At 66.9% G+C, this 56392-nt stretch carries 53 protein-coding genes, 1 tRNA gene and 1 pseudogene (2 of these 55 running past the window's edge); 30 read left to right on the top strand and 25 right to left on the bottom strand.

Features of this window, described 5'->3' with window-relative positions; genetic code table 11:
• The 11 genes in view from H607_RS0102115 to H607_RS11315 are tightly spaced (at most 55 nt apart) and all read right to left on the bottom strand, a layout consistent with a single transcriptional unit that may run on beyond the window.
• A protein-coding gene (locus H607_RS0102115) for a tyrosine recombinase XerC (RefSeq protein WP_037989234.1) crosses the window boundary here: on the bottom strand, positions 1-228 show its start. 669 nt of this gene lie to the left of the window's left edge; only the first 228 of its 897 coding nucleotides appear in the window; its start codon is at positions 226-228; its stop codon lies beyond the left edge, outside the window.
• A 5-nt stretch (positions 229-233) separates the two neighbouring features.
• The gene (locus tag H607_RS0102110; RefSeq protein WP_028874062.1) at positions 234-866 is read right to left on the bottom strand and encodes a DUF484 family protein; all 633 of its coding nucleotides are present in this window, start codon (positions 864-866) and stop codon (positions 234-236) included.
• Positions 863-1720 (bottom strand): diaminopimelate epimerase, encoded by an 858-nt coding sequence (gene dapF / locus H607_RS0102105; RefSeq protein ID WP_028874061.1) that lies wholly within the window; start codon positions 1718-1720, stop codon positions 863-865. Before dapF ends, H607_RS0102110 begins: the two co-directional genes overlap by 4 nt.
• Complete coding sequence (glcF, locus tag H607_RS0102100) at positions 1717-2952, bottom strand: glycolate oxidase subunit GlcF (RefSeq protein WP_028874060.1); 1236 nt, start codon at positions 2950-2952, stop codon at positions 1717-1719. The genes dapF and glcF overlap by 4 nt, the downstream gene beginning before the upstream one ends.
• Positions 2953-2955: 3 nt before the next feature.
• Positions 2956-4020 (bottom strand): glycolate oxidase subunit GlcE, encoded by a 1065-nt coding sequence (gene glcE, locus H607_RS0102095; RefSeq protein WP_028874059.1) that lies wholly within the window; start codon positions 4018-4020, stop codon positions 2956-2958.
• A complete protein-coding gene (locus H607_RS13680) occupies positions 4017-4151 on the bottom strand; it encodes a hypothetical protein (protein WP_281168720.1) in 135 nt (44 codons plus the stop codon). The genes glcE and H607_RS13680 overlap by 4 nt, the downstream gene beginning before the upstream one ends.
• Before the next feature lie 5 nt (positions 4152-4156).
• The gene (locus H607_RS0102085) at positions 4157-5647 is read right to left on the bottom strand and encodes an FAD-linked oxidase C-terminal domain-containing protein (RefSeq protein WP_028874058.1); all 1491 of its coding nucleotides are present in this window, start codon (positions 5645-5647) and stop codon (positions 4157-4159) included.
• Positions 5640-6422 carry a FadR/GntR family transcriptional regulator gene (locus tag H607_RS11320; RefSeq protein WP_083961877.1) on the bottom strand — a complete coding sequence of 261 codons (783 nt, stop codon included), beginning with the start codon at positions 6420-6422 and terminating at the stop codon, positions 5640-5642. The genes H607_RS0102085 and H607_RS11320 overlap by 8 nt, the downstream gene beginning before the upstream one ends.
• A gap of 55 nt (positions 6423-6477) precedes the next feature.
• Positions 6478-8424: a dynamin family protein gene (locus H607_RS0102075; protein WP_028874057.1), complete on the bottom strand. Its 1947-nt coding sequence runs from the start codon at positions 8422-8424 to the stop codon at positions 6478-6480.
• A gap of 46 nt (positions 8425-8470) precedes the next feature.
• Positions 8471-9280 carry a bifunctional DNA-formamidopyrimidine glycosylase/DNA-(apurinic or apyrimidinic site) lyase gene (gene mutM / locus H607_RS0102070; RefSeq protein WP_028874056.1) on the bottom strand — a complete coding sequence of 270 codons (810 nt, stop codon included), beginning with the start codon at positions 9278-9280 and terminating at the stop codon, positions 8471-8473.
• On the bottom strand, positions 9273-11417 hold the full coding sequence (locus H607_RS11315) for a YgiQ family radical SAM protein (RefSeq protein ID WP_083961889.1): 2145 nt from the start codon (positions 11415-11417) through the stop codon (positions 9273-9275). Before H607_RS11315 ends, mutM begins: the two co-directional genes overlap by 8 nt.
• Positions 11418-11577: 160 nt before the next feature.
• Here H607_RS11315 and H607_RS0102060 point away from each other — a divergent pair, with 160 nt between their 5' ends.
• The 10 genes from H607_RS0102060 (at position 11578) to H607_RS0102020 (ending at position 20948) form a co-directional block, all read left to right on the top strand.
• Positions 11578-12348, top strand: a complete 771-nt coding sequence (locus H607_RS0102060) for a (Fe-S)-binding protein (protein ID WP_028874055.1) — start codon at positions 11578-11580, stop codon at positions 12346-12348.
• Positions 12349-12361: 13 nt separating this feature from the next.
• Entirely contained in the window at positions 12362-13768 is a 1407-nt protein-coding gene (locus tag H607_RS0102055) for a LutB/LldF family L-lactate oxidation iron-sulfur protein (protein ID WP_028874054.1), read from the top strand.
• Positions 13765-14454 carry a LutC/YkgG family protein gene (locus H607_RS11310; protein ID WP_051240564.1) on the top strand — a complete coding sequence of 230 codons (690 nt, stop codon included), beginning with the start codon at positions 13765-13767 and terminating at the stop codon, positions 14452-14454. Before H607_RS0102055 ends, H607_RS11310 begins: the two co-directional genes overlap by 4 nt.
• 10 nt (positions 14455-14464) lie before the next feature.
• A complete protein-coding gene (locus tag H607_RS13735; RefSeq protein WP_083961875.1) occupies positions 14465-14713 on the top strand; it encodes a DUF4160 domain-containing protein in 249 nt (82 codons plus the stop codon).
• Entirely contained in the window at positions 14700-15014 is a 315-nt protein-coding gene (locus H607_RS11305; RefSeq protein WP_051240563.1) for a DUF2442 domain-containing protein, read from the top strand. The genes H607_RS13735 and H607_RS11305 overlap by 14 nt, the downstream gene beginning before the upstream one ends.
• A 73-nt stretch (positions 15015-15087) precedes the next feature.
• Positions 15088-15933 carry a glutathione-dependent disulfide-bond oxidoreductase gene (gene yghU / locus H607_RS0102040; RefSeq protein ID WP_028874053.1) on the top strand — a complete coding sequence of 282 codons (846 nt, stop codon included), beginning with the start codon at positions 15088-15090 and terminating at the stop codon, positions 15931-15933.
• 80 nt (positions 15934-16013) lie between these two features.
• Positions 16014-16283: a type II toxin-antitoxin system ParD family antitoxin gene (locus H607_RS0102035; protein ID WP_028874052.1), complete on the top strand. Its 270-nt coding sequence runs from the start codon at positions 16014-16016 to the stop codon at positions 16281-16283.
• Complete coding sequence (locus tag H607_RS0102030) at positions 16284-16628, top strand: type II toxin-antitoxin system RelE/ParE family toxin (protein WP_028874051.1); 345 nt, start codon at positions 16284-16286, stop codon at positions 16626-16628.
• A gap of 6 nt (positions 16629-16634) precedes the next feature.
• Positions 16635-18242, top strand: coding sequence for a site-specific DNA-methyltransferase (locus H607_RS0102025; protein ID WP_028874050.1), 1608 nt, complete (start codon positions 16635-16637; stop codon positions 18240-18242).
• A 3-nt stretch (positions 18243-18245) separates the two neighbouring features.
• Positions 18246-20948: a DEAD/DEAH box helicase gene (locus H607_RS0102020; protein WP_028874049.1), complete on the top strand. Its 2703-nt coding sequence runs from the start codon at positions 18246-18248 to the stop codon at positions 20946-20948.
• Between the two features lie 57 nt (positions 20949-21005).
• Here H607_RS0102020 and H607_RS13575 read toward each other — a convergent pair whose 3' ends face one another.
• Positions 21006-21227 carry a hypothetical protein gene (locus H607_RS13575; RefSeq protein ID WP_028874048.1) on the bottom strand — a complete coding sequence of 74 codons (222 nt, stop codon included), beginning with the start codon at positions 21225-21227 and terminating at the stop codon, positions 21006-21008.
• A gap of 19 nt (positions 21228-21246) precedes the next feature.
• On the opposite strand from H607_RS13575, the pseudogene H607_RS13570 reads away from it, so the two are divergent.
• The 4 genes and pseudogenes from H607_RS13570 to H607_RS0101995 form a co-directional block, all read left to right on the top strand.
• Positions 21247-21327 (top strand): annotated as a pseudogene (locus tag H607_RS13570) (type II toxin-antitoxin system RelB/DinJ family antitoxin); the annotation flags it as partial.
• Between the two features lie 42 nt (positions 21328-21369).
• Entirely contained in the window at positions 21370-21624 is a 255-nt protein-coding gene (locus H607_RS0102005) for a FitA-like ribbon-helix-helix domain-containing protein (protein ID WP_028874047.1), read from the top strand.
• Positions 21621-22040: a type II toxin-antitoxin system VapC family toxin gene (locus H607_RS0102000; RefSeq protein ID WP_028874046.1), complete on the top strand. Its 420-nt coding sequence runs from the start codon at positions 21621-21623 to the stop codon at positions 22038-22040. Before H607_RS0102005 ends, H607_RS0102000 begins: the two co-directional genes overlap by 4 nt.
• 82 nt (positions 22041-22122) lie before the next feature.
• Positions 22123-23220, top strand: coding sequence for an NADH:flavin oxidoreductase/NADH oxidase (locus H607_RS0101995; protein WP_028874045.1), 1098 nt, complete (start codon positions 22123-22125; stop codon positions 23218-23220).
• A gap of 10 nt (positions 23221-23230) precedes the next feature.
• Here H607_RS0101995 and glmS read toward each other — a convergent pair whose 3' ends face one another.
• Positions 23231-25063 carry a glutamine--fructose-6-phosphate transaminase (isomerizing) gene (gene glmS / locus H607_RS0101990; protein ID WP_028874044.1) on the bottom strand — a complete coding sequence of 611 codons (1833 nt, stop codon included), beginning with the start codon at positions 25061-25063 and terminating at the stop codon, positions 23231-23233.
• Between the two features lie 4 nt (positions 25064-25067).
• On the bottom strand, positions 25068-26435 hold the full coding sequence (gene glmU / locus H607_RS0101985) for a bifunctional UDP-N-acetylglucosamine diphosphorylase/glucosamine-1-phosphate N-acetyltransferase GlmU (protein ID WP_028874043.1): 1368 nt from the start codon (positions 26433-26435) through the stop codon (positions 25068-25070).
• 165 nt (positions 26436-26600) lie between these two features.
• On the opposite strand from glmU, the gene H607_RS0101980 reads away from it, so the two are divergent.
• The 4 genes from H607_RS0101980 to H607_RS0101965 all read left to right on the top strand — a co-directional run bounded on the left by H607_RS0101980 (position 26601) and on the right by H607_RS0101965 (position 31781).
• Positions 26601-28016, top strand: a complete 1416-nt coding sequence (locus H607_RS0101980; protein ID WP_028874042.1) for a bifunctional enoyl-CoA hydratase/phosphate acetyltransferase — start codon at positions 26601-26603, stop codon at positions 28014-28016.
• Positions 28017-28034: 18 nt separating this feature from the next.
• Positions 28035-29297: an acetate/propionate family kinase gene (locus tag H607_RS11290; protein WP_051240562.1), complete on the top strand. Its 1263-nt coding sequence runs from the start codon at positions 28035-28037 to the stop codon at positions 29295-29297.
• On the top strand, positions 29294-31021 hold the full coding sequence (locus H607_RS0101970) for a proline--tRNA ligase (RefSeq protein WP_028874041.1): 1728 nt from the start codon (positions 29294-29296) through the stop codon (positions 31019-31021). Before H607_RS11290 ends, H607_RS0101970 begins: the two co-directional genes overlap by 4 nt.
• A gap of 103 nt (positions 31022-31124) precedes the next feature.
• The gene (locus tag H607_RS0101965; protein ID WP_051240590.1) at positions 31125-31781 is read left to right on the top strand and encodes a lytic transglycosylase domain-containing protein; all 657 of its coding nucleotides are present in this window, start codon (positions 31125-31127) and stop codon (positions 31779-31781) included.
• Here the strand turns inward: H607_RS0101965 and tldD are convergent.
• Genes tldD through H607_RS0101950 form a run of 3 tightly spaced genes read right to left on the bottom strand, consistent with a single transcriptional unit; the run spans position 31756 to position 37366 of the window.
• Positions 31756-33216 (bottom strand): metalloprotease TldD, encoded by a 1461-nt coding sequence (tldD, locus tag H607_RS0101960; RefSeq protein ID WP_028874039.1) that lies wholly within the window; start codon positions 33214-33216, stop codon positions 31756-31758. The two genes, H607_RS0101965 and tldD, sit on opposite strands and share 26 nt — an antisense overlap.
• Positions 33217-33221: 5 nt before the next feature.
• Positions 33222-34067 carry a carbon-nitrogen hydrolase family protein gene (locus tag H607_RS0101955; RefSeq protein WP_028874038.1) on the bottom strand — a complete coding sequence of 282 codons (846 nt, stop codon included), beginning with the start codon at positions 34065-34067 and terminating at the stop codon, positions 33222-33224.
• A complete protein-coding gene (locus tag H607_RS0101950) occupies positions 34067-37366 on the bottom strand; it encodes a YhdP family phospholipid transporter (protein ID WP_157381256.1) in 3300 nt (1099 codons plus the stop codon). The genes H607_RS0101955 and H607_RS0101950 overlap by 1 nt, the downstream gene beginning before the upstream one ends.
• 78 nt (positions 37367-37444) lie before the next feature.
• On the opposite strand from H607_RS0101950, the gene glnE reads away from it, so the two are divergent.
• From glnE to H607_RS0101930, 4 genes are all read left to right on the top strand, one after another.
• Positions 37445-40120 (top strand): bifunctional [glutamate--ammonia ligase]-adenylyl-L-tyrosine phosphorylase/[glutamate--ammonia-ligase] adenylyltransferase, encoded by a 2676-nt coding sequence (gene glnE, locus H607_RS0101945; protein WP_051240561.1) that lies wholly within the window; start codon positions 37445-37447, stop codon positions 40118-40120.
• A gap of 16 nt (positions 40121-40136) precedes the next feature.
• Positions 40137-41630, top strand: coding sequence for a CYTH and CHAD domain-containing protein (locus H607_RS11285; protein ID WP_051240560.1), 1494 nt, complete (start codon positions 40137-40139; stop codon positions 41628-41630).
• Positions 41631-41635: 5 nt separating this feature from the next.
• Positions 41636-42091, top strand: coding sequence for a SixA phosphatase family protein (locus H607_RS0101935; RefSeq protein ID WP_028874035.1), 456 nt, complete (start codon positions 41636-41638; stop codon positions 42089-42091).
• 149 nt (positions 42092-42240) lie between these two features.
• Positions 42241-43179 carry a hypothetical protein gene (locus H607_RS0101930; protein WP_028874034.1) on the top strand — a complete coding sequence of 313 codons (939 nt, stop codon included), beginning with the start codon at positions 42241-42243 and terminating at the stop codon, positions 43177-43179.
• Here H607_RS0101930 and mnmA read toward each other — a convergent pair.
• From mnmA to H607_RS11280, 3 genes are all read right to left on the bottom strand, one after another.
• Positions 43154-44329 (bottom strand): tRNA 2-thiouridine(34) synthase MnmA, encoded by a 1176-nt coding sequence (gene mnmA / locus H607_RS0101925; protein ID WP_281168718.1) that lies wholly within the window; start codon positions 44327-44329, stop codon positions 43154-43156. The genes H607_RS0101930 and mnmA overlap by 26 nt on opposite strands.
• Positions 44330-44335: 6 nt before the next feature.
• Positions 44336-44797, bottom strand: a complete 462-nt coding sequence (locus H607_RS0101920; RefSeq protein WP_028874032.1) for an NUDIX hydrolase — start codon at positions 44795-44797, stop codon at positions 44336-44338.
• Positions 44798-45194: 397 nt separating this feature from the next.
• Complete coding sequence (locus H607_RS11280; RefSeq protein WP_051240559.1) at positions 45195-45776, bottom strand: chalcone isomerase family protein; 582 nt, start codon at positions 45774-45776, stop codon at positions 45195-45197.
• Between the two features lie 89 nt (positions 45777-45865).
• Between H607_RS11280 and ylqF the strand changes: the two genes are divergently transcribed.
• Positions 45866-46774, top strand: a complete 909-nt coding sequence (ylqF, locus tag H607_RS0101910) for a ribosome biogenesis GTPase YlqF (protein WP_028874031.1) — start codon at positions 45866-45868, stop codon at positions 46772-46774.
• On the opposite strand, the gene H607_RS12830 is transcribed toward ylqF, so the two are convergent.
• Positions 46756-47646 carry a TonB family protein gene (locus H607_RS12830; protein ID WP_028874030.1) on the bottom strand — a complete coding sequence of 297 codons (891 nt, stop codon included), beginning with the start codon at positions 47644-47646 and terminating at the stop codon, positions 46756-46758. The two genes, ylqF and H607_RS12830, sit on opposite strands and share 19 nt — an antisense overlap.
• 119 nt (positions 47647-47765) lie before the next feature.
• Between H607_RS12830 and H607_RS0101900 the strand changes: the two genes are divergently transcribed.
• Positions 47766-48332 carry a hypothetical protein gene (locus tag H607_RS0101900; protein WP_028874029.1) on the top strand — a complete coding sequence of 189 codons (567 nt, stop codon included), beginning with the start codon at positions 47766-47768 and terminating at the stop codon, positions 48330-48332.
• A 10-nt stretch (positions 48333-48342) separates the two neighbouring features.
• Here H607_RS0101900 and H607_RS0101895 read toward each other — a convergent pair whose 3' ends face one another.
• A complete protein-coding gene (locus H607_RS0101895) occupies positions 48343-49215 on the bottom strand; it encodes a 23S rRNA (adenine(2030)-N(6))-methyltransferase RlmJ (RefSeq protein ID WP_028874028.1) in 873 nt (290 codons plus the stop codon).
• Positions 49216-49234: 19 nt separating this feature from the next.
• Positions 49235-50215, bottom strand: coding sequence for a cysteine synthase A (gene cysK / locus H607_RS0101890; protein ID WP_028874027.1), 981 nt, complete (start codon positions 50213-50215; stop codon positions 49235-49237).
• A 158-nt stretch (positions 50216-50373) separates the two neighbouring features.
• Here cysK and H607_RS0101885 point away from each other — a divergent pair.
• The 3 genes from H607_RS0101885 to ttcA all read left to right on the top strand — a co-directional run bounded on the left by H607_RS0101885 (position 50374) and on the right by ttcA (position 51873).
• Positions 50374-50449, top strand: a tRNA-Asn gene (locus H607_RS0101885).
• A gap of 57 nt (positions 50450-50506) precedes the next feature.
• Complete coding sequence (locus tag H607_RS0101880; RefSeq protein WP_028874026.1) at positions 50507-50935, top strand: pyrimidine dimer DNA glycosylase/endonuclease V; 429 nt, start codon at positions 50507-50509, stop codon at positions 50933-50935.
• 56 nt (positions 50936-50991) lie between these two features.
• Positions 50992-51873 carry a tRNA 2-thiocytidine(32) synthetase TtcA gene (gene ttcA, locus H607_RS0101875; protein WP_083961872.1) on the top strand — a complete coding sequence of 294 codons (882 nt, stop codon included), beginning with the start codon at positions 50992-50994 and terminating at the stop codon, positions 51871-51873.
• On the opposite strand, the gene H607_RS0101870 is transcribed toward ttcA, so the two are convergent.
• Complete coding sequence (locus tag H607_RS0101870) at positions 51863-54178, bottom strand: TonB-dependent receptor (protein ID WP_037989231.1); 2316 nt, start codon at positions 54176-54178, stop codon at positions 51863-51865. The two genes, ttcA and H607_RS0101870, sit on opposite strands and share 11 nt — an antisense overlap.
• Positions 54179-54404: 226 nt before the next feature.
• On the opposite strand from H607_RS0101870, the gene H607_RS11270 reads away from it, so the two are divergent.
• The 3 genes from H607_RS11270 to H607_RS11260 all read left to right on the top strand — a co-directional run bounded on the left by H607_RS11270 (position 54405) and on the right by H607_RS11260 (position 56066).
• Positions 54405-55007: an SCO family protein gene (locus tag H607_RS11270; RefSeq protein ID WP_051240588.1), complete on the top strand. Its 603-nt coding sequence runs from the start codon at positions 54405-54407 to the stop codon at positions 55005-55007.
• 62 nt (positions 55008-55069) lie between these two features.
• Complete coding sequence (locus H607_RS11265; RefSeq protein ID WP_083961871.1) at positions 55070-55567, top strand: copper chaperone PCu(A)C; 498 nt, start codon at positions 55070-55072, stop codon at positions 55565-55567.
• Positions 55557-56066: a Crp/Fnr family transcriptional regulator gene (locus H607_RS11260; protein ID WP_051240558.1), complete on the top strand. Its 510-nt coding sequence runs from the start codon at positions 55557-55559 to the stop codon at positions 56064-56066. The genes H607_RS11265 and H607_RS11260 overlap by 11 nt, the downstream gene beginning before the upstream one ends.
• On the opposite strand, the gene cfa is transcribed toward H607_RS11260, so the two are convergent.
• A protein-coding gene (cfa, locus tag H607_RS0101850) for a cyclopropane fatty acyl phospholipid synthase (RefSeq protein WP_028874023.1) crosses the window boundary here: on the bottom strand, positions 56059-56392 show its 3' portion. The gene runs 860 nt beyond the window's last position; 334 of the gene's 1194 nt are visible here — the last part of the coding sequence; its start codon lies beyond the right edge, outside the window; the stop codon is at positions 56059-56061. The two genes, H607_RS11260 and cfa, sit on opposite strands and share 8 nt — an antisense overlap.

The raw sequence follows: 56392 nt of genomic DNA, 5'->3' as shown, positions 1-56392 counted from the left end.
CGACAGGCGCCGGGCGAGCGAGCGCGGCGCCAGGCCCTGCCCGTGGGCCCGGGCGAGCGCCGCGCGCAAGGCAGCCGCGTCGGCGCGCAGCGGCTCGCCGCCCGTGGCCTCGGCCAGGGCGGCGAGCTCCAGCCGGTAGGCGCGCAACGTGGCCGTGGCGCTACGCCGCTCGGCAGCGAGCACGGTGAGGTAGCGCTCGAGCGGCTCGGGCAGCCCGGACTCGTCCATGCCGCTCACACCGCCTCGCGGCAGCGGGCGAGCGCCGCCGTGGCGAGCTCGCCGATGCGCCGCAGGAAGACGGTTCCCATCGCCGGATAGAAGCGCTGCGGCTCCGGACTGCCGAGCGCCAGCAGCCCCACGCCCTCCTCGGGCACCGGCAGCGGCAGCACGGCGCAAGAGGCGACGTCGGCACCGAGCCAGGCGGCGAGCGCCGGGTGCGGTGGCGGCCCCACGTATACCTCGGAGAGCGTGCGGGCGAACGCTGCGAGCGGCTCGGGCAATTCCGCCGCGAGCCAGCCGGGAAGGCCCAAGCGCACCGTCGGCACGGCGAACTCCTCATTGAGGGTGCGCGTGAGGATGTGGCGCACCTGCGGCCGCGTCTCCGCCCCGATGAGGGCGAGCGCCAAGCGGTGCATGCGTTCGGCGAGCTGGTCGTTCTGCCGCCCGATCTGCAGGAGCTGGGCGAATTTTTCTTCCATCGCCTGGAGTTGGCCGCGCAGCAGGTTCGCCTGATGCTGGGCGAGCGACACCGTCCCCCCCGGCCCTTCGGACGGCAGGGCCAAGGAGGCCGCCAGCGCCGGCTCATTCAGAAAGAAGTCCGGATGCTCCTGCAGATAATGGCGAACGTCGTCGTGCGAGCAGCTCATCGCGGCAGTTCCCGGGGTTGGTCGAGGTCGATCACCCCCTCGAACACGGTGCGCGCTGGGCCGATCATGATCACCGGCTGCCCCGGCCCGGCCCACTCGATGCGCAGCCGCCCGCCGCGCGTGTGTACCGTCACCGGCGGGCGCAGCAGCCCGCGCAGGGTACCGGCCACCACCGCGGCGCAGGCGCCCGTGCCGCAGGCGAGCGTCTCACCCGCCCCGCGCTCGAACACCCGCAGCCAGATCGCGTCGGGCGCGAGCACCTGCATGAAACCGACGTTGACGCGCTCGGGGAAACGGGGATGGCGCTCGATTCGTGGACCGAGCTCGGTCACCGGTGCCCGATCGACGTCCTGCACCACCAGCACCGCGTGGGGATTGCCCATGGAGACCGCCGTGAGCTCCACCGGCCTGCCGTCGACTTCGAGCGTTTGCACCACCGCGTCCGTGTCGCTGACGAAGGGGATGCGCGCGGGTTCGAGCACCGGCACGCCCATGTCGACGGCCACCTCCCCTTCCTCGCGCAGCTCGGGTTCGATCACGCCGCTCACCGTCTCCACGCGCAGGCGCCGCTTGGTGGTGAGCCCTTTCTCCACCACGAAGCGGGCGAAACAGCGCGCGCCGTTGCCGCACTGCGCCACCTCGCCGCCGTCGGCGTTGAAGATGCGGTAGCGGAAATCGACGTCGGGGCGGGTGGGCGCCTCCACCAGCAGGAGTTGGTCGCAGCCGATGCCGAAATGGCGGTCGGCGAGCCAGCGTACCAGTTCCGGCGAAGGGGTGAAGCGCTGGCGGATCGCGTCGATCACGACGAAATCGTTGCCCAGCCCGTGCATCTTGGTGAAATGGAGGAGGTTCATGCCCTCAGCGCCTCGTCGATGAGTTCGATCCAATGGCACACCGGCACGTTCGCGCCGTGCGCCAGGTGGGTGATGCAGCCGATGTTGGCCGAGGCGATCCGGGCCGGGGCGTGCTCGGTGAGCGCGGCGAGCTTGTCGCGCTTGAGCGCCTCGGCCAATTCCGCCTGCAGCAGCGAGTAGGTTCCGGCCGAACCGCAGCACAGGTGCGCATCGCGTACCGGCACCACGGTGTAGCCCGCGCGCCCGAGCAGCCGCTCCACCACGCCGCGCACCTTCAGGCCGTGCTGCAGCGAACAAGGGGCGTGAAAGGCCACGGCTCCACGCGGAGTCGGCTGCGCCGGCAGCAGCGATTCGAGTGCGGCGGATTCGGCGGCGAGCACTTCACTCACATCGCGCGCCCGCTGCGCCACCCGAGCCGCCTTGTCGGCATAGGCCGGATCCTCAGCGAGCCAAAACCCATAATCGCGCACCTGCGCCGCACAGCCGGAGGCGGTGATGAGGATGCCCTCGATTTCACCCGACTCGATCGCCGGCCACCAGGCGTCGATGTTGCGCCGCGCCCGCGCTCGCGCCCGTTCCTGTTCGTCGAGGTGCCATTCGATCGCCCCGCAGCACCCCGCCCCCGGCGCGGCCTCGAGCGAAATGCCCAGCCGGTCGAACACGCGCTCGGCCGCCGCGTCGATCGCCGGCTCCAGCTCGGGCTGCACGCAGCCTTCCAGCCGCCACCAGCGGCGCGGGTGGCGCGCCGTCGGTCGCGGGCCGGCTGCTTTTTTCGCCGGAATCTTCGCGGCCAGGGAATCCGGCAGCACCCCCTTGCCCAAACGGGCGAGCCGCAGCGCCGCGGCGAAGCGCTGGCGTTCGGGCAGCACGCGCGCCAGCGCCCAGCGCTTGGCCCGTTCGGCGAGCGGCCGCGGCACGCGCGCATCGACCTCGTGCCGACCGACGTCGAGCAGATGCGCGTATTCCACGCCCGAAGGACAGGTCGTCTCGCAGGCACGGCAGGTGAGGCAGCGGTCGAGGTGTTGCTGGATGGCGCGCGTGGGCGGCACGCCCTCGAGCACCTCTTTGATCAGATAGATGCGCCCGCGTGGCCCATCGAGCTCGTCGCCGAGCAGCTGATACGTCGGGCAGGTGGCGGTGCAAAAGCCGCAGTGCACGCACTTGCGCAGAATGGCGTCGGCCACCCGGCCGGCGGAGGTATCGCGGATGAAATCGGCCAGATTCGTCTGCATCGCTCACTCCAAGGGCAAGCGGCGCGCGAACACGCCGTCGGGGTCGAAGGCAGCCTTGAGCCGCTCTTCGATGGCACGCTCGGCAGCGCCGCGCGGCGCGAACACGCGCTCACCGGCCCGGGCGCCGCGCCAGCGCACGGCATGTCCGCCCACGGCGCGAGCGCGCTCGAACCAAGAATCGTCGCCCGCCGGGCAGCGCAGCCAACGTAGTCCTCCGCCCCATTCAACGAGCGCATCCTCCGCATCCGCCCAGGCAGGCGTGGTCGGCGGCAACGCCAGGCGCCACAGCACCTCACCCTCCTGCAGCCGCCAGACGGGCAGGCTCTGCTCGCGCACTTCCTCCCAGAATCGCTGCGCCGCCTCATCCGGCAGCACCTCGCCGCCCAGGCGCGCCGCGGCCGCTTCCACCGCCGCCCGGGCGCCGGCAAGGCGCAGGGTCATTTCCCCTTGCCACCACGCGCTTGCCGACAGGGGAAGCGGCTGACCCGCCCAGCGGTTGAAGCGTTCGATCGCCTCGTCCTGACTGCAAGCGAAGCGCAGGGTTCGGGTGGCCGGAGGCAGCGGCAGCACTTTCAGCGATACTTCGAGGATCACCCCCAGGGTGCCGAGCGAACCGGCAAAGAGCCTCGCGACGTCGTAGCCGGCCACGTTCTTCATCACTTCGCCGCCGAAGCGCAGCACTCGCCCCTGGCCGTCGAGCACCCGCACCCCCAACACGTAGTCGCGCAGCGCCCCGTGCCCCCAGCGGGTCGGGCCGGAGAGGCCAGCAGCCACCGCCCCGCCGATCGTGGCCGAATCGGTGAAGTGCGGCGGCGAGAAAGGCAACCATTGCCCGTGCCGCGCGAGCAGCGCCTCCACCTCCGCCAGCGGCGTGCCGCCATAGGCGGTGAGCACCAATTCGGAGGGTTCGTAACGGATGATGCCGGAGAGCAGGCCCACCTCCAGCGGCTCGGCCTCCGGATCCGGCGCCCCATACCAGGATTTGCTGCCCCCGCCGCGGATCTCCAGTCGCCTGCGCCCGCGCGCCTCCAGCACCTGCTCGCGCAGGCGATCGACGATCGCGTTCATCGTTTCTCCTCCCGTTCTTTTCGGCGCCGTTCGGCAAGCCGCGCCTCGTCCCGCAACCACAGCAGGGAACCGATCAGCCCCAGCACGGGAATGGCGACCAACAGCAGCTGCACCCAGGCCCGCTCGCTCACGCCGTTCAGAATCGCGGCAATTCGGCAAACGGCAGCTTGCCGCGCGACACGCGCATCCGGCCGTATTCGGCGCAGCGGTGCAGCGTGGGAATCGCCTTGCCCAGATTCAGGATTCCCGCCGGGTCGAAAGCCGCCTTCACCTGGAAGAAGGCTTCGAGCTCCACGGGTGAGAATTGCACGCACATCTGGTTGATCTTTTCTACGCCCACGCCGTGCTCACCGGTGACCGTACCGCCGAGCCGCACCGAAAGCTCCAGGATGTCGGCCCCGAACGCCTCGGCCCGCTCCCATTCGCCGGGCTGGTTTGCATCGAACAGGATCAAGGGGTGCAGATTGCCATCACCCGCGTGAAAGACGTTGAGACAGCGCAGCCCGTATTCGCGCTCCATCTCGGCGATCGCCTCCAGCATCTCGCCCAGGGCCTTGCGCGGAATCGTCCCATCCATGCAGTAGTAGTCGGGCGAGACGCGCCCGGCGGCCGGAAACGCGGCCTTGCGTCCGGCCCAAAATCGCAGCCGCTCCTCCTCGTCGCGCGAGACGCGCCACTCGGTGGCCCCGCAGCGCTCGAGCACCGCCCCCATGCGGGCGATCTCTTCTTCCACTTCCTCGGGCGTGCCGTCGGACTCGCACAGCAGCACCGCCGCGGCTTCCAGCGGATAGCCCGCGTGGACGAAGTCCTCCGCAGCGATCGTCGCCCCTTGGTCCATCATCTCCAGCCCCGCGGGGATGATGCCCTCGGCGATGATCGCGGCCACCGCTTCGCCGGCGGCGCGCACCGAGTCGAAGGCAGCGAGGATGCAGCGCGCCGTCTGCGGTCGGGGCAGAAGTTTCACCGTGATCTCGGTGACCACCGCCAGCATTCCCTCCGAGCCGATCGCCAGTGCAAGCAGATCGTAACCCGGCGCATCCGGCGCGAGGCTGCCGAAAACGACGGGTTCCCCCGCGGCGGTGTAGCCGCGCACGCGCAGCACGTTGTGCACCGTGAGGCCGTATTTCAGGCAATGCACGCCGCCGGAATTCTCGGCCACGTTGCCTCCCAGAGTGCAGGCGATCTGTGAGGAAGGATCCGGTGCGTAATAGAGCCCGTGGGGCGCGGCGGCTTCCGAGATGGCGAGGTTGCGTACCCCCGGCTGCACCGTGGCGGTGCGTGCGAAGGGATCGAGGGCGAGGATGCGATTGAGCCGCGCAAGCGACAGCACCAGCCCCTGCGGATGCGGCAGCGCCCCGCCCGACAAACCCGTACCCGCGCCGCGCGGCACGACCGGCACCCGCAGGCGATGACAGGTCTGAAGCAGCGCCACGACCTCCTCCTCGGTGCGCGGCAGGGCCACGGCCCAAGGCAACTCACGAAAGGCAGAGAGGCCATCGCACTCGTAGGCGCGCAGCTCGGCCTCGTCGTGGATCAGGGCATCTTCGGGCAGGAGACGGCGCAGCTCGGTGATGAAGACTTCACGCGTGACGGCCGGGGAAACAGGAGCGGACGCAGTCTCAGCCATCGATGGATTCCAGATGATCAGAAGGTTCTCTCTCCGGCTCCTCCACCGGACACATCACCTCGGAGACACGATCCGCCGTTCCTTCCAAATGACGCTCGGACGCACGCCGCGCCGCCGCCGGATCGCCTGCACGCACCGCTTCGAGGATCTCGCGGTGCTCGGCATTGGCCGCGACGGGCCAGCCACGCACCTGCCCGTCTCTTCCCCAGAGAACACGGTGCACCGCGGCGTTCTTCACACCCAGATATTCCTGAAAGCGCTCGACTTCGGGGTTGTGCGTCGCCCGCGCGAGCGCCAGGTGGAATTCGTCGTCCCACTGCGCCCCGGTTACTCCTTCTTCGGTAGGGCTGTGCGCTGCCTGCTGAGCCCAGCGATCCATGGCGAGCACCACCGCTTCGAGATGATGCAGATCGGCCTCGGTACGCCGCACCGCCGCCAGTTCGGCCACCCCCGTTTCGAACACCTTGCGCAGCTCGAGGATATGGCGCAGCTCTTCGAGGACGGAGACCTCCTCGACGTTCTTGAGATGGAATCCCTTGCGGCCGGGACGATCGATCACATAGGTACCAGACCCCTGGCGGGCCCTGACCACGCCCTCGGCCTTCAGATGGGCGATGGCCTCACGCACCACCGCCCGGCTCACGCCGAACTTCGCACACAAGGTATGCTCCGAAGGCAAGCGGGCTCCCCGAGGGTGATGGCCGGCGAGGATGGCTTCGACCAGCGATTGGACTACTCGCTCACATTCCCGCGTCGTTTTTTTTCGTGTGTTCATGGCTTTGGCCGCGTGAATGATCTTGCACAGAATTTACACGCAAGCCGAGTCAGGATCAAGCAGCGCGTTCGAGCAAAGGGCGAGAGATGGCTTCCATCCCCTGTTGCAACACGGCCTCGAGCCGCTGCAGCTGCTGCTCGAGCCGCTCGCGTTCCGCACGCAATTCGGACAATTGGGATTCGAGCGATTCCGCCGTTTGATGCACCCGCACGATGCCGTTCATGCGTAGCTCGAGTTCGGTCTTCTTCTCTTTCAAGGCCGCCTCGAGCGGCAACAGCGCCTGCCGCACCCAGGTGACGGCCTCGCGGTGCATCGCCTCCCAGCGATGCTGGACTTCGCTCGCGACCAGGGAAAGAAAGCGCTCGATGACACCCGACTTGGTATGTACGAGCATGGTACCCCAGCTGGCGAGCTGTCTTAGGGCCAAGGTGTGCGCCGTCTCGAGCGACGCGCGCGTGGCGGCGAAATCGAGCGGCGCGGGCGGCTGGCAGAGGATCCCGTGCTCCACCTCGAGCTGGCGCATCATGGCCGTGAGCATTTCATGAATTTCCTTCGCCTTGGCCTGCGCCCGCTCGATGAGTGAAAACACGCGTTCGAAAAACTGCTCGATGCGCTCTTTCAGATCGGAAGAAAAGGCCGCCATCTCCATCTGATGGCGCACGTCGGTGAGTTCGAAGCGGAACCGAGACACCGCCACCGCATCGAGCAGCTCCCGGCACTGCTTGGCGTAGACGGCTCGGGTGGCCTGATAACGGCGCAAGGCCGCGTCGAATTCCTCTTTCTCCGCCTGAGCCTTGCGCAACAGATAAGCCACACGACTGCGGTTCTGACCCCGTAGGGCGGCCAGCTCGGATTCTTGCGCCGTCACGGCCGACAGACGCTCGCGCAACGTCCCCGCCGCCAACGAGCCGATCTCGCGAAAGGCGGCCGCCGCGGCCTCGCGCGTGAGCGCCTGGCGCTTACCGAGCAAGTCCTGAGACAAAGCATATTCGAACGGCTCGATGCGGCTACGGCGCAGCAAATCTCGATCGCCGTGGATGCGTGCGGCGAGCGCCTTCTGCGCCGAGAGGGGAAAGACGTGCTCCGGCCTGACCCCCAACATGCGGGCCACGGATTGAACCTGGGCGGCGATCTCGCGCTCGATCTCCGCTTCTCTGCGGATACCGTCCCACAGCGAATCGATCTTGTTGAGGGCAACGAGACAGCCTTCGTCGGGATCGACGCGGGATTCGAGCACGTAATGGCGCCAGATCTTCATGTCGCTCTGGGTAACGCCCGTGTCGGCAGCCAACACGAAGACTACGGCATGAGCCTGAGGCAACAGCGAGAGCGTCAGTTCCGTTTCGGCGCCGATGGCGTTGAGCCCCGGCGTGTCGAGGATCACCAACCCGCGGGCAAGCAGCGGATGCGGATAGCGCACGATGGCATGGCGCCAGGCAGGAACTTCCACGAGACCGTCTTCACCCGGCACCAAACCGGCCTCCCCGCTCGGGTCGATGTGAAAACCCAAGGATTCTGCTTCCTCGATAGGGATACGCCGGGTCTCGCCCACGCGCTCGAGTGCCTGTTGGACGGAGGCGAGGTTTTCTGGAGTGTAGGACTGTACGCTCCAGCACTCACGCCGACGCCGCGCCTCGTGCAACGAGGGCAAGTCGCGGCGCGTGTCGATCGGTAGCAACAAGACTTCGGGACGCGCCCCCTCGAACCACTCGATCTCGGTGGGACACATCGTCGTGCGCCCGCTGCGCGAAGGCAACGCCCGCGCGCCGAGCGAAGAGAAGACGAGCGCGTTGATGAGTTCCGACTTGCCGCGTGAAAACTCCGCCACGAAGGCCAGACGCAGGCACTCCTCGCGCAGCCGCTCACGGGCGGCATCGAGCCGTCCCTTGAACACCTCCTTCGCCACGCCCAGGGATTCCAGCGTGCGAGCGAGTCGCTCTAGCGCCTCGAGCGCCCCACGCCGCCAATCGTCATAAGCCGTGAAATACCGTTCGAGCGTCACCGCCAATCCCCGTGCATGGGAACACCCCATAAGCTTACCATGCCGGTCATTTTTCATGTTGGCACAGGGGGCAGAAAAAGGTGCTCCGACCTCCTTGTGTCACCCGGCGCACGGGCGTGCCACAGTTCGGACACGGCTCCCCTTCGCGCCCATACACCGCGAGCCGGCCGCGATATTCGCCTCCCTTGCCCTCCACCGTGCGGTGATCGCGCAGGGTCGTGCCGCCAGCGGCGATCGCCGCCTCGAATACCGCACGCAGCGCCGCGAGCAGCCGCGCCCAATCGTCCTCGTCGAGCGATTCCGCCGGTCGGTCTGGCAGGATACCGGCATGAAAGAGCGCTTCGCAGGCGTAGATGTTGCCGGCCCCCACCACCACGTCGCCGGAAAGCAGCACTTCCTTGATCGCCCGCCGCCGTCCCTGCACCTTGGCGCAGGCCCAGGCCGGGGTGAGCCGCTCGTCCCACGGCTCGAGCCCAAGGCGCGCCTCCAGCGCCCACTCGGCGGCTGCATCGAGCGGCGCGACGAGGCCGAAACGCCGCGGGTCGGTATAGCGCAGCAGGATTCCTTCGAAGAGAAAATCCAGATGATCGTGCCGCCCCGGCGGCTCGTCCGGTGCCACGAACGCCAAGCGCCCGCTCATGCCCAGATGCACGAGCAGCGTGCCTTCCGCGAAACGCCACAGCAGATACTTCCCCCGCCGCTCCACCCGCAGCAGCCGCCGCCCTATCCAGGGAGCGAGCGAAGGAACCGGCCGACGCAGGCGCGGCTCGCGCACCCGCACTTCCGTCAGGATGTTCCCGACGAGGCGCTCTTCCAAACCACGGCGTACCGCCTCCACCTCGGGCAGTTCAGGCATCCTTTCCTCCTCGAACTCGACGCCGCGCCCTCTCCTCCTTCACCTTCCCTGCGGGCGCATCCTGCCACGGCACCAGCTGATCCGGCCGATTCCCGATCAGGTCACGCCGCCCCATCTTCAGCAGCGCCTCGCGGATGATGGGCCAGTTGGCCGGATCGTGCCAGCGCAGCAGCGCCTTGTGCAGCCGCCGGCGCCGCCCCTCGCGCACCACCGCCACCGTCTCGCCGCGCGCGAGCGGCCGCAGCGGATTGCGCCCGCTGTGGTACATCGCCGTGGCGAGCGCCATCGGCGTGGGCAGGAAAGTCTGCACCTGGTCGGGCCGAAAACCGTTCTTCTTCAGCCACAGCGCCAGGGCCACCATATCCTCGTCGGTGGTCCCCGGATGCGCGGCGATGAAGTACGGGATCAGCTGCTGGTTCTTGCCCGCCTCGCGCGAGAATCGCTCGAAGAGGGCGCGGAACTGCTCGAACGCCTCCACGCCCGGCTTCATCATCTTGGAGAGCGGTCCCGGCTCGGTGTGCTCCGGCGCGATCTTCAGTCGCCCGCTCACGTGGTGGGTGACGAGCTCGCGCACGTACTCGGGCGAGCGCACCGCCAGATCGTAGCGCACGCCCGAGCCGATGGTGATGCGCTTCACCCCCGGCACCTGCCTCGCGCGGCGATAGAGCCGCACGAGCGGCGCGTGGTCGGTATCCAGGTTCGGGCAGATGCCGGGATAGACGCAGGACAGGCGCCGGCAATGGCGTTCGATCGCCGGGTCCTTGCAGCGCATGCGGTACATGTTCGCCGTCGGCCCGCCCAGGTCGGTCACGTGCCCGGCAAAACCCGGCGTGCGATCGCGGATCGCCTCGATCTCGCGCAGGATGGAGTCTTCCGAACGGCTCTGGATGATGCGACCCTCGTGCTCGGTGATGGAACAGAACGTGCAGCCGCCGAAACAGCCGCGCATGATGCTCACCGAGAACTTGATCATCTCCCAGGCGGGGATGTGCGCCTGCCCATAGCTCGGGTGGGGTCGCCGCGCATAGGGCAGACCGTAGATGAAATCCATCTCGGCGGTGGATAGCGGCAGCGGCGGCGGATTGACCCACACCTCGCGCGCCCCCGGCCCTTCGCCGTGGCGCTGCACCAGGGCACGGGCGTTGCCCGGGTTCGACTCCAGGTGCATCACCCGCGAGGCGTGCGCATAGTGCAGGGGATCATCGCGCACCGACTCGAACGAAGGCAGACGCACCACCTCGCGGCTGCGGTCGCGTTTCGCCCCCACGGGCTCTTGGGGAAACGCTGAATAATTGGCTGCGCGGGCGAATCGCTGCGTTGCGCGGTGCTCGCTCCCTCGCCTATCCACTCGATATGTCTCGGTCGCTGCGCTCCGTGCGCCTTGCGCTTCATCCCGCTCGCTCATTTCTTCAGCGTTTCCCTGGGGCTCGACGGGCAGCGACACGGGGCGCTGCGCATAAGGGTCGGGCGGCGGCATGGGACAGCCGGGCGCCTCGATCTCGCTCGCGTCGATCTCGCGCCAATCCGCCTGCGGTTTCCAACCCGGCGGCACCGCGAACACCGTGCCGCGCAAATCGCGGATCGAACCGATCGGCTCGCCCGCATCGAGCCGACGCGTGAGCGCGAGCAGCGCCCGCTCCGCGTTGCCATAGAGCAGGAGGTCGGCCTTGGCGTCGAGCAACACCGAACGGCGCACTTTCTCCGACCAATAATCGTAATGCGCCAGCCGCCGCAGGCTCGCCTCGATCCCCCCCAGCACCACCGGCACGCCGGGAAACGCCTCACGCACCCGCTGCGCATAGACGATCACCGCGCGGTCCGGGCGCTTGCCCGCCACCCCGCCCGGCGTATAGGCATCGTCCGAGCGGATGCGCCGCTCGGAGGTATAGCGGTTGACCATGGAATCCATGTTACCGGCGGTGATGCCGAAATAAAGGCGCGGGCGACCCAACGCCTTGAACGGCTCGGCGCTGTGCCAATCCGGCTGGCTGAGGATGCCCACGCGGTAGCCGTGCGCCTCCAGAAAACGCGCGAGCAGCGCCATGCCGAAACTCGGATGGTCAATGTACGCGTCCCCCGTCACCAGGATCACGTCGCACGCGTCCCACCCCAGCCGTTCCATCTCCGCGCGCGTCATCGGGAAGAACGGCACCGGCGCCCGGGCGCTCGCCGGCGCGATGATCGTCTCTCCGTTCCAAACTTCCGTCTGCCGCATCGTTCCTCATCCTTCGCCCGCCTTGCCGGGCCCATCGATTCTCATTATCCTACGCAAAGAACTTTCCTGGAGCGAACTGCCCATGTCCTCTCCCCCCGGTCGCGCCGGCACCGTCGGTCTCTTCGCCACCTGCTTGATGAACGCGATGCGGCCCAACATCGGCTTCGCCGCCGCGCGGCTCCTCGAAGACGCCGGCTGGCGGGTCGAAGTTCCGCGCGAGCAGACCTGTTGCGGCCAGCCAGCCTACAACGGGGGCGACGAAGACGCCGCCCGGGCGCTCGCACGGCGCACCATCGCGCAATTCGAGGCGTTCGACGCCCTCGTGGCTCCCTCCGGCTCGTGCCTTGCCACCCTCAAGTACGACTACCCCCGGCTGCTGCGTGACGACCCGCTCTGGGCCGGCCGCGCCCAGGCGCTCGCCGACAAATCCTGGGAACTCCTCACTTTTCTCCACGAACGGGTCGGCGCCGAGCACATCCGCAGCCGATTCCCCCATCGCGTCACCTACCACGACAGCTGCTCGGGTCTGCGCCAGCTCGGCATCCGCGAAGCGCCACGCGCGTTACTCGCCCGCGTCGAAGGGCTGAAACTCGTCGAGGCCGAAGAGCGCGAAGTCTGCTGCGGTTTCGGCGGCACCTTCAGCGTCAAATACCCCGCCCTCTCCGAGCGCCTGGCCGAGAACAAGGTGCAGCGGCTCCTTGCCACCCGCGCGGAGGTCGTGCTCGGCGGCGACCTCGGCTGCCTGCTGCACCTCGCCGGTCGGCTCACGCGCATCTGCGCCCCGGTGCGCGTCTATCACACGGTCGAAGTGCTCGCCGGTCTGGCCGACGGCCCCGGCATCGGCCAGGCCTGAACGGAGCGACCCCATGCAGATCCGTACCCGTGAATTCGTCCCCCGCGCCACCTTCGCGCTGCACGACCCCAACCTGCAGCGCGCGCTCGCCAAAGCCGCCGACGGGTTCATCGGCAAGCGCGCCAAGGCCATCGCCGAAGTCCCCGAGTTCGAGGCCCTGCGCGAAGCCGCCAGCGCCCGCAAGGACGAGATCCTCTCCGAGCTCGACCTCTGGCTCGAACGATTCGAAGCGCGCGTACGCGCCGTGGGCGGCCAGGTCCACTGGGCGCGCGACGCCGAAGAAGCCCGCGCCATCGTGCTCGCCCTGTGCCGGCGCGCCGGCGCCAGGACGGTGGCCAAGGGCAAATCCATGGTCTCCGAAGAGATCGGACTCAACGAAGCGCTCGCCGCCGACGGGCTCGAAGTGATCGAAACCGATCTGGGCGAATACATCGTGCAGCTGGCCAAGGAACCCCCCTCGCACATCATCGCCCCAGCCGTACACAAAACCAAGGAACAGGTCGCCGAACTCTTCGCCGAACACCACGGCGGCCCACCGAAGACCACCGTCCCCGAGCTCGTCACCGAGGCGCGACTGCAGCTACGGCGCAAGTTCTTCCGCACCGACGTCGGCATCACCGGCGCGAACTTCCTCATCGCCGAGACCGGCGCCTCCGTCATCGTCACCAACGAGGGCAACGGCGACCTCACGCAGTCGCTCGCCCGCGTGCACATCGTCACCGCCGGCATCGAGAAAGTCGTCCCCACCCTGGAAGACGCCACCCTCTTCCTGCGGCTGCTCGCGCGCAGCGCCACCGGCCAGGACAGCGAAACCTACACCACCTACTCCATGGGCCCGCGCCGCGCCGACGATCCCGACGGCCCGCAGGAATACCACGTCGTGCTCGTCGACAACGGCCGCAGCCGCATGCTCGGCGGCCCCTGGCGCCCCATGCTGCGCTGCATCCGCTGCGGCGCCTGCATGAACCATTGCCCCGTCTATGGTGCCATCGGCGGGCACGCCTACGGCTGGGTCTACCCCGGCCCCATGGGCTCGGTGCTCACGCCGCTCTTCGTGGGGCTCGACACCGCCTACGACCTCCCCAACGCCTGCACCCTCAATGGCCGCTGCGGCGAAGTCTGCCCGGTGAAAATCCCCCTGCCTGATCTCATCCGCGAAGTACGCCACGCCCAGCAGCGCGACGGCCTGCACCCCCCGGCGGAGCAGCGCGCCAAGGCCCTGTGGCGGCGCGCCGCCGAACGCCCCGCCCTCTACCACGGGCTCGAGCGCCTCGCCGTGCGACTGCTCGCCACCCTCGGCCGAAAAGGACGCATCCGCCGCATGGCGGGGCTCCACGCCTGGACGGACGCGCGCGACCTCCCCGCCCCGTCCGGGCGTACCTTCCTCGAACTCTGGCACGCCAAAGGCCGCGACGAATGAACGAACCCGATCCCCTCGACCCCACCCTCGCCGCCCGGCGCCGCGACACCGTGCTCGGCGCGATTCGCCGCAACCTCGGGCGCGACGCCGCCCCGCCCGCGCCCGAATTCCCCCTGCCCCCGGTGCACCCGCGCATCACCGTGCCCGACGAAGATCTGGTCGAACGCTGGCGCCGGCGCTGGGAAGCCCGCGGCGGCACCAGCGCCCTCGTACCCACCAAAGCCTCCGCGGTCGAACACCTCATCGCCTGGTGCCGCGAACACGACCTCCCTCCCCCCACCCACGCCGCCCGGCCCCTGCTCGAACTCCCCTGGCCCGCCGACTGGCCCCTCGACCCCGGCCCCGCCGGCATCGACACCCAGAGCGCCGTGAGCCTCGCGTTTGCCGGCATCGCCGAAGTCGGCAACCTCGCCTTCCTCTCCGGCCCGGAAAGCCCCGTCACCCACCTCTTCGTGCCCGACAACCACTTCATCCTGCTGGACGCCGCCGCCATCGTGCGCCACTTCGAAGACGTGTGGCAGCGCCTGCGCCAGCACCTCGGCACCTCCGACGCCGACTGGCGCGAACGGCTCCCCCGCACGATCAACTTCGTCGCTGGCCCTTCCCGCACGGGCGACGTCGAACAGACGATCCAGCTCGGCGCCCATGGACCGAGGAGGGTGCATGTGGTGATTTTTTCAGAATGACGGTGCCCGGATGCCGACCGTATTGCGCCAAGGCTCTTTGAGGATCGTCATCTATACGAACGATCACCGCCCAGCCCATGTCCATATAATCGACAGTGGGCGAGAAGCGACTTTCGACCTGCACTGCCCCGACGGTCCGCCAGAACTTCGGCTCACCTTCGGATTCGATCGACAGTCACTCAACCGAATCCGGAAAATGCTGGCCGATCGGCTGGCCGCACTCTGCCACCAATGGAGGCAAATTCATGGAGATTACTGAAGAATCTTTCATTCAGGCTCAGCAAAGGATGGAGGAATTGCGGCAACGCGGTCATGCGATCTACGCACACTATGACCCTACAAAAAACCGCATCGTCATTGGTCTCAATACGGGCGTGGAAATTTCTTTTCCTCCTGACCGCGTTCCCGGATTGGGTGATGCCACGGCAGAAGAGCTCGCCGCCATCGAAATCAGCCCCTCTGGACTGGGGCTGCATTGGCCACGACGCGATGTCGATCTCTTTCTTCCCGCCGTGTTGCAAGGTGAATTCGGTTCGCGGACTGCCCTGATTCATGGCTGAAACGAAGCACCAGGTCGCAGAATCCGTGAACGTTTGCCCTCGTCTTTTACTACCCCCGACACTGGAGCCCCCCATGACCGATCAAGCCTACACCCCGCCGCGCGTCTGGAAGTGGGAACAACCCAGCGGCGGACGATTCGCCGGCATCAACCGCCCCGTGGCCGGACCCACGCACGAAGCCGAGCTGCCCGTGGGCAAGCATCCCCACCAGCTCTACTCGCTCGGCACGCCCAACGGCCAAAAAGTCACCATCCTCTTCGAAGAGCTGCTCGAAGCCGGCCATGCCGACGCCGAATACGACGCCTGGCCGATCGACATCATGAAAGGCGAGCAATTCTCGACCGGGTTCGTCGCCATCAACCCCAACTCCAAGATTCCCGCCTTGCTCGATCGCAGCACCGATCCCCCGACGCGGGTGTTCGAATCGGGCGCCATCCTGGTCTATCTGGCGGAAAAATTCGGCGAATTCCTCCCTGCTTCCGGTGCCCCGCGGGCCGAGTGCCTCTCCTGGCTCTTCTGGCAAGTGGGTTCCGCCCCCTACCTGGGCGGCGGATTCGGGCACTTCTACGCCTACGCGCCCGTCAAGCTGCAATACCCCATCGACCGCTTCGCCATGGAAGTCAAGCGCCAGCTCGACGTGCTCGACCGCAACCTCGCCGAGCGCCGCTTCATGATCGGCGACGAGTACACCATCGCCGACATGGCCATCTGGCCCTGGTACGGCGGTCTAATCCTGGAAAACCTCTACGACGCCGCCGAGTTTTTGCAAGTCCACGACTACAAGAACGTGGTACGCTGGGCGAACGACATCGCCGCGCGCCCCGCCGTCCAGCGCGGCCGACGAGTCAACCGCATCCGCGGGCCGGAAGAACTGCGCATGCCCGAACGGCATGGACCGGAGGATTTCCTCGTTTCCTAAACGCTTGCGGCAAGACGAACCTTGACAAGGGACTGCGGGCCGACTTTAATAACTGTTGTTAGTCATCAGGAGACACCGCGATGCCGACCAGTGTGGCACTCAGCCCCCATTTCGAGGCCTTCATCCGCCAGCAGGTGGAGTCTGGCCGTTTCAACAACGCCAGCGAAGTAGTGCGCGCCGGACTGCGCCTGCTCGAAGAGCGCGAAGCCGAACGAGCGGCCAAGCTGCAAGCCCTGCGCGAAGCCGTGGCGGTGGGTCTGGCCAGCGGACCGGATATCCCGGCGGACGAAGTGTTCGACCGGCTGGAGGCGAAGTATCTCGCCATGGCTGAAGCTGCCGAAAGAACCTGATTGACACGGCTCATCTTCCTACCGCAGGCCGAAACGGATCTCGAAGCCATCGGTGACTACATCGCCCGGGAGAATCCACGCCGGGCGGTGAGCTTCGTGCGCGAATTGCGCGTGCAGTGCCGCAAGATCGCGAAGGCCCCCAAAGCCTATCGCCCACGGCCGGAGCTAGGCCCGGGTCTGCGCTCATGCCCCTACGGCAACTACCTCGTGCTGTTTTTTGAAGAGCCTGGCCTCGTGCGGATCGTGCGGGTGCTGCACGGCGCCATGGACATCGACGCGCAGTTCGCCGAAAAAAATTTCAACGGAAACGCGACGTCTGCCGGGTTTCCCCCCTCCACGAAATGAGCGCCCATGCCAACATTGAATTGGATCGGCAAAGAAGCCGTCGTCAAACACCACCGGGACGTTCCTTTTCGCCTGCTCGAGCCGGTCGCTGATCTCTCCTGCGGCCCGGCCGATTCGGGCAACCTGATCGTGCAGGGCGACAACCTGCACGCCCTGAAAGCCCTGCTGCCGCGCTACGCCGGCCAGGTGAAGTGCATCTACATCGACCCGCCCTACAACACCGGCAACGAGGGCTGGGTGTACAACGACAACGTCAACAGCCCGGAGATTCGCAAGTGGCTGGGCGAGGTGGTCGGCAAGGAAGGCGAGACGCTCGACCGCCACGACCGCTGGCTGTGCATGATGTACCCGCGCCTCGTGCTCTTGAGGCAGTTCCTGCGCGAGGATGGGGCGATTTTCGTGTCGATCGACGACAACGAGGTGGCGACGCTGCGGTTGTTGATGGATGAGGTGTTCGGGGCGAGGAATTTCGTGGCATCTGCCATCTGGAACATGATGGACAGCCCCAAAAATAGTGCTCGATATCTCAGCGAAGATCATGAATACATCATTTTGTATGCTGTAAATAAGGACAAGTGGCGACCGAACCCTCTGCCACGCAGCGAAGCAATGATTGCGCGGTACAAGAACCCCGATAACGATCCACGTGGCCCTTGGTTGCTCAGCGACTTGGCTGCACGCAATTTCTACGCGCAAGGCCGATACCCGATTACTACGCCATCAGGAAAAGTTATTGATGGTCCGCCATCAGGAAGTTACTGGCGGGTGAGTGAAGAAAAATTTTGGGAATTGGATAGGGACAATCGAATCTGGTGGGGTAAAACAGGCAATAGTCGTCCTGGTATTAAACGTTTCCTCAGCGAGGTAAAGGATGGTGTTGTTCCCAAAACGCTCTGGCCTTGGCAGGAAGTTGGTAGCACGCGCCATTCAAAGCAGGAGCTCAGCCAGATTCTGAATTTGGGAGCATCCACCGATCTTTTTGTTACCCCAAAACCGACGACTCTAATTCAGCGCATCCTGCAAATCGCCACCGACAAGGATTCACTCGTCCTCGACAGTTTCGCCGGCTCCGGCACCACGGCCCACGCAGTTCTGAAACAAAACGCCGAGGACGGCGGCAACCGCCGTTTCATCCTGGTCGAAATGGACCCGGACATCGCGCAAAACGTCACCGCCGAGCGCGTACGCCGGGTGGTGCAGGGCTACACCAACGCCAAAGGGCAGGCGGTGGCGGGGTTGGGCGGCGGATTCCAGTTCTGCCGCCTCTCGGCCAAGCCCTTGTTCGACGCCGACGGCCAAATCCGCGGCGACGTGACCTTTGCGCAGCTCGCCGAATTCGTCTGGTTCGTGGAAACCGGCACGGGCTTTAGCGGCACAGCCGATTCGCCGCTCTTGGGCATCTTTGAGGGCCGGGCCATTTATCTCCTCTACAACGGCATTCTCAAGGACAAATCGGTCGCCGGCGGCAACGTGCTCACCAGCGCCGTGTTCGAGGGGCTGCCCCCCTTCGCCGGCCCGAAGGTGATCTACGCCGCCGCCTGCCGCCTGGGCAACGCACGGCTGGCGCGCGAGGGCATCATCTTCAAGCAAACGCCCTACGCGCTGGAGGTGTGAGCCATGACCCCCTTCACCCCCAAAACCTATCAGCAGCAGGTGCTGGACAGCGTGCAGGCCTACTTCACGGCGTGCCATGAGCTGCCTTCGCCGTCGCTCGCCTTTACCGCCACCACCGAACGCCTGTGGGGGCGCGGTAATCCGTACCATGCGCTCGCGGGCTTTCCGGTGGACATGCCGTATTTCTGCCTGCGCGTGCCGACCGGCGGCGGCAAGACCTGGCTCGCGGCGAAAAGCGTGCAACTCGTCAATACCCACCTCTTGCGCTGCGAGTACAGCGTGATTCTTTGGCTGGTACCGAGCAAACCCATCCGCGAGCAGACCCTCAAGGCGCTGAAGGATCGCAGCCACCCCTATCACGCCGCGCTGCGCGAGGCAGGGCCGGTGACGGTGCTCGATCTGGAAGAAGCCAAGAGCGTGACGCGCGCCACGCTGGACACGTCCACCACGGTGATCGTCGCCACGCGCCAAGCCTTTCAGGTGGAGGACGAGGAATGCCGCAAGGTGTATCAGTCGAGCGGCGCGCTGATGCACCACTTCGACAATCTCTCGCCCCACCAGCGCGATGCCTTGCTGACCGAAGGCGAGGGCAGCGAGCGCACCGCGCCCTATTCGCTCGCCAACGTGCTGCGCCTGCGCCGGCCCTTCGTGATCGTGGACGAAGCGCACAACAGCCGCACGGAGCTCGCCTTCGACATGCTGGCGCGCTTTCGCCCGAGCGGCGTGCTGGAGCTCACCGCCACGCCCGACCTCACGCGCACGCCCAGCAACGTGCTCCACAGCGTCTCCGCCGCCGAATTGAAAGCAGAGGAAATGATCAAGCTGCCGGTGTTGCTCGAAACCGAGCCCAACTGGCAGCAATGCCTCGCCGATGCGATCGCCCGGCGCGAGACGCTACACCGGCTGGCGGAGGAAGCACGCCGCGCTGGCGCGCCATACCTGCGCCCGGTGGTGCTGATTCAGGCCGAAGCTCGCCGCGCCGGCGTTGAGACGCTCGATGTGGCGCGCGTAAAAAACGAGCTGATCACCAACCACGGCATTCCGCCCGAGGAGGTCGTCGTGGCCACCGGCGAGGAAAAGGGGTTGGAGAGCATCGACGCCGCGTACCCCAAAGGGATTGCCGACCCCGCCTGTCCGGTGAAGTTCGTGATCACCCAGAAGGCGCTCGCCGAGGGCTGGGATTGCCCGTTTGCCTACATTCTGGTGAGCATGGCCGAGCTGAAATCGGCTACGGCGGTGGAACAGCTGCTGGGGCGCATCCTGCGCCAGCCGAACGCGCGCCACTTTGCCGACCAGCGCCTCAATCAGTCCTACGCCTTCGTGGTGTCGCGCAACTTTGCCGAGACGGCGGCCGCGCTGCGCGACCGCCTGGTGGCCGGGGCCGGCTTCGAGCGCCGCGAGGTGGCCGAGTTCGTGGCTGCGGCTTTGCCGGAGCAGGCGCGTCTCGACCTGGAAGCTCACGCCGGGCGTGTGGTGGTGCGGCCGGTGGCGGTGACGCTGCCGGAAAAGCCCGACCTCAAAAGCGTGCCGAAACCGGTACGCGACAAACTGAGCTGGGACAGTGTGCTCAACACCCTGACCCTGCACGCGCCGCTCTCGGAAGATGAAACCGAAGCGCTCAAGGCATCGGTCACTTCCGCACCGGCAGCCGCGGCCATCGAGGAAGCTGCCGCAAAGAGCCGCACGACTGCGATCGAGTTTTTTCAGACACCGGCCGAACAGGGCGAGCGTTTTCGCGTGCCGCAGCTCGCCTTGCGCGTGCAGGGCAAGCTGCAGCTGTTCGACGACCCGGAAGTGCTGGAGTATCCGTGGGATCTCTCGCCCTACGACGCCGCGCCGACCGCCGACGACCTGGTCGCATTGGGCGCGGCGCTCAAGGTGGCCGAAGGCGGCGAGATCGACATCGACGCGAATGGTCACGTGGTGTCGCGCTTTTTGCCCGAGTTGCAGCGCGACCTGGGCCTTGTCTATCCGCCCGAGCACTGGGATGAGGTGCGCCTCGCCGCCTGGCTGTGCCGCAACCTGCCGGAGCCGTCGCTGACCCACGCCAGCAAACAAGCGTTCGTCGCCGCATGGCTCACCGCGTTGCTGCGCCAGGAAGGCTTTACGCTGGCGCGCGCCAACCTGCAGAAGTTCCTGATCCGCAATCTATTGGAGGCGCGCATTCGCGAACTCCGCAGGCAGGCCGTCCGCAAAGCCTACCAGCAGACGCTCTTTGGTGACGACGCCGCCACCCGCGTGACCGTGACCGATCAGTACGCCTTCGAGTTTCACGCCTTGGCCTACGCGCCCAGCCGCGATTACGACGGCCGCTTCGGGCATTTCGACTTTCGCAAGCACTTCTACGGCCGCATCGGCGACTTCGACAGCAAGGAAGAGTTCGAATGCGCCTGCCAGTTGGATATGTGGGCGCAGCAGGGCCGTATCCAGTTCTGGGTGCGCAACCTCGTTCGGCGCGAAGGCAGCTCGTTCTTCCTGCAGAAAGCCGATGGCCGGTTCTATCCCGATTTTCTGTGCCAATTGCCCGGTACAGCAGACGCGCCGGGGCCAATTCTGGCGGTGGAATACAAGGGCGCGGATCGCTGGAACGCCGCCGAAGATGACCGCCTGATCGGCGGCCTGTGGGCCAACCTGTCGCAAGGCCGTTGCCGCTTCGTGATGGTCACAGACAAGCGCTGGGATTGGGTCGAGGAAAAACTGGGGTGACGAAAGTTCGCTCAGCGGCGTTTTTTCGTGCTTGCGTTCCAGCGTGCTTTCTGGCTTTTACTCCCGGATCGCAGCCAGCTTGGCCAGCACTTCATCCATGATGACCGTTGGAACGCTTTCCAGCTTGCGGCCGTGGTGGGAGCCCATATCGAGGGAGCACAGCTGATCGCAGCGGATTACCCCCGTCGTGCCAGCCGTCAGGTGCAGAACGTCGAGCAGCGCAGGCGGAACGGCCAGCATGATCGAGCCGCCGACCTTGCGCAGATAGGTTATGTGCACGGCATCTCCTTATAAACAAGATGCGATCCGCCTGCTGATGCGGCGCATTGCCGACGAACATAGGCTGCCCTTCGATGTGAAGGCGTTCAACGCCACCACGAACTATAATGAAAGCACGAACCTCATCGATAGTTTTTGAACCATGCCATCCGTGACCATCCGAAACCTGCCTGACGAGGTGCATCGCGCCATCCGAGCGCGGGCCGCTCGACATGGCCGCAGCATCGAGGCCGAGTTGCGCGCCATCCTGGAAGCGGCCGTGCGCCCGCAGAACCGGTTGAAGCTCGGGTCGATGCTAGCCGCCGCCGGTCGCGAGGTCGGTTTGACCGAAGAGGACTTCGCCCTGCTGGAGAGCGTGCGCGACCATGCCCCGGCCAGAGCGGCGAGCTTTGAATGATCCTGCTCGATACCAACGTGGTCTCGGAGCCGCTACGCCCTGAGCCCAACGTCCGAGTCATCAACTGGCTCGATGCGCAACCCTTGGAAACGCTGTACCTGTCCGCGATGACCGTGGCCGAGCTGCGCGCCGGCGTGGCATTGATGCCGGCAGGGCAGCGGCGCGACAAGCTGAATGGCTATCTGGAAAAGAGCGTGCTGCCACCGTTTGCCGGTCGCGTGCTGGCGTTCGACCTGGCGTGCACGAATGCTTATGCCCAGGTGCTGGCGACGGCCAGACGTGCGGGCAGTGGGATCGGAACGGCCGACGCGCTCATCGCAGCCGTGGCGGCTGCCAACGGATTGATCGTTGCCACGCGCGATACCTCCCCTTTCGAAGCAGCAGGGCTAATCGTGATCAACCCTTGGGAGGGTTGATCTTTAACGCGGTCCATGGACTCCATGGGCCTGGATCCCGTCCGGTTTCATCTCCATCCTTTGCCAAAAGGAGTCTTCCCCCATGTCCGCTCTGTTTTCCCCTTTCACCCTCAAGGACGCGCGACTGCGCAACCGCATCGCCGTCTCGCCGATGTGCCAGTACAGCGCCGAAGAGGGCGTAGCCAACGATTGGCACACGGTGCATTATGCGAGCCTCGCCCGGGGCGGGGCCGGTCTGGTGGTGGTCGAGGCGACGGCCGTCTCGCCCGAGGGGCGCATTACGCCCTATTGCCTGGGGCTGTGGAACGACGCCCAGGCCGAGGCGCTCGCGCAGGTGGCCGCTGGCATCAAGAAAGCCGGCGCGGTGCCCGGCATCCAGATCGGCCACGCCGGCCGCAAGGCGAGCGCGAACCGCCCCTGGGAGGGGGACGATCACCTGCCCGAGGACGATCCCCGCGCCTGGACGCCGATCTCGCCCTCGGCCATTCCCTTCGGCGCGAACCTGCCGCGCGTGCCGCGCGAGATGACGCTGGAAGACATCGCCCGGGTACGGCGCGACTTCGTGGCCGCGGCCCGACGGGCGCTGGAAGCAGGGTTCAAATGGTTGGAGCTGCACTTCGCCCACGGGTATCTGGCGCAGAGCTTTTTCTCGGTGCATGCCAACCGGCGCACCGATGCCTACGGCGGCGACGCCGAGCGGCGCGGCCGTTTCCTGCGCGAGACGCTGGCGGCGGTGCGCGAGGTCTGGCCCGAGCGGCTGCCGCTCACGGCGCGTTTCGGCGTGATCGAGTTCGACGGCCGCGACGAGGAAACGCTCGCCGAATCCATCGAACTGGTGCGAGCCTTCCGCCAGCTCGGGCTCGATCTGCTCGACGTGAGCATCGGCTTTTCGACGCCGACGGCGAAGATTCCCTGGGCGCCGGCCTTCATGGTGCCGATCGCGGCGCGGGTACGCGAGGCCACGGGGCTGCCGGTGGCGTCTTCCTGGGGCATCGACGTGCCGGCCACGGCCAACGAGGCGGTGGCGCACCAACGGCTCGACCTCGTCATGGTGGCGCGCGCCCACCTCGCCAATCCGCATTGGCCCTACAAGGCGGCGCTGGAGCTGGGCGAGGAACGGCCGTCCTGGGTCCTGCCGGCGCCCTACGCCCATTGGCTGGAGCGCTACGGCAGGGCGTGAGATCGCCCCCTCACTCCACCGTCACGCTCTTGGCGAGGTTGCGCGGCTTGTCCACGTCGGTCCCCTTGACGAGTGCCACGTGGTAGGCTAGGAGCTGCAGCGGCACCACGTGGAGGATGGGGGCGAGCATGGCGTCGTGCGAGGGCACGACGATGGCGTGCACGCCCTCTTCTCCGCCCACGCCGCTGCCATCCTCGGCAAAGACAAAGAGCTCGGCGCCGCGGGCACGCACTTCCTGCAGGTTGGACTTGAGTTTTTCCAGCAGGTCGTCGCGAGGGGCCACCGCCACCACGGGCATCTCGCGATCCACCAGCGCGAGCGGCCCGTGCTTGAGCTCGCCGGCCGGGTAGCCTTCGGCGTGGATGTAGCTGATCTCCTTGAGCTTGAGCGCGCCTTCGAGGGCGATGGGCCAGTGCGTGCCGCGCCCAAGGAAGAGCGCATGCTGGCGATCGGCAAAGCGCTGCGCCCACTGCTCGATTTGGGGTTCGAGCTGCAGCACCCGACCAAGTGCCGCCGGCAGGCGCCGTAGCGCGTCCAACCGGTTCGCCTCCACGGCCTCGGGCAGCCGCCCGCGCTGTTTGGCGAGCGTGAGCGCCAGGAGCGCGAGCGCCGTGAGCTGGGTGGTGAAGGCTTTGGTCGAGGCCACGCCGATCTCGGGGCCGGCGCGGGTGAGAAAAGCGAGCTTGGCCGTGCGCACGATGGCCGATTCGGGAACGTTGCAGATCGCCAGCGTCTGCGTCATTCCCTGCCCCTGGGCGTGGCGCAGGGCGGCGAGCGTGTCGGCGGTCTCACCGGATTGCGAGATCGCCACCACCAGCGTCTTCGCCTCCGGCACCGAGACGCGATAGCGGTATTCGCTGGCGATCTCCACCGTGGTGGGCAGGCCCGCATACTCCTCCAGCCAGTAGCGCCCGACCATGCCGGCATGGAAGCTCGTACCGCAGCCGAGGATCAGCACCCGGTCGATGGCGGCGAATGCCTCTTCGGCCTCCGGACCGAAAAGTGCCGGGGTGAGCCGCGCGCCGCCCGCCACGGATTCCAGGGTGTCCCAAATCGCCTCGGGCTGCTCGAAGATCTCTTTCTGCATGTAGTGCCGGTAGCCGGCAAGCTGCACCGCATCGGCCGTGACGTGGGTGAGCCGCACCGGCCGTTCGACCGGGACCCCGGATTCGTCCACGATCTGCACGCCCTCCAAGGTGAGCCGGGCGCAGTCGCCTTCTTCCAGATAGACCACGCGGCGCGTCTGCGCCACCAGGGCCGAGACGTCGGAAGCGGCATAGACGCCATCCTCGGCCAGCCCCAGCACGAGGGGGGAACCGCGCCGTGCCACCACCACTTCAGCTGGCGCGGTGGCGTCGATCACCGCGATGGCGAAGGCCCCTTCGAGTTCGCGCATCGCCGCCTGCACCGCCTCGAATAGGGGGGCGCCGGCCCGACGCTTGCTCGCGACGAGGTGCGCGATCACCTCGGTGTCGGTCTCGGAGGTGAAGACGTAGCCTTCGGCTTCGAGCCGCGCGCGCAGGGTGGCGAAATTCTCGATGATGCCGTTGTGCACCACCGCCACCGTTCCCGAGACGTGCGGATGCGCATTGCGCTCGGAAGGCGCGCCGTGCGTGGCCCAGCGCGTATGGGCGATGCCCACCGGCCCGTCCAGCCCCTCCTCGGCCACCAGCCGCCGCAGCTGCGCTACCCGCCCCTGTACCCGGGCGCGGGCGATTCGACCTTCAACGTCGATCACCGCCAGACCCGCCGAGTCGTAGCCGCGATATTCCAGGTGTGCCAAGCCCTCGAGCAACACCTCCACCACCGAGGCGCGGCCGATGGCCGCGACGATTCCACACATCGTGCTACTCCTTCTTCTTGGTTGGCCGTTGCCAGCCGGAAAGGGTGCGCTGCGGCGCCCGGGAGACGGTGAGCGCCTCGGGCGGCGCGTCGCGCGTGAGCGTCGTGCCTGCGCCCAGCGTCGCCCCGCGCCCCACCCGCACCGGGGCAACGAGCTGGGTGTCGCTGCCGATGAAGGCATCGTCCTCGATCACCGTGCGGTGCTTGTTCGCCCCGTCGTAATTGCAGGTGATGGTGCCCGCGCCGATATTGACCCGCGCGCCGATCTCGGCATCCCCCAGATAGGCCAGATGGTTCGCCTTCGTCTCCGGCCCGAAGGAAGAATTCTTCACTTCGACGAAATTCCCTACATGCACGCCGCGCGCCAGCCTCGTGCCGGGTCGCAGGCGCGCGTAGGGGCCGACCACCGCCTGCGGCCCGATTTCAGCGCCTTCGAGGTGGGAGAAGGCCCGGATCTCGGCCCCTTCTGCAACCGTGCAGTCGGAAAGCACGCAGTAAGGCCCCACGCGCACGCCGTCGCCGAGCACCACGCGGCCGGAGAAGACGCAGCCGACGTCGATCGTCACGTCCATGCCGCATTCGAGCGTGCCACGTACCTCGAGCCGCGCCGGATCGAGCAGAGTCACGCCGGCACGCAGCAGGCGCTCGGCCTCGCGCTGCTGGTAGAGGCGCTCGAGCGTGGCGAGCTGCGCCTTGTCATTCACGCCGAGCACTTCCGCCGCCTCCTCGGCCTCCACGCCGATCACCGGCACGCCGTCGCGCACGGCCGCGGCCACCACGTCGGTCAGATAGTATTCGCCTTGGGCGTTGGCGTTGGTGAGCGACTCGAGCCAGGCGGGAAGGCGCGCGGCCGGCAGCGCCATCACGCCGGTGTTGATCTCGTCGATCGAACGCACGCGCGCATCGGCGTCCTTCTCCTCGACGATGGCGCAGATGCGCCCGCTCGCGTCGCGCACGATGCGCCCATAGCCGCCCGGATCGGGCAGCCTCGCCGTAAGGAGCGCCAGCGCCCTGCCCCCCTCGGCCGCCTCCAGCAAGCGGGCGAGCGTCTCCGGCCGCAGCAGCGGCACGTCGCCGTAGAGCACGAGCACCACGTCTTCCCGACCGAGAGAATGCAACGCCACGCGCAGCGCATGCCCCGTACCCAGCTGGGGGCGCTGTTCCACCCACACGAGATCCGATTGCGACGCAAACGCCTCGCGCACCCGTTCCGCCTCGTGCCCGACGACGACGAGCAGCCGCCGCGGATTCAAGCGCCGGGCAGTGTCGAGCACGTGCGCGAGCAAGGGACGGCCGGCGAGCGGCTGCAGCACCTTGGGCAGCCGCGAGCGCATGCGCGTGCCTTTGCCAGCGGCCAGGATCACCACGTCCATCGTCTTCCTTCCGCAAGGGAAAAGGGAATTATCGCGTAGACCCTGCTGCGAGCGGACGGGATGCTGCGAGCGGACGGGATGAACGTTTACGAACGTTACGCACCGGCCTGTTCATTCTACTTATACGACCTATAATGGTGCAGAGCAAAAAACGGAGCCCCGCACATGACCTCGCTTGCCACCGAATATATCGAGAATCATCCTTTCGACGAGATCCAGATCGGCCAGACGGCGCAGATGACGCGCACGCTGCGCCCGCAGGATATCCCCCTGTTCGCGGCCATCTCCGGTGACATCAACCCCACCCACCTCGACCCCGAATTTGCCAAAAAAGGGCCCACGCACGAGGTGGTCGGCCATTCCATGTGGGGCGGGGCGCTCTTCTCGGCCATTCTGGGTAACCAGCTCCCCGGCCCCGGCACCGTCTACGTGCGCCAGGATCTGCGTTTCCATCGCCCCATCGCCGTGGGCGATACGCTCACCGCCAGCGTCACCGTCAAGGAGAAACATCCGGAGAATCACCACGTCGTCTTCGAGTGTCTGGCGGTCAACCAGGATGGCCTCAAGGTGATCGACGGCATCGCCGAGGTCATCGCCCCCACGGAGAAGATCCGCTGCGCCAAACTCCATCTGCCCGAGATCTCGGTCACCGACAAAGAATTGCGTTACCGCCAGATCATGGCGCGGGTGAAGGGGCTCGAGCCCATCACCGTGGCCGTGGCGCATCCGTGCGACGAACCCTCGCTCGGCGGCGCGCTCGAAGCGATGCAGACCGGCATCATCCGCCCCATCCTCGTCGGGCCCAAGGCGAAGATCCTCGCGGCGGCGCAGGCGCTCGGCGCCGACCTCTCCGGTTTGCAGATCATCGACACGCCGCATTCGCACGCCTCGGCCGAGGTCGCCGTGCAGCTATGCCGCGAGGGCAAGGCCGAGGCCCTCATGAAAGGGTCGCTGCACACCGACGAACTCATGTCGGCGGTGGTGCAGCGGGACACGGGACTGCGCACCGATCGGCGCATAAGCCATGTCTTCCTCGCCGACGTTCCCACCTACCCCCGGCCGCTGATGATCACCGACGCCGCCGTCAACATCGAGCCCACGCTGGAAGAGAAAGTCGACATCGTGCAAAATGCCATCGACCTCGCCCACGCGCTGGGTATCGCTGAGCCGAAAGTCGCCATCCTTTCGGCAGTGGAGACCGTCACCTCGAAGATCCGCTCGACGATCGACGCCGCGGCGCTTTGCAAGATGGCTGACCGGGGACAAATCAAGGGGGGGCTGCTCGACGGACCGCTCGCCTTCGACAACGCCGTCTCCCAAGTCGCCGCCCGGATCAAGGGCATCCGCTCGGCGGTGGCGGGCAACGCCGACATCCTCGTCGTGCCCGATCTGGAGGCCGGCAACATGGTGGCCAAGCAGCTCGAATACCTCGCCAATGCCTTGCTCGCCGGAATCGTGCTGGGAGCCAAGGTTCCCATCGTGCTCACCAGCCGCGCCGACACCCCCGAGACGCGCGCCGCTTCCTGCGCCGTCGCCCAGGTGCTCGCGCACGCCAAGCGCACCACCGGCCTTCCCTCCTGACCGACTCCGAGGTATTCCATGCGACGCCCCGCCCTTCTCACGCTCAACGCCGGATCGAGTAGTGTCAAATTCTCCCTCTTTCTCGTCGAAGGCGATGCCATCGTCGAAACGCCCCACGCCTGGGGCCAAATCGACGGCATCGGCACGGCGCATCCCCGTTGGCGTGCCGCCACGCAGGATGGCCGCCGCCGCGAGGAATCACCACTCACGCTCACCGGCGAGCTCGAACAGCAGCACCACGATGCATTCTCCCATCTGGTCGACTGGCTGCGCGCGCACGTCGACGACGTGAAGATCCTCGCCACGGGGCATCGCATCGTCCACGGTGGAGCGCGCTTCCGTGAACCCGTGCGGCTCACGCCGGAGATGGTCGCGGAGCTGGAGCAACTCGTCCCGCTCGCCCCCCTGCACCAACCGCACAACCTGCGCCCGATCAAGCGCATGCTCGAACGCCGCCCCACCTGGACCCAGGTGGGCTGTTTCGACACGGCCTTCCACACCACCCAACCTTGGTTCGCCCAGATGTTCCCCTTGCCGCGCAAGCTCTTCGACGAGGGCATCCGGCGCTATGGTTTCCACGGCCTGTCCTACGACTACGTCAACCGCCGCCTGCCCGACGTCCTGGGGCCCGAGCGCGCTAGGGGGCGGGTGATCATCGCCCACTTGGGCAACGGCGCCTCGCTGTGCGCCCTGCGCGAAGGCAAGAGCGTGGCCACCACCATGGGCTTCACCACCATCGACGGCGTGATGATGGGCACGCGCAGCGGCAGCATCGATCCCGGCCTCGTGCTCCACCTCATCGAATACGGCGGCATGAGCGTCGCCCAGGTCGATCACATGCTCTACAAGGAATCGGGGCTGCTGGGCGTGTCGGGCATCAGCCAGGACATGCGGGAGCTGCTCGCGAGCGACGATCCGCACGCCAAGGATGCGGTCGAGCTCTTCTGCTACCGCCTGGTACGCGAGATCGGGTCGCTTGCGGCCGCCCTCGGCGGGCTCGACGCGCTCGTCTTCACTGCCGGCATCGGCGAGCATGCCGCGCCGGTGCGCGCGCGCGTGATCGAACGGCTCGACTGGCTCGGCGCCGTGCTCGATCCCCAAGCGAACGAGCGTACCGCCGGCGTGGCCGGGCGCATCGACGCCCCGGAGAGCCGCGTGGCCCTTGCCGTGGTGCCCACCAATGAAGAAGCGATGATCGCGCGCTATACCCTGGAAGTCTTGCGGCGGGACGGCTCTGCTACAATCGCCGCCAATCCTCCAGCCGCCGACGCGAACCGATGAAAGCCAGCCACGCCCACCTCGTCACGCTCAAGGAAGCCCCTGCCGACGCCGAGATCGTCAGCCAGAAACTCATGATCCGCGCCGGCATGATCCGGCGCACCGCCGCCGGCATCTATGCCTGGCTCCCTTTGGGCTTGCGCAGTCTGCGCAAGGTCGAAGCCATCGTGCGCGAAGAGATGAACCGCGCCGGCGCCGTCGAGGTGCTCCTGCCGGTGGTGCAACCGGCCGAGCTGTGGCAAGAATCCGGGCGTTGGGAACACTATGGCCCGGAATTGCTGCGATTCAAGGACCGGCACGAGCGTGACTTCGTGCTCGGTCCCACGCACGAAGAAGTCATCACCGACCTCGTGCGCCGCGACATCAAAAGCTACCGCCAGCTACCCCGGCACTTCTACCAGATCCAGACCAAGTTCCGCGACGAGATCCGCCCGCGCTTCGGCGTGATGCGCGCGCGCGAATTCATCATGAAAGACGGTTACTCGTTTCATGCCGATTTCGCCGATCTCGAGCGCGAATACCGCAACATGTACGACACCTACACGCGGATCTTCACCCGGCTCGGGCTGAAGTTTCGCGCCGTGGCGGCCGACACGGGTTCCATCGGCGGCACCGGCTCGCACGAATTCCACGTCATCGCCGACACCGGCGAAGACGACATCGCCTATTGCCCCACCTCCGACTACGCGGCCAACGTGGAGCTCGCCGAAGCCCTGCCCCCGCCCGGCCCCCGCCCCGAGCCACGCGAGCCGCTCGTCAAGGTGCACACCCCCGGGGTGAAGACCATCGCCGATCTGGTCGACTTTCTCCACATCCCCATCGAGCGCACCGTCAAGGCGATCGTCGTCGAGGGTGAAGACGGCGCACCGGTGCTCTTGCTCCTGCGCGGCGATCACGAACTCAACGAGATCAAGGCGCAGAAACTCCCCGGCATCAAGAACCCGCTCACCTTCGCCGACGAGGCCGCCATCCGCGCCACCTTCGGCGCCGGACCGGGGTCGCTGGGGCCCGTCGGATTCCCCGGCCGAATCATCGCCGACCGTACCGTGGCCAAGATGGCCGACTTCGTGATCGGAGCCAACGAGGACGAGCACCACTACACCGGCGCCAACCTCGGCCGCGACTTCCCCGAACCGGAAGTGGCCGACCTGCGCAACGTCGTCGCCGGCGACCCTTCGCCCGACGGCAAAGGCACGCTCGAGATCTGCCGCGGCATCGAAGTCGGGCACATCTTCCAGCTGCGCACGAAGTACTCCGAGGCGATGCACTGCACCTTCCTCGACGCCGAGGGGCGTGAGCGCCCGATGGAGATGGGTTGCTACGGCATCGGCGTCTCCCGCATCCTGGGTGCGGCGATCGAACAGAACCACGACGAGCGCGGCATCCTCTGGCCGGCGGCCATCGCCCCTTTCGAAGTCGTCATCTGTCCCATCGGCGCGGCCAAATCCCCCATGGTGGCGGAAGCGGCCGAAGCGCTCTACCGCGACTGTCTCGCGGCCGGCCTCGACGTCGTGCTCGACGATCGCAACGAGCGTCCCGGTGCCATGTTCGCCGACTGGGAACTCGTCGGCGTGCCCTGGCGGGTGGTGGTGAGCGAGCGAGGGCTCGCCGCGGGTCGCTACGAAGTGCAACACCGCCGCGAACGCGAGGCACGCACGCTTCCCATCGGCGAGGTCGTGACCGAACTCGCGGCCTCGATCAACGCCGAGAAAAAACCGCTGGGGTGAGTTCGGGGCAGCTCCGACCGCGCCGAACGGGCCACGTCAAGCCCCTGTCCTCGCCCTTGCCCACCCTTGGGTGGACGTATTTGGCAAGAATCCGGTATCCATGATGCAGCCGTCGTACCGCCCGCGCTTTTTACCCCGGTCCGCCGCCCGATCCCTGCTTGCGGCGGCGCTCCTGTTCACCGCGCTCGCCCCCGCTCCGGCGCGCGCCGGAGCGCAGATCTACGAACCGCTCGCCGACAGCGTGCGCGAGGCGCTCTCGGCCATCGTCGCCGATGCACCCGTCGCCCCCGAACGCATCCGCCGCAATCCGCTCGCGGCCCGCTGGATCGACGCGCAGAGCGAGCGGCTCACCCGCCGCGTCCCCGACCCGGCCGAGCGCGAAGAGCTGCTCGCCACGATCTACTATGAATCCGCCCGCGCCGGCCTCGACCCGGAGCTGGTGCTCGGTCTCATCGAGGTCGAGAGCGGTTTTCGCAAATACGCCGTCTCCACCGCCGGGGCACGCGGCTACATGCAGGTGATGCCTTTCTGGGTCGGGCTCATCGGCACGCCTCAGCACAATCTCTTCCATCTGCGCACCAACCTGCGCTACGGCTGCACCATCCTGCGCCACTATCTCGATCTCGAAAAAGGCGACCTCTACCGCGCGCTGGGGCGTTACAACGGCAGCCTGGGCCGCCCCGAGTACCCCAACGCGGTGCTGGCGAACTGGCGCAAGTACCGCCAGCCCGAGCTCAGCCCTGCGTCCCTCCGACGGTGATGCCGTCGACGCGCAGCGTCGGTTGCCCCACGCCCACCGGCACGCTCTGCCCATCCTTGCCGCAGGTACCGATTCCCGGATCCAACGCGAGATCGGTGCCGATCATCGACACACGCTGCATCACCTCGGGACCACTGCCGATCAAGGTCGCCCCCTTGATGGGGTAGCACACTTTGCCATCCTCGACCCAGTAGGCCTCCGACATGGAGAAGACGAATTTGCCGGAAGTGATGTCGACCTGCCCCCCGCCGAAATTGACCGCGTAGATGCCGCGCTCCACGGAGGCGAGGATCTCTTCGGGGTCGTGCGACCCGGCGAGCATATACGTGTTCGTCATCCTAGGCATCGGCCCGTAGGCGTAGGACTCGCGTCGCCCGTTGCCGGTGGGTTTCATGCCCATCAAGCGGGCGTTGAGACGATCCTGCATGTACCCCACCAGGATGCCGTCCTCGATGAGCACGGTCGGCTGGGTGGGCGTTCCCTCGTCGTCGAGGGTGAGTGAGCCTCGGCGCAGGGGCAAGGTCCCATCGTCGACCACCGTCACGCCCGCCGCGGCCACCCGCTCGCCGATGCGCCCACTGTAGGCCGAAGTCCCCTTGCGGTTGAAGTCCCCCTCCAGGCCGTGCCCCACCGCCTCGTGCAGCAGCACCCCCGGCCAGCCGGGCCCGAGCACCACGGTGAAGACGCCGGCCGGGGCCGGTTTCGCCTCCAGGTTCACCCGCGCCTGATGCACCGCCTCGCGGGCAAGGCGCTCGAGCGCCGCCTCGTCGAACGCGGTAAGACCATGGCGCCCCCCCATGCCGCTCGAGCCGCTCTCGCGCCGGCCGTCCTGCGACATGATGACGGTGAGCGACAGACGCACGAGCGGGCGCAGATCGGCGGCGAGCGTTCCGTCGCTACGGGCGACGAGCACCGTCTCCCACGAGGCCGCCAACCCCGCCATCACCTGTTCGACTCGGGCATCCAGGGCACGCGCCTTCGCTTCCAGCCGCTCCAGCAGCCGCACCTTCTCCTGCGCCGGCAAGGTTCCCACCGGATCGACGGCCGGATAGCGCGCCGGCGGAAGTACGCCGCGGCACAGGTCAACCCGCCGCTCCTGCCCGAGCGCGGCCACCGCGCGTACGGTGCGCGCCGCCTCCAGGAGCGAGGCCGGCCGCAGGTCGTCGGTATAGGCGAGCGCCTGTTTCTCCCCCGCGATCGCCCGCACCCCCACTCCCTGCTCGATGGAGAAGGCGCCGGACTTCACGATCCCCTCTTCGAGGGACCAGCTCTCCACGTGGCGCAGCTGGAAATACACGTCCGCCTCGTCGACCGCATGAGACTGCACCTGCGACAAGGTCGAAGACACGTCCTCCAGCGTCAAGCCGTTGGCCGCGAGCAGCCGCTCTTCGGCCAGCGCCAGTGCGTCCACCTTTTCTTCCTTCCTCTCTGCCATCGCCTTCATGCGAATACGCTCCTGATGAATTCCTTTTCACGTCGATGCCGCCATGCCGGCAGCCTGGCGCGGATCTCGTCGATGCGCGCACGCTGCAGCGTTCCCCGCACCACGCCCTCGCCTTCGGCCAACCGCACGCGCACTTCCCCCCAGGGGTCGACAAGCAGCGAATCCCCCCACGTGCGCCGTCCCGCCTCGTGCCGTCCGCCTTGGGCCGCCGCGAGCACGTAGCACTGATTCTCGATCGCCCGGGCGCGCAACAACACTTCCCAGTGCGCCCGCCCGGTCATCCAGGTGAAAGCCGCCGGCAGCACGATGAGGTCCACGAGCCCCATGGCGCGATAGAGCTCGGGGAAACGCAAGTCGTAGCAGATGGACAGCCCCACCGTCCAGCCTTCGATGTCGACGGTCACCACCGCCTCGCCCGGCTCGATCGTCTCTCCCTCATCGTAGACTTCCTCGCCGTGGCGCAGGCCAAAGAGGTGGATCTTGTCGTAGCGCGCCACGCACCGCCCATCTGGCGCATGAACGAGGCAGGCGTTGCGCACCTTGTCGGGCACATCCGCTTCCAGCGGCACCGTGCCGCCCACCAGCCATATCCCCAGACGCGCCGCCTGCCGCGCCAGCCACTCCTGCAGCGGCCCGGCGCCGAAACGCTCGCGCTGGCGCACTTTCTCGCGCGCATCGGCCGAGATGAGCGCGAAATACTCCGGCAACACCACCAGCTTCGCCCCGCTGTCGACCGCTAGTTCCAGCAGTCGCTCAGCCATCGCCAAATTGTCCGCCACGCGCGGCGTCGATACCATCTGCACCGCCGCGGCGCACAGGAACGGGCGTTTGCTCTCTTCCATCACTTCCCTCCTTCCCCTTCCACCGGCACGGGCTCCAGGGGTTTGACTTCGGGCGCCGACCATGGGCCCGTCACATGGAAACGCCGCCCCAGGATCCGCCCGAAGGGATCGCCCAGGAGTTTTTGCCCGATGAAAGCCACCGCGCCGGCGATCGGATTGGCGATGCCCACGGCCACCGCCGTGCTGTCCGACAATTGCGGCACCACCGTCACATCCAGCTCTTGCGTCTGTTTGCGTAAATCCACCATGCCGACCATCTCCACCGTCGCGCTCGGCGCCGAAATGCGCAGATTGCCCGTGGTCAGGTAGCCATCGTTGAGGGCAAAGCTCCCGTGCAGCCGATCGAAGGCCATCCCTTTGGCAAACACATCGCCGAAATCGAGCAACAAGCGCCGCGGCAGGTTCTGCAGGCTCAAAATCCCCAGCAAACGCCCCACGCCAGGCTCGATCTCCTCGAACCGCCCGTTGGTGACCTCGATTTCACCCTCGGCACTTAGTCGATAGAGATCGAAGTCGAGCGGCGCGCCCGGCCAATGCCCTTTCAGGGTCAAAGTCCCCTTTCCGCCTTTGATGCCACCCGTGTCGAACCAATGCCGCACCGTCTTGCCGGCATCGTCGATCGCCATCGACGCAGAAAACGTCGTCTGTGCTTTCCCGCCGTCACGCCATACGCCCTTTGCCTCGATACGAAACGCCGACGGCACTTCGAGCGTGAGCGCATCGAGCGACCACCTGCCCGGCGCGAGACTCGCCCGCAGCGCGAGCGCCCCCAGCCAGCGATCCCCCAAACCGAAACGATCCACGGTGAGATCGAAAGCGGGCAGACGCCCTTCCTGCGGCGCCTGGCGCTCTTCTTCGGCCTCCGGCATCATCAGCTTCGCGAACCGCCCTTCGACGCGTTGCGTTCCCTCCTTGCCCAAAGTCACGCGCACGTTGCCCTGGGCCTCGTCCGCGGCCACTGCCAGCGACCAAACTGGGGCCTTGTTCTCGCCCTGTACGTGCACGCGATGCCAATGTCGCCCGAGGAAACGGGCCGCAGCCGCATCCACCTGCAGTGCGGCAAACGCCGTTCCCCCTCCCCCATCGCCGATTCCGTCGGTCACCGCCAGCCAGCGATCCAGATCGAGCTCGGAAGCGACGAGCTGCAGCAGACCGCCCTGGCGCGGTGCCGGCGGCGCATCCACCACCCCCACCGCCGCCGCCCAGGCACCATCACGGGCGCGCACGAAACTCAGGCGATCGCCGAGCTGCGCTCTTACCTCCATGCCCGTGGGCAAAAACTTGAACTCCGCCCGACCCGGCCAACGCGCCCCCGCGGCCTTGTCCAATGGCGGCGGCAGATCCGAGCCCATGCCCGTGAGATCGGAGGTGAGCACCAGCACCGGCCCATCCTTGGCGAAGGTCATCGTCCCGCTCACCGCCGTCGACCCCGACAGCGGCAGTTTGCCGAATACGGCCGAGAGCTGCGCCGCCGAGAACGACCCTTGCAAGGCGAGTTTCGGCGGATCGCCCCCGAGCCATTTTGCCGTCACCGGGGCATTCCACCACTTGCCCGCGGCTTGCGCCGAGCGCACGCCGCGCCCGTCGAACGCCACCTCGCCGCGGATCTGCTCGATCGGCCAGCCGGTTACCTGGGCCGGGATTTTCCCTTCGGAAAACGTCAGCGTCCCGCTCACCCCCGGGGGAAGATCGCCGCCGAACGGCAGCGTCAGCGCCAGGCGCAGCGCCGTCTTCGCCTCGAGCTGCACCGCCTGCAGGGCCGCGAGCGGCACATCCTCGCGCAAAGGACTGGCGGAGGCGTAGCGCAGAAACGCTGACCACGGCCCCTCGGCTTCACCCGTCAGCGTCAGCACAGGAATCTCGGCATCGAACGCAGGAATGAAGGCGCGGATCGGTCCGAAACGCACGCCTTGCGCTTGTGCCTGGCTCACCTCGACCGCTACCGCTCCTCGATCGAACGTCACCACCCCCTTCACCTGTTCGAATTCCGGCCACTGCGACGCAAAACGCAGCGTCACCCCGTCGAGCGGCAGGCGCAGCCAGAACTCCCCACCGTCCCCGCGAAACGGAAAGTCGGCGAGCGCTCCGCGCAGGCGAAACTCCACGGACGAGAGCTTGCCGGCCACCAGTGCATCGTGTAGCCACTCCTGCAGCCGCGGCCCCACCGCCCCTCCTGGCAGATAGCGCACCAGCCGATCGAGCGCCACCTCGTCGAGCGAGCCTTGCAAATCGGCCACGTCGCCGGTGCGCGCCAGCCGATAGCGGCCAGACACCTGCGCCGTGAAATCCTCGGTCCGCAGGCGCCCTTCTTCGAGCGTCAGGTCATAGCCCTTACCATCGTACGCCCAACGCCCCCGGAGCACCCCCTCGGGCACCGCCACCGTCTCGAGCCGAGGCCACACCGCCGGCCAGCTCATCGCCCCTTGGGCGATCGACAACGCGAATTCGCCCCCTGCGCGATCCCCCGCGATGTGCCCGCTCACCCCACGCACGCCGAAGGAATCGCCCACCGCCGCCCAACCCACTTCGTCCAAGGTGAGATCGAGCGAATGCAGGTTCTGGCCACTCGAGACCACCACCCCTGAGACCGACCCTTGCGGCCGCAGATCCGCTGCCTGAGGCCACCACAGCGCGAGCGACTCGCCGCCGATCTCCTTCAGGTCGAAATGCGCCTCCACCCGCCCCAGGCGCGAACCGGAGAGCAGCACCACCGCATGCCGCACTGCGCCCGGCGCTTCGCCCTCGAACCCCGCCTGCCAGCCCCACACCCCCATCGCCAAAGCAAGCGACCCTTGGGCATGTGCCTCATTGCCATCGCGCCGCCAGCTGAGCCGCGCTTCGCCCACTTCGATGCTCACCCCGGTCGGCAAACCGGCCGAAGGTGTGGAGCCGCCGGAATGCAGCCGCTGCTCCAGTGCCGCCGCATCGGCCACCCGCACCCGGGCCGCCGGTACGAGCACCTGGACCACCCCCTTGCCGGCGCGCCAGGCCGCCCATCCTCCGCCCAAGGTCACCCGCACGAGGGGTAGCGACGCCTCGGCTTCGCCGGTACGCACCTGCACGTCGCTTGCCACCGCCACCGGCCACCAGCCGTCCCACTGCCCTTCCAGGCGGCCGATCGAGACCTCCATCCCGCTGCGCACCGAGAGTTCGCGTACCAGCGCATCGCGCCACAAGTCGAGCTCCGGCCACAACCAGAACCGCAACGCCGCGAGCAGCATCGCCGTCATCACCGCTGCGACCCCCACGAGCATCGCCGCCGCGATCCCCAGCTTGCGCACTGCCGTTGCGATCCTCAACCCTCCGACCCTCCTCTATCACATTGCACTACAATGGACGCACCCTGCATTGTAACGGACGCCCGCTCCGAGCCTTCCATGTCGCCCCTGCCTGCTCCTTACGCCGAAACCCTCCGTTACAGCCCTTTTCTCGCACGCCAGCTCGAATCCCGTCCCTGGCTCGCGGAACGGCTCGCCGCCACGCTCGATTCCCCCATCGACCGCGAGTCGATGCAGGCGTTCCTTGCCGATCCACCCGGCCCCCTGCCAATCGACGCCGACGAACGGCTGGAATCCGCTCTGCGGCGGTTGCGGGCACGGGTTCTAGCGCACATCGCCCTGCGCGATCTCGCCGGCCGCGCCGACCTCGACGAAGTCACCGGCACCATGACCACACTGGCCGAAGTCGCCCTGGAGGCCGCCCACGACCACGCCTTCGAGCGTCTCATCGAACGGCACGGCCGTCCGCTCTCCCCCTCCGGCTGGGAACAGGAACTACTCATCGTCGGCATGGGCAAGCTCGGCGGGCGCGAACTCAACGTCTCCTCCGACATCGACCTCGTCTTCCTCTACCCCGAAGACGGCGACACCGCCGGCCCGAAAATCCTCAGCAATTTCGAATTCTTCGAGCGGCTCGGCCGGCGCCTCATCCACATCCTCGGCGCTCCCACCGCCGACGGATTCGTCTTCCGCATCGACATGCGCCTGCGTCCGCACGGCGACTCCGGACCACTCGTGTGTTCCTTCGACATGCTCGAAAACTACCTCCTCACCCAGGGGCGGGAATGGGAGCGCTATGCCTGGATCAAGGGGCGGGTGCTGCGCGGCGAGCGCTGGCAGGAACTCGAATCCCTCGTGCGCCCTTTCGTCTTTCGCAAATACCTCGACTACGGCGCGATCGAGGCCATGCGGGCGCTGCACGCCCAGATCCGCCACGAAGTGATGCGGCAGGATCGACTCGACGACGTCAAGCTCGGCCCCGGCGGCATCCGCGAGATCGAGTTCATCGCCCAGGTCCACCAGCTCATCCGCGGCGGCCGCGACCCCGAACTCCAAATTCGCCCCACGCGCCAGGTCCTGCGTCGGCTCGCCGAACGCGACATCCTGCCCCAGGAAACCGCCGCGGCCCTCGACGAGGCTTACGTCTTCCTGCGCCGCGTCGAGCACCGCCTGCAATACTGGGAAGACGCGCAGACCCACCGCCTGCCGCGCGACGACACCCAGCGCCAACTGCTCGCCCAGGCGATGGGATACTCCGACTGGCCCGGCTTCGAGCGCGAATTACGGCGCCACCGCGAACGCGTCGCCGCCGAATCCACGCACGTCTTCGGACAGGAAGCGCGAAGCACCACCGTAGCCGTACCGGTACTCAGCGCCGCCGTCGACGAAGTCGAACACTGTCTGCAAGAACGCGGCTTCGCTCGCCCCCAGGAGCTCGCCCGACGCATCGACGCCTTCCGCACTTCACCGCGCACCCGTGCGCTCACTACCGCCGACCGCAACCGGCTCGACGCCCTGCTGCCGCGCGCCATCGACATCGCCGCCACGCACCCCAAACGCGACGAGGTGCTCGAACGTCTCCTCGAACTCTTCGAGGCCATCGGCCGGCGCAGCGCCTACCTCTCGCTACTGCAGGAATACCCGCAGGCCCTGCGGCGCGTGGCCGAACTCGTCGGCGCGGCGCGCCAAGCCGCCACCTACCTCTCGCGCCACCCCATTCTGCTCGACGAAATCCTCGACGAGCGTCACCTCGACGAAGAACCCGACTGGTCCGCCTTCGCGCACGAGCTCGAGCGCCTGCTCGATGCCATCGAACCCGATGCCGAACGCCAGATGGACCTGATGCGCGAACACCACCACGCCCAAGCCTTTCGCCTGCTCATGCGCGACCTCGCCGGTCGGCTCACGGTGGAGCGCCTCTCGGACCACCTCTCGGCGCTCGCCGACACCCTCCTCGAGCTCACCCTGCGCTACGTCTGGCGCAAGCTGCGCCGCCGCCACACCGACACCCCGCGCTTCGCCGTGATCGCCTATGGCAAACTCGGCAGCAAGGAACTGGGCTACATCTCCGATCTCGACCTCGTGTATCTTTTCGACGACCCCCACCCCGACGCACTCGAAACCTACACCCGCTACGCCCAGCGCATCAACACCTGGCTCTCCACCCGCACAGCCGCCGGCATCCTCTACGAAGTCGACCTGCGCCTGCGCCCCGACGGCGAGGCCGGGCTGCCGGTCACCCCGCTCGAAGGATTCCACCGCTATCAGCGCGAGAAAGCCTGGACCTGGGAACACCAAGCGCTCACCCGAGCCCGCTTCTGCGCTGGCGACCCCGAACTCGGCGCACGCTTCGAAGCCATCCGCCGTGAGATTCTCTGCCTGCCGCGTGATCCTGCCAAACTCAGGGAAGAAGTGCTCGCCATGCGGCAAAAGATGCGCGACGCCCACCCCTCCCGCGCCGGGCTCTTCCACCTCAAACACGACCCGGGCGGACTCGTCGACGTCGAATTCCTGGTGCAATACCTCGTGCTCGCGCACGCCCACGAACACCCCGAACTCACCGCGAATACCGGTAACATCGCCCTGCTACGCTGTGCGGCAGACTTGGGGCTCATCGACGCCACGCTCGCCCGGCAGGTTGCCGACGCCTACCGCGAACTGCGCCGGCTGCAGCACCGCCAGCGCCTCGACGAACTTCCGGCCGTCGTCCCCGAAGACGAAGCCGCGGCGCTGCGCGAGCCCATCATCGCCCTGTGGCGACGAATTTTCACCTGATGCACGAGGAATGGACATGGCCGTCGAAACCGAACTCAAACTCGGCATCCACCGCAGCGATCTGCCGAAACTGCGCGCCCATCCCCTGCTCACGGCGGCACGCCACCATCCCCCGGTACGCATTGACAATACCTATTACGACACCGAAGACGAGACCCTCGCGCGCCACGGCATCGCGCTGCGTCTGCGCCGGCTGGCCGGGCGGACCCTGCTCACCGTCAAAACCGCCGCCCCCAGCCGCGGCGGACTCTCCTCGCGCAATGAATGGGAAGTTCCCTGGCAGGGCACATTCGATTTCACCTTCGTCGAAGACGACGCCGTGCGCGAGCGACTGGAAAAAGCGCGCGAGCGCCTCGAACCGCGCTTCCGCACCTGGTTTCGCCGCGAACTCTGGGAACTCCCCACCGGCGAGGGACACATCGAGATCGCGCTCGACCTCGGCCGGCTGGAATCCGGCGCAGCCAAATTGCCGATCCACGAGCTCGAACTCGAATCCTACGACGTCCCGGCCATCGAACTCCTGACGCTCGCCCGGGCGCTGGCGCAGGACATTTCCCTGTGGCCCGAGAATCGCAGCAAGGCCGAACGCGCACGCCAACTCGCCGCCGGCACCTGGGCCACCCCCGTCAAAGCCGGGGAAGTCGAACTCGACCCCAAGGACGACCCCCTCGCGGCGCTGCGCACGCTCGCCGACGAAGTGCTCGCCCACTGGAGCGGTAACCTGGCGCTCATCCCCTACCGCCATGACCCCGAATACCTGCACCAGATCCGCGTCGCGCTGCGCCGGCTAAGGGCGCTGCTGCAGATCTTCGCGCCGGTCACCGGCCCCGAATTCGCGGCCCAATGGCGCGAACGACTCGGCGAGCTCGCCGCCGAACTCAGTCAGGCGCGCGACCTCGACGTGCTCCTCGACGAGCTGCTCGCCCCCGCCCTCGAACGTTGTCCCGTCGAGCACGAAACACTCGCCGAGCTCGCGGCGCGGCTCTCCGGCGAGCGCGACAAACTGCGCCGCCGCAGCGGCCGGCTCGATCCCGGCCGCCACGGACGGGTACTCCTCGACTTCCTCGCCGCACTCGATGCGCTGCCCGGCAACGCCCTCATCCGCGCCAGCGACCTGCGTCACTTCGCCCGCGACCGGCTCGAGGCGCTACGCAAGAAAGCCCGCCGGCGGCTTACCGCCCACCTCGCCGAGCCCTCCCCCCAAGCCCAACATCGGCTGCGCATCGCTCTCAAAAAGCTGCGCTATGGGCTAGAATTCTTTCACTCCCTGTGGCGAGGCAAGACCACCGCCCGCGCCTTGGCCCGACTCAAGCGGGCCCTCGACGTACTCGGTCGCGCCCAGGACTGGCATACGGCACGAGAAACGCTCGCGCAACGACAAAAACGCCATCCCGACGAACGGCTCGCCGCCGCCGTGCTGCTCGCCTGGCACCACGAACGCATCGCCCGCGACACCGCCGAGATCCTCGGCAACCTCGAAGATTGGCTCGAAGACGACCTCACCGGATGACCGACATGGACCTACTGCTGTGGCGCCACGCCGAAGCCCAAGACGGGCACGACGACCTCGCCCGCGCCCTCACCGAACACGGACACCACCAGGCCAAACGCATCGCCCGCTGGCTGGAGCGGCACGCCCCCGAGAATCTGCGCCGCTGCTGCAGCCCCGCCCGTCGCGCCCGGCAAACGCTCGAAGCCTGGACCAAGGAGTATGAACTCCTGCCCGAAGCGGCCCCCGGCATTCCCCCTCTGGCCGTACTCACGGCCATCGGCTGGCCCGATCTCGAACGCCCCACGCTCATCGTCGGCCATCAACCCACCCTCGGCGGCATCGCCGCCCTCGTCCTCGCCGGGCAGCAAAGCACGTGGTCCATCCGGCGCGGCGCCCTGTGGTGGTTCAAACGCCGCCAGCGCCACGGCCACACCGAGACGGTGCTACGCGTCGTGCTCGATCCGGAACTGCTCGACTGAAGCACCATCCAAGGGATTGCCGACCGGCTCTTCCCTGCCCGCCGCGCCCTACTCCTGCTCGCTGCGAAAGCCCCTTCCGTCCTCATCCCCTATTGCGACGCATCAATCGCCGCATTACACTTGTCTTTTTCCGGAAACAATTTGCAACGATGGCTCACGACAGCACCACTCCTCCGCCCAACGGTACGCGGCGCGTCATCGACGGCGTCGAGCGAGTCTATTACGATGGCTACTGGGTCAAGACCTATCCCATTCCCAAAGACACCGTCCAAGCCAAACGCACCCTCATCGCGGCCCTCACCCGGCGGCTCTTCAACCACGTCGAACACGGGCTGAACATTCCCGGCAAACGACTCGACGAAGCCCGCGCCGCCTATGAGTCCGAAACCGACCCGCAGAAAAAGCGTGTCAAAGGCGCGATGCTCGCCGGGGCACTCTTCAACCGAGCCACCGATATTTTCACCAAGCTCACGGAGCTCGAGGAACTCGGTGTCAAGATCACCCCCGACAACGCCCTCATGCGCGAATGCGGACGCTGCCTGCAAGAAGCCCTCTCCCTGGGACGGCTCGTGCTGCACCGCAGCGGTGAAGAGGGAATCGACGAACTCTGGGGCGAGCCTTTCCGCGCGTTTTCCATCCCCATCGAGGACTTCTACGAGAGCCGCTATCTCAAGATCGCCTGGACCATGCGCGACATCGACCATATCGCGCAGGTGATGTGCACCACCATTGGACATCACCCCTTTTTCCAGGGGATCAACCCCTACGTCGAAGCCTATGCGCGTGCGGCCAAGATCAAGACCGAGACGCTGCGCACCGACAAGGAGATTTTCGACGTCTGGGCCGACTTCGTCGTGGCCGGCGAAAACCTCGCCAACTACAAACCCAAGCTCGCCACCCCGCCCTCGCGCGAAGAGCTGCTGCTCATCACCGACGGCGAGCGGCTCATCCTCGACGGCAAGGAACTCATCGGGCACATCACCCGCGCCCGCACCCCCATGCCCAAGAGCACACAGAACTACATCGCCCGCTGCGAACACTTCGCCACGGGGGCGCTCGCCATCACCCGGCACCGCCTGGTTGCGTGACCACCGTCTCGATGATCCCCCCGCCCAGACACACGCGGGACTCATACACCACCACGCTCTGGCCCGGCGTGAGCGCCCACTGCGGCTGCGCGAATATGATCTCGGCGCGATCCCCCTCCACCCGCTCGATCTCGCAGGGAGCATCGCTCGAGCGGTAGCGCGGTTTGGCCGTATACACCCAATGCGTATGCGGCGCCCGGCCCGAGATCCAGTGGCAGCACACCGCCGTGAGCCGATCGTGCCACAGGGCCGGGTGCTCGCGCCCCTGCACCACGTAGAGCACGTTGGCCGCCACGTCCTTGGCCGCCACGTACCACGCCTCGTGTTCGTCGGGATTCGCCCCCCCTTTCACCCCGCCGATGCCCAAGCCCTTGCGTTGCCCCAACGTGTAATACATCACCCCCTGGTGCGTCCCCAGCACGCGCCCATCGTCGAGCGCGCGGATCTCGCCGGGGCGCGCCGGCAGGTAGCGCTGCAAGAACTCACGAAACGGCCGCTCGCCGATGAAACAGATCCCCGTCGAATCCTTCTTCTCCGCCACCGGCAGCTCCAGCGCCCGGGCGATTCTGCGCACCTCACGCTTGTAGAGCCGCCCCAACGGGAACATCGAACGCGAAAGCTGCGCCTGATCCAGCCGGTAGAGGAAATAGCTCTGATCCTTCGTGCCGTCCTCCGCTTTGAGGAGCTGATACGTCGCCCCCTCCTCGTCCTCCCAGCGCCGCACCTGCGCGTAGTGCCCCGTGGCGATGCGCTCGGCCCCCAGCGCCATGGCATGATCGAGGAAACAGGCGAACTTGATTTCGGCGTTGCACAGCACGTCCGGATTGGGCGTGCGCCCCGCCGCGTATTCGGCGAGGAACTCCGAGAAGACCCGCTCCTTGTATTCCTTGGCGAAATTGACGACTTCCAGCTCGATGCCCAGCAGATCGCACACGCTCACCACGTCGATCAGATCCTGGCGCGTCGAGCAATACTCCTCGTCGTCATCGTCTTCCCAGTTCTTCATGAACACGCCCGTCACACGCCAGCCGCGCTCCTGCAGAATCCAGGCCGCCACCGACGAATCCACCCCGCCCGAGAGCCCCACCACCACGTGGCGCCCCTCGCCCGGCTCGACGCCGATCGCATCCCAATCGAGTTCGACCATCATGGCTCCTCAGCCCGCCAAATGGCGGATCAAATCCAGGCTGTAGCGCCGCCCCTCGCGCCAGTCACGCACACAAGAAAGCACCATGGGGCTGCGCAGACGCCCTTCGCGCCCCGCTGCCTCCACTTCTTCCGGCGACAGCCACAACGTGCGCAAAATCCCCTCGTCCAGCGCGCGCTCGGACTCCTCGCCCGTCACCTTGCCGGAAAAGGCAAAGCGCAGGTAAGTGAGCGCCCCGTCGGGCCGAGTCCATTGATACACCCCCACCACGGCGTTGGGCACGAACCGCAGTCGAGTCTCTTCCAGTGTTTCACGCGCCACCGCCTCGACGAGCGACTCCCCCGGCTCCAGATGTCCCGCCGGCTGGTTCAAGCGCACGCCGAACTCCGTTTCCTCCTCGACGAACAAAAAGCGCCCCTCGCGCTCGATCACCGCCGCCACCGTCACGTGCGGCCGCCACACTTCGCCCATCGCGCGCCTCTGCATCCGCTGAAAAAGGCATTATAAGACCGATACGATGGCCTTCGGTTCTCGACCGAAGCGCCCCTCGTTCCCCTACGCCGATGGGTTTTTGTGTCCGGTGTGCCATTGGCAGACCCATCACCGGCGACCGTCTGCTGGTTGCCCTCGCCAAGCGTGAGGGTTCCGTTCTCTTGCCGCTAACGACGGTGGAACGATTCCTGTCGCCGGCAACGGGCGGCTGAAAAAATGGTACGCGAAAAATCGTAGGGCACCTCGAAGAACCGTCGAGAGCGGCTGTAGGGCAAGGCGCCCGGAGCACAGGATACGAGACATATCGAATGGATAGGCGAGCATCCGAGCACCGCGCAACGCCGCCATGTAGCCGCGCAGTAGGTTATAACCGATTTCACTCTTTTCGGCCCAACAAAGCCGTCTTCAGCGATTCCTGCACCGGAGAGGGTCCCAGCCAGATCGCCAGCAGCACCGGGAAGAAACCCGGCTCACGCACCGGCTCCATCAACGCCTGTCCATCGACGAGAATGGAAGTTTCTCCATGAAGGTTCTCGGTGATTTCCACGGCGGTCCCTGCTTTCATCTCACCCGACGCCTCCATCGCCGCCCTGAGTCTAGCCAAGGGGGCACGAAACGTGGCAAGCACATCCGGCGCATGATTCTTCTCGAGCCCCTCCCACAGCGCTTCGGCAAAGGTGCGTCCGTCCAGGTGTCGCAGCAAACGGATCGCAATCACGCGCGGCGGCGGAGACGACAATACTGCCTCAGCCGTTTCCGCCCGTTGCGGCAGATACAAAGCCATGGCATAGACGTCAAAGACGAGCTTCGTGCGTACCCCCGAGCCGTTGCGCACGAGCACCCGTCCTTCACGTTCGAGGGTTGGCGCGAATTCGCTCTTTGCCTCCCCGCCCCACGCCAATGACCCGAGGCACGACAAACCGCACAAGACGAGCATCCAACGGCACAAGGCTTTCATATAATACTCCAACAAACGTTTGAATAAAATGCATGCTAGTGCCAAAGCTTTCATTCGTCAACGCCCTCATGCTGTAGTATGATCGCCCCATGCCCATCCAATGGTTTCCCGGCCACATGCACGCGGCGCGGCGCAAGCTCGAAGAGACGCTTGCCGACGTCGACGTGCTCATCGAGGTGCTCGACGCGCGCATTCCCGCAGCGAGCCGCAACCCCGTGCTCGAGGCGCTGCGCCGCAGCCGGCAGCGTCCCTGCCTGAAGCTGCTCAACAAGGCCGACCTCGCCGATCCGGTCCGTACCGCCGAATGGATCGCCGCCTTCGAGCGCGAGGAGGGCGTGCGTGCGCTCGCCGTCTGCGCCAAGAACCCGGCCGACGTGCGCCGTATCCTGCCCGCCTGCGAGCGGCTCGCGCCGCACCGCAGCGAACCGACCAAACCGCTGCGCTTGATGATCGCCGGCATTCCCAACGTCGGCAAATCCACGCTGCTCAACGCCCTCATCGGCCGCAAGGCCGCCAAGGTCGGGGACGAGCCGGCGGTGACGAAAAGCGTGCAACGCTACGATCTGCCGGGCTTGCGCAGCATTACCGACACCCCCGGCCTGATGTGGCCCAAGATCGAATTCGATGCCGACGGTTACCTGCTCGCCGCCTGCCACGCCATTGGGCGTAACGCCGTGGCCGAAGAGGAAGTCGCGGCCTTTCTCGCCGAGACCCTGATCGCCCAAGGCTACGCCGATCGGCTCACCGCACGCTATCGTTTCGACCCCACGGGAATGAACGGCGACGAGATCATCGCAGCCATCGGCGAGCGACGCGGCTGCCGACGCAAGGGCGGCGAACTCGACCGGGAAAAGGCGGCCAATATCCTCCTGCAGGATTTTCGCGAGGGCAAGCTCGGCCCCCTCACTCTGGAGACCCCCGCCTCGCGCGCCGCCATGATCGCCGCGCACGAGGCGGCCTTGCTCGCCGAAACGGACGATCAACCGACCAGGCGATAGCCGATCGGCACCGTGAGTTCGCCGTGGGCGCACACGGCTGCATCCCCCTGGAGCGCCGCCACCGCCTCGTGCACGAGCGCGAGCGCCGCATCGTCGAGCCAGGGCGAACCCGACGAACGCTCGAGCTGCACGACCGCCTTCCCTCCCGAGCAGGAAAGCCGCACCCACACGGTCCCCTCCACGCCCAGGCGCCGCGCCTTCGGCGGATAGACCTTGTGCGCCTCGAGCCAGGCACGAAGCCGCTCGGACCAGGGCGCCCCGCCCTTGGAACCGGCGGCACCCCCGCCCCCTTCTCCCCCGCTTCCGGAAGACGGCCCGGACGCCCCGTTCCCGTGCCCGGACGCCCCTTCGCCAGTCGCAACGGCAGGCTCGGCGCCGCCGCGGCCCTCGCCCGCTTCCTGCGAGGGCCCCTGCGATGGAGGATGGCCCTCCTCGCCGGCCGGCACGGGCGTTTTGATCGCGGGCATCGCGTCCGAAGAGGGAACCCGCCTCTCGGGCAAAGGCATTCGCGCCGCCTTCACCGCCACGGCTCGCGGCGCAGCCGTCGTCCGGCCAGGGGCAGACATCGAGAGCCGAGCAGAGTGCGCGTGCGGCGAAACGTCGGCCGGCGGCTCGGACACAGGCGCCGCGAGCCTGTCCTCCCCACCTGGCGCCTTGCCCACAGCGGCCGAATCCGGCGACTCGTCCGGTGGCCCGACCAGGGTCACAGCCAAAGGAGGGGGATCGCGAGGCAGCCAGGCGGACGAGAGCCCTGCCGCCAGCAGGCCGAAAGCGAGCGCATGTACCGCGAGCGCCAAGGCCCACGCCGCCAGCGCCGGCCGCCATTGCCGGCCCGCACGCCGCGCCGTTCCCCCGAACGAATCTTCTTGCATCGAAGCATTTCAATGAAAGGCAAAGGGGGATTATCGCATTGGCACCCCGCCGGGGCACTCGCTCCTTCGCCGCACCGGATTTACGCTATCATTGAACATACCCCAGAGGGAGCGAGACCATGACCGACAAAATCCCCGACCCGGTGCCCAAACACCCGCTGCTCGAGGGAAAACCCGAGATCGCGCGGGGGCGCTACAGCATTGTGCTCGACAAAGGGGACGGCGAGCGGGTCTATAAGATCATCACCCATCCGGACGAATACCTGCTCTACGCCGCCGACGACCGCCCCCAGGGGCCGCACTTCCCCACCGTCTACGCCTACCACGGCATCATCGGACGCGCCAGCAACGGCTTTCCCATGCACCTCTTCGAGGTGGAAAAGCTCTATCCCATCCCCGAGACGAGCCCCGCTGCCGACGCCGCCCGGCGGCTGATCCACGCCTGGTGGGACCTGTGCCAGCAGTGGCAACAGCTGGGCCAGATGATGGGCCGCATCGCGCTGCAGCAGCTCACCGAGCTCAAGCCGCCGCCGTTCGATGCCGGCATGAAACAAGCGGTCGAAGCGCTGGCGCGATTCGCCGAGACTTACCGCGTGATTCCGGATCTGCTCAGCCGCGACAACCTCATGATGCGCAAGGACGGCACGCTCGTCTTTTCCGACCCCATCCGCCCCGGCAAGGATTGACCCGGTGCGCTCAGGCGATGCTCGCCTCGAGCGTCCACCCTCCCTGCCCCGGCGCCTCCTCCAGCCGTCCGGCGAGCCACGGCAAGCCATCTTGCAGCCGCTGCGCCAACACATAGGGCGGATGGAGCACCACGAGGCCGCTCGCCGTCATGCCGCGGCCGCCCACGGGTGGCGGCGACACCTGCAGCTCCACCCGCAGATGATCCTCCGGCGCGAGGTTCACCAGACGCCGGCGCAGCTCCTCCGCCTCCACCCGCCGCAGGCGCGGATACCACACGAGCACCGTCGCCTGCGGAAACTTCGCCAGCATCGCCCGCACGGCGGGGATGAGCCGCACGTAGTCGCCGCGCACTTCATAAGGCGGATCGATGAGGATCACCCCGCGGCGCGAGGGCGGCGGTAGCACCTGCAATGCCCCGGCAAAACCGTCGGCCGCAAGGCAGCGCACCTGCGCATCGCCCGCGAAGAGCCGCTCGAGCGCGGCGAAGTCGCGCGGATGGCGTTCGAAACACACCAGACGGTCGCCCCCCTTGCCGCGAGCGCCACTGCGGGCGAACTGCCGTGCGATCGCGGGCGACCCAGGGTAGAGCTCCAAACGGCCGGCGGGATTAAACGCCGCCACTGACTCCAGATACGCGGAGAACACCGCCGGCGCCTCGGCGCGCGCCGCCCACAGGCGTGCGATCCCTTCGCGGAATTCGTGACTCGCCTGCGTCCCCCCCACCCCGGCGCCCAGCCGATAGAGGCCGGCGCCGGCGTGGGTGTCGACGTAAGTCCAGGGTGCGGGCTTGGCGTTGAAGTAAGTCAGCACTTCGGCCAGCACCCAGTGCTTGAGCACGTCGGCGTGATTGCCCGCGTGAAAACCGTGGCGATAGCTCAGCACCGTCCCGTCCTTTCACGCGTCATCGAACCGGCAGGCCCGAGGCATCGAACATCCCCTCGAAGAGCGCCGTACTCAGGTAACGCTCGCCCGAATCGGGCAGGACGACGACGATGGTCTTTCCGGCGTATTCGTCCAGTTTGGCCAGCCGCAGCGCCGCTGCCACCGCCGCGCCGCTCGAGATGCCGGCGAGGATCCCTTCCTCGCGGGCGAGCCGCCGGGCAGTCTCCATCGCCTCCTCGTCGCCCACGCGCTCGATCAGGTCGATGAGCGACAGATCGAGCACTTCCGGCACGAACCCCGCGCCGATCCCCTGGATCTTGTGCGGTCCCGGTTTGATCGGCAAGCCTTCCCGCGCCTGCGTGAGCACGGGACTGCCCGCCGGCTCCACCGCCACCGACACGACGGGCTTGCCGCGCGTCTTCTTGAGGTAGCGGCTCACCCCGGTGATGGTGCCACCGGTGCCCACGCCGGCGACGAAAACGTCTACCTGCCCGTCGGTATCGTGCCAAATCTCCGGCCCCGTGGTCTGCTCGTGGATGGCCGGGTTGGCCGGATTGCGGAACTGATGCAGCATCACGTAGCGCTGGGGGTCGGAGGCGGCGATCGCCTCGGCCCGTTCGATTGCGCCCTTCATGCCTTTGGCCCCTTCGGTGAGCACCAGCTTGGCGCCAAAGACGGCGAGCAGTTTCCGACGCTCCAGGCTCATCGTCTCGGGCATGGTGAGCGTGAGAGGAATCCCCTTGGCCGCAGCCACGAACGCGAGCGCGATCCCCGTGTTGCCACTCGTGGGCTCGATGAGCTCCTTGCCCGGACCGAGCAGGCCGCGGCGCTCGGCATCGGCCACCATAGAGGCACCGATGCGGCACTTCACGGAAAACGCAGGATTGCGCGCCTCGATCTTGGCGAGCACCGTCGCCTTGGCCCCGGCGGTGAGGCGGTTCAAACGCACGAGCGGCGTACGCCCGATGGACGCGGGATTGTCGGCAAACCAGTTGGCCATTTCTCTCTCCTCGATCAAGCGATGCACCGCATGATACCCCGCGTGACACCGTCGCCCTACAACCCGCCGCTCGAAGCTCATGACGGTTAGGGCATAACGCCGAAGGCGTACGATTTGCTTGACACTGGCAGACCATCCGCTATAATTTGAATCTCTTTTCCCCGATAGCTCAGTCGGTAGAGCAACGGACTGTTAATCCGTGGGTCGCAGGTTCGAGCCCTGCTCGGGGAGCCAACACATACACCTCATTCCCTCTTTGCCTGCTCGATCTCACCGGGCAAGGATGCTCTGGTGCGTCTCTGGTCCCTACACCCTTCTCTACTCGACGCCAAAGGGCTCGTCGCCCTGTGGCGCGAGGGGCTGCTCGCGCAGGCGGTGCTCGCCGGCGCCACGCGCGGCTATCGCCACCATCCGCAGCTCGTGCGCTTTCGAACCCATCCGATGCCGCTGGCGGCGATCGCGGCCTACCTGCACACGGTGGTCGATGAAGCCGAGCGCCGCGGCTACCGTTTCGATCGCACGAAGCTGCCGCGCCGCGAAGACGTCGCCCCGATCGCGGTCAGCGAGGGGCAGCTCGCCCATGAGTTCGTCCATCTATTGCGCAAACTCGAGCAGCGCGACCCGGAGCGCGCGGCCCGGCTCGACGGCACGACGCCGCGGCCGCATCCGCTGATGCGCGTGGTGCCCGGCCCGGTGGCCGAATGGGAAGTCGTGCGCTGAACCGGGCACCCGCTCGTGCTATCCTCGCAGGCCCTGTCGTTTCCTCCCTCTTGCCGATGATCCCCGAGCACTCCGACACGCCCTCGCAAAAACTGCTCAAGCTGGAAAAACGCCTGCTGCGCCAGGTCGGCCAGGCGATCGCCGACTTCGGCATGATCGAGGAAGGCGACACGGTGCTGGTGTGCGTCTCCGGCGGCAAGGATTCGCTTGGACTGCTCGCGCTGCTGCAAAAGCTCCAGGCGCGCGCGCCGGTACGCTTCCGGCTGATCGCGATGAACCTCGACCAGCGCCAGCCGGGATTCCCCGAGGACGTGCTGCCGCGCCATTTTGCGCAGGTCGGCGTGGAATACCGCATCGTGCGCGAGGATACCTACTCCATCGTCAAGGAGAAGATCCCCGAGGGGAAGACCACCTGCTCGCTGTGCTCGCGGCTGCGCCGTGGCCTCATCTACCGCACGGCGCGCGAGGTGGGGGCGAACAAGGTGGCGCTGGGGCACCACCGCGACGACATCCTCGAGACTTTTTTCCTCAATCTCTTCTTCGCCGGGCGGCTAAAGGCGATGCCGCCCAAACTGCGCAACGACGACGGCGACCTGGTGGTGATCCGGCCGCTCGCCTATTGCGCGGAAGAGGATCTGGCGCGCTACGCCCGCGGGATGAACTTCCCCATCATCCCCTGCTCGCTGTGTGGCTCGCAGGAAAACGCCCAGCGCCGGCAGGTGAAGGCCATGCTGCGTGCCTGGGAACGGGAAGATCCGCGCCGCATCGCCTCGATCTTCACCGCGCTCGGCCACGCCGTGCCCTCGCATCTGCTCGATCGCGCGCTCTTCGATTTCGCCTCGCTCGCTGCGGGAGCCAAAGAAACGGAAGCGGCGCTCGACGAAGCCGTCGGCGCCGCGCCCGTGCGTTTCTTTGGTACTCCGACGATCAGAACTTGACGTTGATCGCGGCGTAGACCGAGCGCCCCATGCCCGGCACGGCGATGCCCCAGGGGGGTAGTACTGTGGGGTTGATGCTCATCGTCGTCCCCTGGCCGACGTAGGCTCCGCCGGTGGGCAGGTAATAGAGCTTGTCGAAGAGGTTCTCCACACCCAGGTCGAGCCGCACGTCTTTCCAGGCATGGCTCGCGCGCAGGTGTACCAGACCATAGCCCGGCGTCTTGATCTCGTTGCGCGCATCCGACACGTCGTCCTTACGCGAGACGAGTTCCCAGTCGAGCGCGTTGCTCCAGCCGGCGAGCTGGTGCGTGAGGGTGAGCGTGGCGCGCCAGGGCACGATGTTGTAGAGATCGTCGCCCGTGTCGCGGTTCTCACCGTTGGTGTAGCTCAGCACCCCCTCGAAGCCGAAAGCGCCCAAGCCGGTGCGCGCGAGCGGCATCTTGCCCGAGAGATCGAACCCGTAGAGGCGCGCCGACTGGTTCTCGTAGCGCAGCACGACGAACTGGCGACGAGCAAGCGAGGTCGCCGGGGCGTTCTTGGTCGCGTCCCACTGTACCGCGTCGATGTAGTCGTCGACGTAGGTGAGATACGGCGTGAAGCGCAGGCCCCATTGGCGATCGGCAGAGTGCCAGTCGATCGTGCCCGAGAGGGTGTAGGCTTTCTCCGGTTCGAGGTCGGGATTGCCGACGTAACCGTTGCCGTCGCCGACGAAGTTGTTCATCACCGCCGCCATGGGCCAGGTCGACCACGGATAGCGCTCGTAGAGGCTGGGCGAGCGGACCTTGCGCGCGAAGCCGAGCTCGAATTCGCGCGTCTCGTCCAGGGTATAGCGCGTGAGCGCGGTGAAGTCGAGGTTGTCGTCGGTGCGCTTGCGGTCGCGCGCGTTGAAGGCGGCCGCATCACGCATCTGATTGCCCATCATGTTGCCGTAGCCATGCACGGGATCGGCGTCGGTGGTGACGTGTTCATAGCGCACGCCGGCAAGCGCCATCCAACGGTCGCTCAGTTTCGTCTCCCACTCGCCGAAGAGGCCGGCGCGGTTGCGCTCGCCGTTCTTGATGTTCCAGAAGGTGCCGGGCCACATGCCGCCGCCGGAGGGCGGCCACCAGTCGTCCAGCGTGTAATGCTGGTACTCACCCCCCACCCGCAGCACGTCGCGCTCGCCCAAGGCGATGTTGGCGGTGAGTTTCGCCCCGGTCGTCTTGCTCTCGGTATTCATGGGCATACCGGCGGCGCAAGTCCCGTCGATCGGGGCACAGGGCTGTCCATTGATGGCGTCGCCCGGAACCATGGAACGCTGGCTGTACCAATAGCGCTTGTCCTTGCCGAAATCCATGGAGTGGTCGACGCTCTGGTGATAGACCTTGGCATCGAGCGAGCCCCAGTCGAACTGCCCGAGATAGCGCAGGTTGAAGAGCTTGGAATCGTTCTCCAGCATATCCATGCGCTGGTTGGGATAGAGCTGATAGGGGACGCTCTGGATGGCGACCGAGGCGTCGACGAGATGAGCGCCGTCCCGCAGCGCAAGCCCGATGAGGTGGTTGTTCAGCTCGTAGGCGGAAGAGCCGACCTCGTCGCGCGCAAGCGTATGGCCGAGGCGGCCGGTGGCGGTGAAGTCCTTGAAGTTGCCACCCGCATGGTAATCGTCTGCCTTGGCAAATGCCCCGAGATAGCGCACGCTCACCTGCTCGCCGGCGATCGTGGCCGCGCCATGGACCCCGAAGCCATCGCCGTTGCTGCGGTAATAGGTACCGGCCTCGCCGGTGACGAGTGTGCCCTGGCCGGGCGCGGCGAAGCGCGGTTTGGGCGTCTCGACGACGATCGCCCCGCCGATCGCGTCGCCCCCCACGCTCACCGGCGTGACCCCGGTCCACACCTGGATGGTCTCGACCTGGCTCGGAGCGAGATAGGAAAAGGCCGGGTTCATGTGGTTGGGGCAGGCCGAGAGCAGGTCCATGCCATCGACCTGCAGCCGCAGCCGCTCGTCAGCGAGCCCATGGATCGCCGGCAGGCTGGAAGCGCCCCCCGCGCCATAGAGCGTCACACCCGGCACCTTGCGCAACAGGCTCGCCGTGTCGGCTGTGGCGGCGCGCAGCGGGGCGAGTTCCTGCGGGCCGAGCGTCGTCGCTGGCGGGGCGGCCTGTTCCCGGGTGCCGGAGATGATCACCGGCGCGAGCACCTTGCCTTCCGGCGAGGCCGTTTCACTTTGGGCCCAGGCCGAAGGCAGGCCGGCGAAGACGAGTGCCAGGGCGAGCGCCAGGGGTCTGCGCCGCGACGGAAACGAGGAAACGAGAGAGTCGGTCATGAAACGAGGCTCCTTTCGATGCGGCAACAAACGGGGTCGCCGGCAAGGCGGCGACGGGCGGCGCCATCGTAACGTTTCGTTTCCCGCGGCTCAATTGAGGATTGTCAACTTCAGAAAGGATGAAGTTGATGTTGCGCAAACTCCCTGCGCTTTCCGGTTGTCAATGAACAAAAGCCTTTCTATGATGCCCCCGCTGATCGAGGACGGCGACACGTCCGGAGCCCCCATGAACGGAATCCCCCTGTTGCGTCACGCCTGCCACACCTTCCTCGTGATCCTGGCGTTTGCCTTGAGCGCGTGCAACCGCGCCGAATCGTCTTCGCCCTTCCACGCGACCGAGCTACACGACCCGACCTTCGGCCGCGAGCTACGACTGCCCGACACGCAAGGACGCCTGCGCACGCTCGACGACTTCCGCGGCGCAGTCGTGGGAGTCTATTTCGGCTTTCTGCAGTGCCCCGACGTATGCCCCACGGCGTTGTCGCGCGCGGTGGAAGTGAAACGCCTGCTGGGGGAGGAGGGCAATCGCTTTCGTATCGTCTTCATCACGGTCGATCCCGAGCGGGACACTCCCGAGGTCGTTCGTGCCTATCTCGCTGCCTTCGATCCTTCCTTCGTCGGCCTGGTGGGCAACCCGGAGGAAGTAGCCCGTACTGCCAAGGAATTCCGTGTCTATTATCGCAAGGTGCCCACGGGAAGCTCTTACACCATGGACCACACCGCCACCACTTTCGTCTATAATGCTCATGGCAAACTCAGGCTGGCCGTGCCGCATAGTCTGTCGGCCGAAGACTTCGCCGCGGACGTGCGGCGGATTCTCGCCGAATGAACGGCCACGCCGCTTTTGCCCTGAGGAAACCTGTCTCTTCACTGCAGAAAAAGGAGTCGACGATGCTGACCACCAAAACCCGCCGTTCTCTCGGTCTCGCGCTGATGTTCGGCGCCTTCACGCTGCCCGCCTGGGCGCAAACGGTCAAGGTCGAAGACCCCTGGGTCCAGGCCACGGTGGCCGGGCAAAAAGCCACGGCCGCGTTCATGAAACTCACGGCCGATGCGCCGGTCAAACTCACCGGCGGCAAAACGCCGGTCGCCCCCGTGGTGGAAATCCACGAAATGGTGATGGAAGGCGACGTCATGAAGATGCGGGCCATCGACGGCGGCCTGCCGCTGGAAGCCGGCAAAACGGTGGAACTCAAACCCGGCGGCTATCACGTGATGCTCATCGACCTGCCCAAACCGCTCAAGGAAGGCGAAAAAGTGCCGCTCACGCTCACATTCACCGACGCCGAGGGCAAAACGTTCGACGTGGCCGTCGAAGCACCAGTGCACCCGCTCAAGCGCGAACACGAAAAAGGGGAGCACGGCAAGAAAGCCGGCCATGAAATGTGAGCCTCCCCTCACCGAACGGCGCACGGGCAGGCGCGGTCAGTGCCTGCTCACCGCTGGCGAAACGGGCCCGGCATGGCGAGTCGTCGAAGGAATCGTGCGGCTCGACCTGCCGGTTCCCTTCGGCGAAGAACCCGGCGAGGAGCATTTCGTCGGCATCGCCTGGGGGGGCGACCTGATCGGGGCCGAAGCGCTCATGTTCGGCCGCTATGGCTACACGGCCACCGCCGTCACCCCCGTCGTGCTCGAAGGCTGGAGCCAGGTGGCTGCCAAGGAACCAGCAGCCCTGCTCTATGCCCGTTTCGAACGACGCATGGGCGAAGTACTACGCCTGCGCGCGGGCAAGGCGCCCGAGCGCATCGCCCGGCTCTTCGCGCTCGCCCAAGAAGCCGGGGCCGAACCGCCGCGGCTGCGCCTGCGCGACATCGCCGCCATCACCGGTTTGCGCATCGAAACCGTATCGCGTACCCTCAAAGCCATGGAGGCCGGCGGCCTCAGCTGAGGCGCCGGTAGCCCCCGGGCACGCCGTTCGGCGAAAACACGAACTGCCACAGCTGGTTGGTACGGGCGCGGAAGGTACCGGCGCAGGCGAGCAGGTAGTAGCGCCACATGCGGTAGAAGCGCTCGCCGTAGCGTTCGCGAAAACGCGGCCAGGCGGCTTCGAAGCGCTCGTACCAGGCCATCAAGGTCTTGTCGTAGTCGGCGCCGAAGTTGTGCAGGTCCTCCATCACGAACCAGTGCTCGCTCGCATCCGCCACCTCGCCGATCGAGGGCAGCTCCCCGTTGGGGAAGATGTATTTCTCGATCCACGGATCGGTGCCCCCGCCG

Source organism: Tepidiphilus margaritifer DSM 15129 (assembly GCF_000425565.1).
In the GTDB taxonomy this organism is placed as follows: Bacteria; Pseudomonadota; Gammaproteobacteria; order Burkholderiales; family Rhodocyclaceae; genus Tepidiphilus; species Tepidiphilus margaritifer.
This window is presented reverse-complemented; position numbering and strand designations above follow the sequence as displayed.

Bases quoted from the DNA above. Each gene is read 5' to 3' on its own strand.
- H607_RS0102110 (WP_028874062.1), bottom strand. From the start codon at position 866: ATGAGCTGCTCGCACGACGACGTTCGCCATTATCTGCAGGAGCATCCG.
- dapF (WP_028874061.1), bottom strand. From the start codon at position 1,720: ATGAACCTCCTCCATTTCACCAAGATGCACGGGCTGGGCAACGATTTC.
- glcF (WP_028874060.1), bottom strand. From the start codon at position 2,952: ATGCAGACGAATCTGGCCGATTTCATCCGCGATACCTCCGCCGGCCGG.
- glcE (WP_028874059.1), bottom strand. From the start codon at position 4,020: ATGAACGCGATCGTCGATCGCCTGCGCGAGCAGGTGCTGGAGGCGCGC.
- H607_RS0102085 (WP_028874058.1), bottom strand. From the start codon at position 5,647: ATGGCTGAGACTGCGTCCGCTCCTGTTTCCCCGGCCGTCACGCGTGAA.
- H607_RS11320 (WP_083961877.1), bottom strand. From the start codon at position 6,422: ATGAACACACGAAAAAAAACGACGCGGGAATGTGAGCGAGTAGTCCAA.
- mutM (WP_028874056.1), bottom strand. From the start codon at position 9,280: ATGCCTGAACTGCCCGAGGTGGAGGCGGTACGCCGTGGTTTGGAAGAG.
- H607_RS11315 (WP_083961889.1), bottom strand. From the start codon at position 11,417: ATGACGCGCGCGGAGATGGAACGGCTGGGGTGGGACGCGTGCGACGTG.
- H607_RS0102060 (WP_028874055.1), top strand. From the start codon at position 11,578: ATGTCCTCTCCCCCCGGTCGCGCCGGCACCGTCGGTCTCTTCGCCACC.
- H607_RS0102055 (WP_028874054.1), top strand. From the start codon at position 12,362: ATGCAGATCCGTACCCGTGAATTCGTCCCCCGCGCCACCTTCGCGCTG.
- H607_RS11310 (WP_051240564.1), top strand. From the start codon at position 13,765: ATGAACGAACCCGATCCCCTCGACCCCACCCTCGCCGCCCGGCGCCGC.
- H607_RS13735 (WP_083961875.1), top strand. From the start codon at position 14,465: ATGCCGACCGTATTGCGCCAAGGCTCTTTGAGGATCGTCATCTATACG.
- H607_RS11305 (WP_051240563.1), top strand. From the start codon at position 14,700: ATGGAGATTACTGAAGAATCTTTCATTCAGGCTCAGCAAAGGATGGAG.
- yghU (WP_028874053.1), top strand. From the start codon at position 15,088: ATGACCGATCAAGCCTACACCCCGCCGCGCGTCTGGAAGTGGGAACAA.
- H607_RS0102035 (WP_028874052.1), top strand. From the start codon at position 16,014: ATGCCGACCAGTGTGGCACTCAGCCCCCATTTCGAGGCCTTCATCCGC.
- H607_RS0102025 (WP_028874050.1), top strand. From the start codon at position 16,635: ATGCCAACATTGAATTGGATCGGCAAAGAAGCCGTCGTCAAACACCAC.
- H607_RS0102020 (WP_028874049.1), top strand. From the start codon at position 18,246: ATGACCCCCTTCACCCCCAAAACCTATCAGCAGCAGGTGCTGGACAGC.
- H607_RS0102005 (WP_028874047.1), top strand. From the start codon at position 21,370: ATGCCATCCGTGACCATCCGAAACCTGCCTGACGAGGTGCATCGCGCC.
- H607_RS0102000 (WP_028874046.1), top strand. From the start codon at position 21,621: ATGATCCTGCTCGATACCAACGTGGTCTCGGAGCCGCTACGCCCTGAG.
- H607_RS0101995 (WP_028874045.1), top strand. From the start codon at position 22,123: ATGTCCGCTCTGTTTTCCCCTTTCACCCTCAAGGACGCGCGACTGCGC.
- glmS (WP_028874044.1), bottom strand. From the start codon at position 25,063: ATGTGTGGAATCGTCGCGGCCATCGGCCGCGCCTCGGTGGTGGAGGTG.
- glmU (WP_028874043.1), bottom strand. From the start codon at position 26,435: ATGGACGTGGTGATCCTGGCCGCTGGCAAAGGCACGCGCATGCGCTCG.
- H607_RS0101980 (WP_028874042.1), top strand. From the start codon at position 26,601: ATGACCTCGCTTGCCACCGAATATATCGAGAATCATCCTTTCGACGAG.
- H607_RS11290 (WP_051240562.1), top strand. From the start codon at position 28,035: ATGCGACGCCCCGCCCTTCTCACGCTCAACGCCGGATCGAGTAGTGTC.
- H607_RS0101970 (WP_028874041.1), top strand. From the start codon at position 29,294: ATGAAAGCCAGCCACGCCCACCTCGTCACGCTCAAGGAAGCCCCTGCC.
- H607_RS0101965 (WP_051240590.1), top strand. From the start codon at position 31,125: ATGCAGCCGTCGTACCGCCCGCGCTTTTTACCCCGGTCCGCCGCCCGA.
- tldD (WP_028874039.1), bottom strand. From the start codon at position 33,216: ATGGCAGAGAGGAAGGAAGAAAAGGTGGACGCACTGGCGCTGGCCGAA.
- H607_RS0101955 (WP_028874038.1), bottom strand. From the start codon at position 34,067: ATGGAAGAGAGCAAACGCCCGTTCCTGTGCGCCGCGGCGGTGCAGATG.
- glnE (WP_051240561.1), top strand. From the start codon at position 37,445: ATGTCGCCCCTGCCTGCTCCTTACGCCGAAACCCTCCGTTACAGCCCT.
- H607_RS11285 (WP_051240560.1), top strand. From the start codon at position 40,137: ATGGCCGTCGAAACCGAACTCAAACTCGGCATCCACCGCAGCGATCTG.
- H607_RS0101935 (WP_028874035.1), top strand. From the start codon at position 41,636: ATGGACCTACTGCTGTGGCGCCACGCCGAAGCCCAAGACGGGCACGAC.
- H607_RS0101930 (WP_028874034.1), top strand. From the start codon at position 42,241: ATGGCTCACGACAGCACCACTCCTCCGCCCAACGGTACGCGGCGCGTC.
- mnmA (WP_281168718.1), bottom strand. From the start codon at position 44,329: ATGATGGTCGAACTCGATTGGGATGCGATCGGCGTCGAGCCGGGCGAG.
- H607_RS0101920 (WP_028874032.1), bottom strand. From the start codon at position 44,797: ATGGGCGAAGTGTGGCGGCCGCACGTGACGGTGGCGGCGGTGATCGAG.
- H607_RS11280 (WP_051240559.1), bottom strand. From the start codon at position 45,776: ATGAAAGCCTTGTGCCGTTGGATGCTCGTCTTGTGCGGTTTGTCGTGC.
- ylqF (WP_028874031.1), top strand. From the start codon at position 45,866: ATGCCCATCCAATGGTTTCCCGGCCACATGCACGCGGCGCGGCGCAAG.
- H607_RS12830 (WP_028874030.1), bottom strand. From the start codon at position 47,646: ATGCAAGAAGATTCGTTCGGGGGAACGGCGCGGCGTGCGGGCCGGCAA.
- H607_RS0101900 (WP_028874029.1), top strand. From the start codon at position 47,766: ATGACCGACAAAATCCCCGACCCGGTGCCCAAACACCCGCTGCTCGAG.
- cysK (WP_028874027.1), bottom strand. From the start codon at position 50,215: ATGGCCAACTGGTTTGCCGACAATCCCGCGTCCATCGGGCGTACGCCG.
- ttcA (WP_083961872.1), top strand. From the start codon at position 50,992: ATGATCCCCGAGCACTCCGACACGCCCTCGCAAAAACTGCTCAAGCTG.
- H607_RS0101870 (WP_037989231.1), bottom strand. From the start codon at position 54,178: ATGACCGACTCTCTCGTTTCCTCGTTTCCGTCGCGGCGCAGACCCCTG.
- H607_RS11270 (WP_051240588.1), top strand. From the start codon at position 54,405: ATGAACGGAATCCCCCTGTTGCGTCACGCCTGCCACACCTTCCTCGTG.
- H607_RS11265 (WP_083961871.1), top strand. From the start codon at position 55,070: ATGCTGACCACCAAAACCCGCCGTTCTCTCGGTCTCGCGCTGATGTTC.
- H607_RS11260 (WP_051240558.1), top strand. From the start codon at position 55,557: ATGAAATGTGAGCCTCCCCTCACCGAACGGCGCACGGGCAGGCGCGGT.